This window comes from Flavobacterium sp. ACN6, from assembly GCF_002304005.1.
Classification (GTDB): domain Bacteria; phylum Bacteroidota; class Bacteroidia; order Flavobacteriales; family Flavobacteriaceae; genus Flavobacterium.
Genome location: NZ_MRCQ01000007.1, coordinates 1 through 57,671, shown reverse-complemented (window position 1 = coordinate 57,671; position 57,671 = coordinate 1). Strand labels below are relative to the sequence as shown.

Genomic DNA, 57,671 nt, shown 5'->3' with positions numbered 1-57,671 from the left:
AACAGCTTAAAAGAACGCTCCGATTATTTAGACAAATACCTTAATATATAGTTTGTTTGTTGAATCGGTTAATTGTTTAATCGTTTTAACGAAAAGAATTAACGATTAAACAACTAAACAAAAAATCGATTAAAAACCAGATGAAAATAGCCATTTACGGACAATATTATCAAAATAGTACGGAACCTATTATAAAAGACATTTTCTCGTTTTTCAATTCCCATAATGTTGAAATGGTAATTGAAGAAAATTTCCTGAAAATGCTTTATGAAAAGCAGCTTATAAAAAAAGAATACAAAACTTTTTCTCCCAGCACTGCTTTAGATAATAGTTTCGAAATGCTGATTAGTATTGGCGGTGACGGAACCATTTTGAGAGCCGCTGCTTTCGTTCGTAATTCAGGTGTTCCTTTATTAGGTATAAATGCTGGAAGATTGGGATTTCTTGCCAAAGTTCAAAAAGAAAATATTGACAGTTTACTACAATTTGTTATTGATCAGAATTACACCACTTCTGAACGAACTTTATTAGGATTAACTTCTGAGCCGAAAAACGAAGCTTTTGAAGAACTTAATTTTGCCATGAACGAAGTTACTGTCAGCAGAAAAGACACCACTTCGATGATCACTGTTGAAACGTACTTGAACAATGAATATTTAAATTCTTACTGGGCAGACGGATTAATCATTTCTACGCCGACCGGCTCTACTGGATATTCTCTAAGCTGTGGAGGACCAATATTAACTCCAGATGTAAAAAGTTTAGTCATCACGCCAATTGCACCTCATAATTTAACCGCCAGACCACTTGTTATTCCTGACGATACCGAAATTACCCTCCGCGTAACAGGAAGAGAAGATCAATATTTGGTTTCTTTAGATTCCAGAATTTCTTCAGTAAAAAACGAATCTATTTTAAAAATTAAAAAAACAGATTATAAAATAAAAATGGTTGAAATACCAGGCGAAACTTTCTTAAAAACACTTAGAAATAAATTGCTCTGGGGAGAAGATAAAAGAAATTAAACTCTTTTCTGATTCTTCACTATACGATAATACCACATTTTCTCGTTCTGCTTGTAGTGAATCATCATTAAATGGCTCAAAATCATAATGTAAATTGAAAAAAAAGCACATTTAACCAAAGGAACTTTGATTCGTATTGATAATTATTATATTTGCACGCAATTTTGAATTAAATGAAGAAAATTTTTAATTTATTGTTATGTTTTTTCCCCCTTATTACACTTAATGCTCAGATCAATGAGATTGGTGTTTTTCTTGGCGGAAGCAACTTTGTTGGTGATGTCGGAAAAACAACGTACATCGCCCCAGAAAAACCAGCTTTTGGAATTCTTTACAAATGGAACAGAAGTCCGAGACATTCTTGGAGATTTTCTTATACACAATCAAGTGTTATTGGAAACGATTTAAAATCAAGCGAAACAGGCAGAAAACAAAGAGGTTTTCGTTTTGAAAATGATATTAAAGAACTTTCTGCAGGATTAGAGTTCAATTTTTTTGATTTTAATCTGCATGATTACCACACAAAAATTACTCCGTATGTGTATACAGGTTTTAATTTCTTTATCTTCGACAACTTATACCGATACGATACAAGCCCAAACACAATTTACTCTGAAAACTCACACTCTTTTGGTATACCTATTATATTAGGTATAAAATCGAATATAACGCCGCATTTTGTTTTAGGACTTGAAGCTGGAGTGCGTTATACTTTTACAGACAACATTGACGGAAGCAACCCGAATACAGACAATCCGAATATTTTAAAATTTGGAAATTTAAATAATAATGACTGGTATGTTTTTTCAGGTATTACCTTAACCTATACCTTTGGACAAAAACCTTGCTATTGCGCAGAATAAAATGAATTTAATAGAATCGATAGATCACACAAACTTGCCAAAACACCTGGCCATTATTATGGACGGTAACGGACGCTGGGCAAAACAACAAGGCTTCCTGCGTGCGTTTGGACATGAAAACGGCACAAAATCAGTAAAAGAAATAATCAAGACTTCGGCCAAGCTGGGAATTGAATATTTAACGCTGTACGCTTTCTCTACAGAAAATTGGAACCGCCCAAAAATTGAGGTGCAGGCATTGATGAAAATATTGATTAATTCATTAAAAAAAGAGCTTGTTACACTTCAAGAAAACAATATTCGACTTAATGCAATTGGAAATCTTGATAAATTACCAAAAACAGCCCAAAAAGAACTTTTGGATGTTATCGAAAAAACCAAAAACAATTCTCGATTAACTCTTACTCTTGCTTTAAGCTATGGATCTAGAGAGGAGCTGGTAAATGCTGTAAAGGCTATTAGTGATAAAGTTAAAAATAATATAATTTCAATAGACAATATTGACGATTCAATTATAAATGAGCATCTTTACACGCAAAATTTACCAGACGTAGATTTATTAATACGAACAAGTGGAGAACATAGAATAAGTAATTTTTTGCTGTGGCAGATCGCCTACGCAGAATTGTATTTTACTAATGTCTTGTGGCCAGACTTTAAAGACCAAGATTTATATGAGGCTATTATTAGTTATCAAAAAAGAGAACGTAGATTTGGAAAGACCAGTGAACAAATTAAATAATTTTTTAGTGTTGCAAAAAAAAATACAAATAGCCCTTACCCTATTACTTTTGGGTAGTTTTTCACAAGTTAAAGCACAAGAAAGAGTTCCTTTTGATCAAGGAAAAAAATATATTCTGGCCAAAGTTTCCGTTGTTGGTAAAATAAGCTTCAATGAACAGACCGTTGTAACCTTTTCAGGCCTTCAAAAAGGTCAGGAAATCACAGTACCTGGAGAAGAAATTAGTAGTGCAATTAAAAAATTAGGTAAACTAGGCCTTTTTGATGAGATTGCTTTCTATGTTAATAAGGTAGAAAATGATAGTATTTATTTAGATTTAAATATTATCGAACTTCCCAAATTGAACGAAGTTAAATTCGTTGGAGTCAAAAAAAGCAAAGTAGAAGCTTTAATTAAGGATAACAATTTGACAAAAAACAAAATTGTCAATGAAAACTTAATTACTACGACTAAAAACTACATTGAAAACAAATACAAAAAAGAAGGTTTTTATAATACAAAAGTTACTATAACCAATACTCCAGATACTATCAACGGACATCAAGTTAATATGCTTGTTCGAATAGATAAAGGAGATAAAGTAAAAATAAGCAGTATTGACTTTACTGGAAACAAGCAGCTTACAGGAAGCCAGCTTCGTTCTGCAATGAAAGATACCAAACAGAAAAACTTTATCCGTGTCTTTAAAGCTTCTAAATTTATTCCAGAAAAATACAAAACCGACTTAGAAAAAGTTATCGCTTCTTATAAAGAAAAAGGATATCGTGATGCTCGTATTATATACGATTCTGTGAAATATAATAAGGAGAAAAACACGCTTGCCATTAAGATTAATGTAGAAGAAGGAAACAAATACTATTTTGGAAATATTAAGTTCTTAGGAAATACTGTTTATTCAGATCAACTTTTAAGCCGTTATTTAGGAATTAAAAAAGGAGAAACTTACAATGGTGTTTTATTAGAAAAAAGAATCGCTGATAAAACAAAACCAGACGCAGAAGATATTACCAATTTATACCAAAATAATGGTTATTTATTCTCAAATATTAACGCTGTAGAGGTTAAAACTGTTAACGATACAATCGATTTTGAGATTAGAGTTACAGAAGGTCCAATTGCCTATTTCAACAAGATTACAGTTGTTGGAAACGACAAAACAAATGACCATGTTATTTACCGTGAGTTAAGAACAAAACCAGGTGAAAAATATAGTAAAGAACAGTTAGTAAGAACTATTCGTGAAATTGGACAATTAGGTTTCTTCGACCCAGAAGCTATTGATCCAAAATTCAAAAACGTAGATGCTGGAGCAGGAACTGTTGATATCGAATACAATGTTGTAGAAAAAGGATCTAGCCAGGTCGAACTTCAAGGAGGTTACGGCGGTGGTGGTTTCATCGGAACATTAGGACTATCGTTTAACAACTTCTCGGCAAGAAAACTATTTGATAAAGAAGCTTATAAGCCTTTACCAATGGGAGATGGGCAAAAAGTTGCACTTCGTTTACAAGGAAGTACCTATTTCCAAACGTATAGTGTCTCTTTCTCAGAACCTTGGTTTGGAGGAAAGAAACCAGTACAATTTAGTTCATCGATTTCTTACAGTAAGCAATTTCTTAACAATTACATTACTAGAACCGTTGATAGAAACAAAAGTTTTAATATTTTTACAGTACAAGTTGGTTTAGCTAAACGATTAACTGTTCCAGATGACTACTTTGTATTATCACAATCTGTAAGTTATCAGCATTATGATTTGAATAATTATAATACAGGTTTATTTACCTTTGGTAATGGTGCATCTAGAAACTTAGCTTATACGATAGGACTTTCAAGAAGTAATAAAGGGGTAAACCCAATATTCCCAATGTATGGTTCTGAGTTTAGTATTTCTGCTAAGTTTACAGCTCCTTATTCTTTATTTAATGGAGTTGATTACGGAGATTTACAAAACCAAAAAGATTATAAAACACAATATACTGGTACATCAGGAAGTGGTGTAGACGGAAAACCACTTAACAATGGTGATTATGTTAAAACAGAAACAGTAAACGGACAAACTGGTTATGTAAGTGTAGGATCTGATTATTCAAGTGCAGATACAGATATTGCTAAAGTTGATCAGAAAAAATACAATTGGCTGGAGTACTATAAAGTTAAATTTAAAGGAGATTGGTATACTAAAGTTTATGGAAAGTTAGTATTAAGAACATTGACAGAATTTGGTTTCTTAGGTGCTTACAATCAAGATAGAGGTGTAATTCCTTTTGAGCGTTTTTACTTAGGTGGAGATGGTATGGCAAACTACTCAATGGATGGTAGAGAAACTATTCAGTTAAGAGGTTATCCAAATAACTCATTAACCCCTGTTAACTCTGTTGGTGATCCTATTGGAGCAACAATTTATAATAAATTCTCAATGGAGTTACGTTATCCAATTACATTAAAAGCATCTGCTTCTATATATGCTTTAACATTCTTAGAAGCTGGTTCATCATATCCAACATTTAAAGATTACAATCCTTTTGATTTGAATCGTTCTGCTGGTGCTGGTTTACGTGTATTTATGCCTGCTTTTGGATTGTTAGGTATTGACTTTGGTTACGGTTTTGATGCTCTTCCTGGACAAACAAAAGCTAATGGATGGGAAACTCACTTTATTATTGGACAACAATTTTAAAGAAATAACGTTTGGTTAAAAATCATCAAATAAAGTTATGTTATGAGAAAACAATTTTTATTTATATTTTTAGCCTTGATTGTAGCAAATACAAGTCAGGCGCAAGGTAAGACGACTAGAATTGGCTACATCGACATGGAATATATTTTAGAAAATGTTTCCGATTACAAAGAAGCTAAGTCACAATTGGAGTTAAAAGCCCAAAAGTGGAAACAAGAAGTTGAAGCCAAAAAATTAAATATAAATACATTAAAGGAAAATTTAAAAGCAGAGAAAGCTTTATTGACCAAAGAATTAATTGAAGAAAGAGAAACAGAAATTAAGTTTCTTGAACAAGAAATGATGGATTATCAGCAGAAGCAATTTGGTTCTGATGGAAATTTAATGCGACAAAAAGCAGCATTGGCCAAACCAATTCAAGATCAAGTTTTCACTGCTGTCCAAGATATTGCAGAAGCAAAAAATTACGATTTTGTTTTTGATAGATCATCAGATCTAACCATGCTTTTCAGTAATAAAAGATTTGATATTAGCGATCAAGTTCTACGAGTTTTAAACCGTACAGAAAAACGTGAGCAGCTGACAAAAAAACAATTGAAAGAGCAAGAAGCTAAAGAGAATCTTGAAAATGCAATAGATGACAACCCAGCAATGGCAGATCGTCAGAAGGCGCTTGACGAGAAAAAAGCGGCAAGAGAGAAATTAATTCAAGATCGAAAATTAGAACAGGAAGCTAAGAAGAAAGAATACGAGGACAGAAGAAATGCCATAGCAGCCGAAAGAGAAGCTAAAAAAAATGGCACGGTTTCTGGAACAGCTAAAACAGCGGCAGAAACACCTGCCCCAACAGAAGGTTCGAAAACTAATTCAACTTCAAAACCTGCCGAAACAGGATCAGATGGAGCACCAGTAGCCGAGCCTGCGATGACAAAAGCAGAAGAAAGACAATTACTTTACGAACAGCGTAAAAAAGAATTAGAAGAAAAGAGAAAGAAAATTTTAGAAGAAAGAGAAGCGGCTAAAAAAGCAAAAGAAGCCGAAACACAGAAAACAAATACGACCAATAATTAATTAATATTTTTAAAAATGATGAAACAAATCAAAACTTTACTAATTGCTGCAATTCTTATTTTAGGAGCAAGTAACACAATGAACGCACAAGCGAAGGTAGCTCATGTTGATGTCAGCGAGATTATGTCGAAAATGCCTGCTATGCTAGATGCTCAAAATCAGCTGCAAAAATTAAGTGGAACATATGATGCTGAATACAAAAAGATGGTTGATGAATATCAAGTAAAAATCAAAAAGTATGAAGCAGAAGCTGCTACAGTAACTGATGCTGTTAACGGTGAGCGTTCTAAAGAAGTTCAAGATATGCAAAAAAGAATTGTTGATTACAGAGACAATGCGCAAAAAGAACTACAACAAAAAGAAACTGATATCGTTAAACCATTAATGGAAAAAGTTAGAGCTTCTATCCAAAAAGTTGGAAAAGCTAAAGGTTTCCAATATGTTTTAGATGGTTCTACTTTATTATTAGCTGATGGTCCAAACGTAACAGCTGACGTTAAAAAAGATTTAGGATTCTAAGAAATTCCAACTCGTATAATTAAACTGCTCAATGTTATATTTGAGCAGTTTTTTTTTACAAAAAATTAAAACCAATCTCTCGTATAATTTCTAGATTTGAATTAACTTAGAGTAACAAATATTATACTAAAAATATTAAATTTGCTTTATGACAAACAACAATCCTATAGGCGTTTTTGATTCTGGAATTGGCGGAACTTCAATCTGGAGCGCCATTCACGATCTTCTTCCAAACGAAAAAACCATATATCTGGCAGACAGCAAAAATGCCCCTTATGGTCAAAAAACTAAAGATGAAATTGTTGAATTGAGCAAAAAAAATGTTGAGTTTTTACTAGAGAATAATTGCAAATTAATTGTTGTTGCCTGCAATACGGCTACAACAAATGCAATATTTGAACTTAGAGCAGAGTATGACATTCCGTTTGTTGGAATTGAGCCTGCAATTAAACCTGCAGCAAATAATTCGCAAACTCAGGTAATAGGAATCCTGGCTACCAAAGGAACTTTAAATAGTGAGTTATTCAATAAGACTGCAGAGATGTTTCAACACACCACAATAATTGAGCAAGTGGGTCACGGACTTGTACAGCTTATTGAAGACGGAAATCTCTATTCTCTAGAAATGACGCAGCTGCTAGAATCGTATTTACAGCCTATGATCGAAGCTAATATCGATTATCTTGTTTTAGGATGCAGTCATTATCCTTATTTAATTCCACAGATAAAAAAAATTCTCCCAGATCATATTAAGATAATTGATTCAGGAGAAGCTGTTGCGAGACAAACAAAAAATTTACTTCGAGATAAAGTAGGGTTTTCAGATACTACCGAAAATGATCCTATTTTTTATGTCAATTCTAACCCTAAAGTATTAGAGTCAATTTTAGAATATAAATATCCCGTAATAAGAAAAGACTTTTAAGGTATTATTCAATCTTTCGTTTTACGAACCAAATTCCGTCCAGCGATAAATTAAGCGAAATTTTATGGTAATTTTCTTTTATCAGATCATTTGCTATTCTTCCTTTTTGACCGTAAGAATACGAAACATTTAGAGTAGAAAAAGTATTATCTACAGGAAGATTAAGTCCAATTGAAAAGGATGCATTGTTCACGCGTTTTCCATCAACTTCGAGATATCCTGTATCATAACTTAAACCTGCAGCATAGCCTACTCTATCCCAATATTTTCGGACATTCTTTTTGGTGCTGTAAGTAAATCCTAGTGCAAAACGATCTTGATTCACAAAATCACCATATAGTTCCGACTGTTTCGTGTCTTCCCAAAAGCTTTTTTCGTAATCTAAAGTTACGTTCAAATTATTTTTAAATCGCTTGCTGATTCCAAAGCCCATTTCTAATGGCATATAATAGTCGTCCGTATCCGAAGCTTTATCGGTTTCTACAGAAGTTTCTACTTCATCTGCAATACTGGTTACAGACTGTACTTTAGAAGCCTTTACCCTTGTAGGAGCCTTAAACGTTGTACCAATTGTAAAAGTAGAATCTACTTTATATTGCGCACCTAATATGGCGCGAACTCCACTGTAATCTGTTTTTTTATGTATTGTTGTAATTGTATTTGCAATTAAAAAAGCACGATCATCAACTGTGTTTCCAAAAAGAACAGTTCCTGTTGCTCCCAACGTCAATTTTTTTCCAAATCGGTATCCATACGAGAAATCCAAATTATTTAATCCGCCGGATCCTTGAGCGGTCAAATAATAATATTCCTGACTATCTGCTATAGGAAGTTTTAAATTTGAGATTTTAAAAACGGAACTGGAATAAGGACGAAGCGAAAGGCTAAAACCAGATTTTTTAGTTACTGGAAAAGCAAAAGCAATATGCGAAAATTGAAAATTATTTCGTTTCTCTGATCTATTTCCACTTTGATAGGTTGTTGCTATTGCTTTTCCTCCTATATCAAATAGAAAGTGATTTTGGTACATAAATCCCAAAGATGCCGGATTTAAATTATTAATAAAAATATCCGAAGGCAGGGCAATTCCAGAAGAACCTGTCGACGGCAGATAACCAAAATCTGATTCATACAAACTTCCCACTCCATACAATGAATACGGAGAGCTGGAAATACTTTGAGCAAACGAAGTCAGCGACATTAAAATGAAGCAGCTCCATAAAATTATTTTATTTTTCATTTAATAAGAGATGTAATAAACTTTGAGCTGAATTTTATTGTTCGCGTTTTTTTGATCTGCCAAAACGATTCGGTCAACAGATTTGGAAATTCCCGGCAGCGTTAATATTAGAGACGATCTCGAATCTGATGTTTTGAGCATTTCGCTTTGGAGAAAACTTCCAATAGGAATGGTATACGCAACATTTTCGTTGAACTCATCACTCTTCTTATTTAATAACCCATAAACAGTTGTACCCGCAGAATTTACCAATGCACCACTTACTCTATTCAGATTATCGCCTACGTAAACTGCAAGGGAATCTTCTAAAGGATATTTCTCAGAATATGAATTGTTTACTGGTTTCAGAATCAGTTCTGCATTGACGATCGCCCCATTCGTCGATATCTTTTTAAACTGCTTAATATTGGGGAAATCGATTCGACACGCCACACCAGTCCCCGACTGAATAAATCCTTGATTACTGGTCACCGTACTTGGGAGATAACTGCTGGAAATGGGGAGATTTTGCAATAACGTTCCTGTTTTATCCAACGAAATAGAGTTAAACTGTTTTGCAATATCGGCGATCGTAAAGTCAATTATATAGGAAAGCTCATCTGCATCTGCACGGTATTTAGAATAATACATCCGCACTTTACTTGTTGGCACGCTAAATCCTATGACATTAGAAGAACCGCCTGTTTCGGGAACTAAAACAAGTCCCTTTAAATATTCTGTAAAACTGTCAAAATCTGTAATTTCTCTTTTTTTAATTTTTTGAAAAAGTGCCTCTCCAAATTCGTCATCCATTTTAATATTAATAGAATCTTTTTGAGTAGGCCTTGGCGTAAAAGATATTTTACCGAGGCTTTCTGGACTGTAGCTTAAAGTTGAATTATTGTAAAAGCTGTCGTTATCGGTATTAGGTTTCACTTTTTGAATTAGTCGATGAATATTAAAAGTTTGAACCTTTGTGGTATCTCCGTAATAATAATTATCATATTTAAGAATCATGGAAATCGAATCAAAAACATAATTTATCGCTTGTGTATCTGAAGAGGCGCCATTTAATGCGTAGGTAGTCGTAGAAAGCTGAAAATAGCTGTCTGACTTCACTTTTCCGAAAATTGGATCATCATAATTTCCGATCAAAATTCTGCTTCGGCTTGAGGTAATAAGCGAATCAAAATTTATAGTTGACATCTCGACTGTAACAGTATCAATCATAATCACTTTATTGCTTAAAGCCAAATAATCTGAACCGACAGTAAACTCACCCGTATCTGTGTCTGTACCGCATGAAAATAAGGTTAGTACAAAAAGAAGAATCAATATAAACTTGTGCATAATTTATTTTTTGAGCAAATATAAAATGCAAGCTTTCGCGACACACTATAACATATACTATCGCGCATTTTTAAGCTACAGATCGTACAAAATTATCTATAATACCAATTCGTCTGGTAAAATTTAATTCGACCTTAAAAAAGACGATTTTGTCTATCAAAACACCTCATATATATATCTTCTTTTTTTTAAGAGAGTCATCCACCTAATTTTGAGCCAATAAAATAAATAATGAAAGTACGGTTTTTAATTTGTTCTCTTTTTTTGATTTCGTTTTTAACCATGAAAGCGCAGGAAAGTTTTGGTGCTTATTTCAATATCAAAACTGAGCCGACAGAAAAAATAAATTTTAACACAACAGATGCTGCCCTTTTTTATCAGAAACAATTAGGAACAAAAAATAAAATAACGAACACATTATCCTATTCGAATTTGAAAGTGAACTATGAATTTAATCCTTATAATTTTTATGCAGATCAGGATAAATTCAACCAAATTCAAAACACATTTGAATATTCGGGCGAAATATCAGAAAAAACAAAATGGGGCTTTTCGGTTGTTCCAACAGCAAATTTTCAAGGAAATTTAGATTTTTCAGCTCTTACTGTTTTAGGAAATCTGGAGATAAAACAGCAAATCAGTTCAAAATTAAATGTAATACTTGGGGCGGGCCGAACCTCAATTTTTGGTGCACCAAAATTTACTCCGATTGTTGCTTTTGATTATAAAATGAATGAGAAAACCAATCTGAAAATTGGATTTCCAGATTCAAAAATTTCATATTCAAATAATGACCGAAATAAATTCAGTCTGACCAATAGTTTCAATGGAAATTTCTATCATTTGGATGAGACATCTGACAAAAATAACAGTGCCGAAAAAGCAGTTTTATCGCAAATGACAACTGCCCTTGAGTATGAAAGAAACGCAGCTGGCAATTGGTTTTTAAATTTCAAAGCGGGTTATGATTTTAATAAAAAATACAACTTATTAGACAATAGTAACCATAAAGTTTACGACTATAATTCGGGGAACGGTTACATTTTAGGATTGGGGATCAAATACAAACAATAAATAATTAAATACACTATGATTAATCTAAAAAAAGGAATTTTATTCACCGCTCTTTTTTCGAGCCTCTTTTTTATAAGCTGCAGTAATGACGATGATGATGACGATTTAATGGGAAACTGGATTAAAAAATCGGCCTTTGATGGTCCTGCAAGATCTAGTGCGACAAGTTTCGTTATTGGCGATTATGCTTATGTTGCCGGAGGTTATACAGGCGATGTTTACTTAAAAGATTTATGGGCTTATAACTCAACTGGTGATTATTGGGAACAAAAAGCAGATTTTGCCGGCGTAGGAAGAAGTTCTGCTTCTAGCTTTGCATTAAATGATAAAGGATATGTTGGCCTTGGTTACGACGGAACAAATAAACTGAAAGATTTTTATCAATATGATCCTACTGCGAACAGCTGGACACAAAAAACTGATTTTGCAGGAACGGGTCGTTATGCAGCAGTTGGTTTTCAAGCTGGTGGTAAAGCTTATTTTGGCACTGGTTATGATGGAAATTATTTGAAAGACTTTTATCAATATGATGACCAAGCTAATACATGGACACTCGTAAATGGTTTTAGTGGAAACAAAAGACGTAATGCAACAGTTTTTGTAATTGCTGATAAAGCGTATTTGGCAACTGGTGTAAATAACGGAGTTTATCAAGAAGATTTTTGGGAATTTGATCCATCAACTGATGTTTGGACTAGAAAAAGAGATATTGATAAAGATACCGACGATGATTACACGTATAATGATGAGTATGCAATCGTACGTTCTAATGCATCAAGTTTTTCTATGAATGGATTAGGATATGTTGTAGGAGGAGAAAATATAAAAACAATTTGGGAATACAACCCAACAACTGATTTATGGGTTGAAAGAACTCCAATGGAAGGCGCTACAAGAACCGATGCTGTAGGTTTTGCAATTAATAATCGTGGTTTTTATATGTTAGGAAGAATTGGCACCACATATTTTGATGATGCGTGGGAGTTTAGACCATTAGAAGAACAAAATGACGATGATAATTAATATTAAAAAATTCTTCTGGAACGCTTTCCAGAAGAATTTGATGTTTTTTGTATTCCTGCTTTTTTTTGCTTCGTGCGCAAAAAAAGAAGTTTTAAAATCTGATGTTTTTAAAACAAATTCTGGATGGGGATACACGATTTCATACAAAGAAAAAATAGTAATCAAGCAATCCATTATTCCGGTGATAAGTGAAAACAAAAGTTTTGCAACACAAAACGATGCGATAAAAACGGCCAATCTTGTTAAAGAGAAACTCCTAGAAAACTTATCTCCAACGGTAACCAAAAAAGATTTAATTTTATTAAAAATAAAATTGTAAATGCAGATAGATACCATTAAAAATAACAGCTATAACAGAATCTTATTTCATTGTGCGATATGGGTTTTCTTTATTTTGACTTCGTTAATTCAGTTTTACGAAAGTCCATTTAAGATCAACAATGACTTTTATGTGCAATGGGCAACAGGGATTGTATTGTTCTATTTGAACTATTTTTATCTGGTTCCGATCTATCTTTTACAAAAAAAATACTGGCTCTATTTTATCGTGGCCTTTGGTCTTATAGCAGCGTTTATGATTATCAGAATAAACTATTTTATTCCTGAATTTAGACATTTAAGACCCGAAAATGTTATGCCTCCGCAAATGATGCAGCACGATCCGCATTTTTTTCCGCGGGACAGAATGGCGCCTAGAATTGAGATGAGACAACCGCTTTTCTTTAAAATTGGCCCGTCATTTTTCTATATTTTGATTATCACAATCAGCGCAATTATTAGAACACTAACTGAATTTTATAATAATCAGCAGAATAAGCTGATTGCCGAAACACATAGAACGAATACAGAATTAATATACCTGCGTAAACAAACCAATCCGCATTTCTTATTTAATTCATTAAATAGTATTTATTCTTTGGCACACAAAAAATCTGATTTGGTCCCTGATGCCATCGTGACCTTGTCTGAACTTATGCGCTATATGCTCTACGAGACAGACAATAAAACGGTGGCTTTAGAAAAAGAGGTAAACTATATTCAGAATTATATTGAACTGCAAAAACTGAGATTAAACAACATTGAAGACATTGTAATTAACGTACATGGCGATACAAGAAACAAATTTATCGAGCCATTATTATTGATTTCATTTGTCGAAAATGCCTTTAAATATGGAACAGATTATAAAGGTGCTGCTCACGTAAAAATTAAAATCTTAATCACAGATAATAATCTTGATTTTTGGATAGAGAATACCATCGAAAATTATGTAAAAGACCCGGATAATTCGGGAATTGGATTGGTAAACATTCAAAGTCGTCTCGATTTATTATACCCTAGCGCACACGAACTAACCATTACTCAGGATAATGCCTATTACCGAGTTCATTTGAATTTAAAATTAGATGAAATTAAAACCGCAATACATTAAACAAAACTGATTATGGACAGAAAAAAATTCATCCGAAATGGTATTTTAGGCATTGCTTCGTTAGCAACAGCTTCAACATTATTAGAATCATGTTCAAAAAACGATCATGACGAAACCGACTCAGGCAACTCTGGAGATGGGAGCTGTACTGTTTCTCCTTCAGAAACAAAAGGTCCTTTTCCAATCAAAACTCCAAGTCAGCTGGTTTTAGAAAACATTAAATCTGACCGAATTGGAATTGCCTTGCTGATTAATTTAAAGATTGAAAACAAAAATAATGACTGTGCTCCTCTTTCGGGAGTTTTAGTTGATATCTGGCATTGCGACAAAGACGGAAATTATTCTGAATATGGCGGTACACAAATGCAGCAGACAGATTATACTTCGGTTCATTTTTTAAGAGGAAGACAAACTTCTGACACCAATGGAGATGTTTCTTTTATTTCGATTTATCCAGGCTGGTATCAAGGAAGAGCGCCACATGTGCATGTTGAAGTTTTATCGAGTTCGGGAAGTTCATTATTAGTAACTCAAATTGCTTTTCCAGAAACCATTTCTAGTACAGTATATTCCAGCACAAATTATGCCGCCCACGGACAAGCCGATACTGCCAATACAAGAGATAATGTTTTTTCAGACAGTTTATCTGACGAGCTTGCAACTATAACTGGCAATCTAACAGATGGTTATACTCTAACTAAAACTATTACAGTTAACGCATAATTGTGATTTCTTAACCCGTATTTTATGAAAACTTTAGAACTTAATTTACTGGTTTCAAATTACTTTTGACTGCCAAAACAAATGTAACCTTAATTCGGAAAAAATGAAATGTGTAATTATTGACGATGAGCCTTTAGCAGTAGAATTACTGCAGGATTTTGTTAAAAAAATAGACTCGCTTGAATTGATTAGTTCTTTCAACAATGCAATTGATGCCGTTTCATTTATCAATCAGAATAATGTTGATTTAGTTTTTCTGGATATTCAAATGCCTCATTTTTCTGGAATTGACTTTTTAAATACAATCGAAAAAAAGCCTTTGGTTATTTTTACAACTGCCTATTCTGATTATGCTGTAGAAGGATTTAATCTTGGTGCGGTAGATTATTTAGTAAAACCAATTCCTTTTCACCGGTTTTTAAAAGCAGTTGTGAGAGCGCAACAGGTTTTACAGCCCGCAATGGCAAATCAGGCCCTTTCTGAAAATACAAATGCTCCAGAAATTGAACAGGATTTTATGTTTGTTCGTGCAGAATATGAAAATGTAAAATTGAATTTTGCTGATATTCTTTTTATTGAAGGACTAAAAGATTACGTTAAGATTTACACCACAGATAATAAATTTATTTTGACTTTAATAAGTTTGATTAAATTAGAAAATCTGCTTTCGAATAAAGGGTTTGCAAGAATTCACAGATCGTATATTATTAATATCAAACATGTAAAATCTATTCAGAAGAATAAAGTTTTAATAAGCGATAAACGAATTCCTATCAGCGAAAGTTATAAAAGTACTTTCTTTGAAAAAATCAACCTGTGATATTTTTAAATTCCAAAAAAAGAAAAATTCCAAATTCCAAAAAGGCATATCTCTTGGAATTTGGAATTTTTATTATTGGAATTTTTTATAATCAATCTTCATTTTTAAACCAGCTTGAATACATTACGTAATTATTTGAAATGCGCTCAATTTCACCTGCAAAATTCGACTGATCAATATCTTTTACTTTTTTGGCAGGAACTCCAGCATAAATACTTCCAGAAGTTACCACAGTGTTTTGAGTTACCACCGCTCCGGCAGCAATAATCGCGTTACTTTCTACAACGCAGTTATCCATAACTATAGCGCCCATTCCTATCAAAACGTTGTCATGAATAGTACAGCCGTGTACAATAGCGTTATGACCTATCGAAACATTGTTTCCAATTATAGTGGGATGTTTTTGATATGTGCAGTGAATAACAGCTCCATCCTGAATGTTTACCTTATTGCCAATTTTAATAAAATGAACATCTCCTCTAATAACAGCATTAAACCAAACGCTGCAAGAATCACCAAAAGTGACATCTCCTACAATTGTGGCATTTTCGGCAACATAACAATCCTCTGGAATCAAAGGTGATTTTCCGTTTACAGATTTAATCAGCATAAAAAATAAAATTTAGTTAATCGCAGGACAGTTACAATCGTAACGTGCTTTTTTACAGAATAAATTAATTCCTAAAGTAATTTGATGGTAACCGCCGGTATCAAATTTTACATCTCCCATTACTTGAGAATAAGTGTAGGCAAACATAAAGTTCTTAAAATTAACACCAACAATTGGTGTGAAAAATTGTAATTTTTGAGAAGAAACACCACTTCCAGAAAGATATTGGGCTCCATCAAAACCTCTTCTATATGAAAGAGCTGCCCAAAGACTTCCGAAATCCATACTCTTATAGGCTTTTAAATTTAAATCGAGTGTTTTTTCTTTGGTTTGATCGAAAAACTGAAAAAGAATAGAAGGTTCCCACGTGATATTTTCATTTTTTCCAAAAACATATCCCACACTTAATAAAAACTTTCTCAGATTATCACTTTCATAATCTGTATATAACTCTCTTCTAGTCTCTAATAAACCCTGAACCGTTGCATGTGCATAAAAATCCAGAAAATTATAAGATGCTCCAACATCAACATTGAAATAAGAATCTTTTTGGATAGACCCAAAAACAATAGGATCAAAAGTTCCTCCAAATTTCGTTTCGTCCAATTGACTTTGTATTAATCCCCCGCTGATTCCAAATGACAACTGATTTAAATCAATTTCATCTCTAGAAAACATAATATGATGCGCGTAAGTTAGTTTTACACCTTTCTGTGAATGATATCCATTTTTGTCGTTAAAAACAATGAACCCCGCACCCGAACGCTCTCCTACTCTTCCATTAAAACTTAGTGTCTGCAAAGATGGCGCATCTTCCTGACCAAACCATTGTTTTCTGGCCGTTAATCTGATCTTGGCACAATTGGCCGCACCAGCCATTGATGGGTGAATTAAATAGTAATTATCAGACAAATAATCAGAATACACAGGTATTCCTTCCTGAGAATAAGAATAGAATGAAGTAATAAGAATAATTAATAAAACCTTGATTTTTAATTTCATAAAGGCAATTTTGTATCTATATAATTTTCACTCCTGCAATTTAGTACGATTTATTTGAAAAGAGTCTTAATTATTTTATTAAAAAATCAAATATAGCTAATAGTAGAAAATAACTTTAGTAAATTTGCAAAAAATATAATACCATGACAAAAATCACCATAAAAGAAACTCAAAATCCTACTATATTAAAGTTTGAATTTGAAGATTTCATTACTCAGAATCAAAACTTTGAGTTCAAAAATATCGATGAGGCAGATTCATCTCCTTTAGCACAGCAGTTATTCTATTTACCGTTTGTTAAAACTGTTTATATATCAGGAAATTTTATTGCTATCGAAAGATACAGCATTGTTGATTGGGACGACGTTAAAGACGCGGTTGCTGAACAAATCAGTGCTTTTGTTGAAAAAGGCGGCGTGATCATTAAAATTGATGAAAATAAAGCAAAAAAACAACCGATAACCGTTTACGGAGAAACGACTCCTAATCCTTCTGCATTAAAATTTGTAGTGAGCAGAATGCTGACTCGTAATGCGGTTGAATATAAAAATATCGATCAGACTGTTTCTTCTCCATTAGCGCAGGAATTGTTTAAGTTTCCTTATGTAAAAGAAATCTTTATTGACGAGAATTACATTTCTGTTACAAAATACGAAATCAATGACTGGTCTGAAATTACATTAGAACTAAGAACATTCATCAAACAATTTATAGAAAACGGCGGAACTGTTTTAGACGAAACGCTAATTCAGACTACAACAAAAATTGAAGTAACGAAAGACGAAGCATTTGACAAATTAGATGTTACTTCTCAGCAGATTATTAACATCTTAGAAGAATATGTAAAACCAGCTGTAGCAGCAGATGGAGGAAATATTGCTTTTGAATCTTATAATGAAGAAGACAAAACGGTTAAAGTACTTTTACAAGGTGCTTGCAGCGGTTGTCCGTCATCTACATTTACTTTAAAAAGCGGTATCGAAAATATGCTTAAAAGCATGTTGAACGATGAGGCTATAAAGGTTGAAGCTGTAAATGCTTAGTGACTATTTTCTTCTATAAGAATTTCAATTATATTTGCATCACAAACAAACATACCTTCTCTTTTGAGAAGGTTTTTTTTATTTTAAAATCATGAACGACGTTACTTCAGACCAAGTTAGTAATTACATCTCGAGATTTATTAACATCTTAGTTGATTATTCTCCAAAATTAATCTCTGCATTTCTAATTTTATTTGTTGGTTTATACGCTATCCGACTAATAAATAGATTAATTAGACGATTAATGGTGAAGAGAAATCTTGACCCAACTTTAACCAAATTTCTAGCAGATATTTTATTATGGGCACTTAGAATTTTGTTATTTGTCACTTTCATTTCAAAACTCGGAATTGAAACTTCTTCATTTGTTGCTATTTTAGGAGCAATGGGACTTGCTGTTGGTTTGTCTTTACAAGGTTCGCTTTCGAATTTTGCCGGAGGAATGCTTATAATTGTTTTTAAACCTTTTAAAGTTGGCGATACAATAGAAGCACAAGGCGTGATTGCTACTGTTGAAGAAATTCAAATTTTTGTAACAAAAATGATTACGGGAACTAATCAGACCGTTTTTGTTCCAAATGGCGCATTATCAAACGGAACGATTATTAATTATTCGATGCAGGCTGAAAGAAAAGCCGACTTGACATTTTCAGTTTCTTATGACTCGGATATCAAAAAGGCGAAAGATATACTTTTAGAGGTTTTACTATCAAATCCAAAGGTTCTTAAAAATCCTGCACCAGAAGTTTTTGTAAAAAACCTATCTGCGAGTTCTGTTGATTTTGCAGTTCGCCCGTGGGCAGCAAAAGCAGACTTTGGCTCTGTAGTTTCAGATACTTTAGAGAATTGCAAAGTTGCATTGGATAAAGCTGGAATTTCTGTCCAGCCTTTTACACTACAAAAATAATAGTTATTGCTTTTTTGAAGGAGCAGTAATCATAAAATCTTTTAAATAATAAGGTTCAAAATAAGCGACATCTACAGTGTCGCTTTTTTGATATTTATCAAAACTGATTTTACTCATAGCTTGTGCCGAAGGATATTTGATATCTTCTAAAAACACAAAATTTTCTTTAGTTAAAACAGCTTTACATTTGTCAGCACAATCGCCGACAAAGTAAAGCTTGTCTGTATATTCTTGAAATGAATTTTCGTCTATTATTTCCGCTTTTATAGCTCTTTCAGCTGTCAAATCTGTATTAAAAACGGCGCTGTAAACTTCCATACGGCGCGCATCTAACATTGGGATAATTTTTCCATCTGTAACTTCTGCCTGAGAAGCTAATGCCTGAAGCGTATCAACAGCGATTAGTGGGATATTTAAAGCATAACACAATCCTTTTGCTGCAGAAACGCCAATTCTTAAACCTGTATATGATCCCGGTCCCTGGCTGACTGCAATTGCATTTAAATCCTGAACAGAAATGCCTGCTTTTGCTATTACTTCTTCAATAAAAACATGAAGCTTTTCTGCATGCGAATAGCCTTCGTCTGCAAGCTCACTGCAAACAATGGTTTTCCCATCTTTTGCAATACATACAGAACAATTTTTAGTGGCCGTTTCGATATTGAGGATAAAAGACAAAATATTTAATTTTAATTATTAATGTTTTACAAATAAAGCAGGTCAAGAAAAAATAAGAACACAAATTAAAAGCAATAATGGTATAGTACATAAATTAACCATTAAAAAACTCAAATAAAGTATTATCCTTTTTCCAAGTGAAAAATACACAAACTCTTCTTTATAATAATCAGTTTTAGAAATTCTATAATGAGTGTAAAAAAGAAATCCGGCTGCTGCAGCTAACCCAATCATAAAGGCTGGAAAAAAACCTGGCGGCGGGCTGCCACATAAAGAAACCATCATAAAAAATTATTTCTTAGGCGTTTCTGCTTTTTTAAGTTTTACCTTATCTCCAGAATTAAGATCTTTAGAAACTGTTGTGTAAGGGCCTGTAATTACAATATCTCCAGGTTTTAAACCAGACATTACTTCAATATTAGTATCGTCTTGAATTCCTGTTTTAATTACTCTAATTTTAGCTTTATCTCCCTCTTTTACAAACACACATTCGAATTTTTTATCACTTTTCGGAGTGGCTTTTTTATCTTCATTTGGATCTTCAACTTTAAAATCTTTTACTGCTGTAGTATCTGATTTTACAACCACAGAACTAATCGGCACTGCCAAAACGTTTGTTTTTGTTGTTGTAATAATATCAACAGTAGCTGTCATTCCAGGTCTAAAAGGAGAATACGTACTTGGTTTTCCTTCTAATAAATCCTGATAAGACTCTTTTAAAATACGAACTTTAACTTTAAAATTAGTAACCTGATCTGAAGTTAATGTTGTGCTGGCAGAATTAGAAATGCTCGTTACAGTTCCTTTAAATTTCTTTTTTAAATAAGCATCAACTTCAACATTTGCTTCGTCACCAATTTTAATTTTTACGATGTCGTTTTCATTTACATCAACTTCAACCTCCATATTATTAAGGTTTGCTACACGTAAAAGTTCTGTTCCAGCCATTTGCTGCGTTCCCAAAACTCTTTCTCCTAATTCTACATTTAAAACAGAAATTGTTCCGTCTGCTGGAGAATAAATAGTGGTACGCCCTAAATTGTCTCTTGCCTCACTTACTGAAGCCGAAGCACTTTGAACACTGTAATAAGAGTTTTGTTTGGTTGCTTTTGCTACTTCAAATGAAGCAATGGCTTTATCCCAGTCTGATCTTGAAATTACTCCTTTATCGTATAAGGTTTTATTACGATCGTAATTGGCTTTTGCTTCTTTAAAACTTGCCTCAGATTGTGTTAAACCTGCTTTAGATCCTGATAAATTAGATACCGAACGGTTGTAGCTTGAAGTATATAAATCTGGATTAATTTTAACCAGCAATTCTCCTTTTTTTACAACCTGACCTTCTTTTACATTTAACAGAATAATCTCCCCAGATACCTCTGGAGAAATCTTTACTTCTATTTCTGGTTGAATTTTACCTGTAGCCGAAACTGTTTCAACAATTGTTGATGCAATTACTTTTGCTGTTTCTACTTCTTTTCCTTCATCCTTATTTCCTATTACTCCCGACTTCGAAAGACCGATTAAAACTGCAATAAATACTACTGCACCACCTACTAAGAAATAAATTGTTTTTTTTGACATAATAAATTATTTTGTAATAATTGGAACGATTGGAATTCCGAAATAAAATTCAATTATCTTAATTTTGAACATGTAATCATATTTTGTTCTGATAACATCAGACTGCGCATTGGTCAACAATGTTTGAGCTTGTGTAAAATCAAATGAATTCATCAAACCTACATCGTATTTTTCTTTTGCATAATTGTATGCCTGCTGTCTAGCTTCTAGAGTTACAGTAGACGCTTCGTACGTATTTAAAGCCGCTCTTGCATCAGTAAATGCGGTGTAAACGTCACGCTGCAAATCTAAACTTTTTTGCTCTAAATCTATTTTAGATTTTTCTAAATTTACTTTGCTTCGTTCTACATTGTTCTTAACTGACCAGCCATTAAAAATTGGAACATTTAACTGTAATCCAAAATTATGTCCCTTATTATCACTAAACTGTTGGAATATTGGATCTGGACCTACTGTATAAGGCTGATCGTTTGCATCAAATCTAACTTGATCACTATAACTAGCTCTGGTATTAAAACCATAAAAACCACTAAGTGTCGGCTGATAAGCTCCTTTTGCAATAGCTACATTTTTTTCAGCAATTTCAAGATTTGTTTGTGCAAGCTTTACATCTGTTCTTATGTCTTTTGCCTTAGCATAAATTTCAACTGGAGTCTGCCCAAGAATATTATTCTCGTCGTTTAGAGTTGTATTATCAATAACATCAAAATCGGCAAATTCTTTTAACTGTAAAAGCTGTGCCAGACTTAATTTAGAAATCAATAAATTATTTTCAGAAACAGCAATATTTTGTTTGTCTGTAGCGACAGTTGCTTTTAGATCGAATAAATCACCGCGAGGAATTGTTCCGGCATTAACCATTTCTTCAGAACGAGCATATCGTTTTTCGTCAATTAACAATTGTTCTTTTTTAACTTTTAGATCTTCTTTATTAGATAAAATCTGCAAGAAAGCACTAGCCACGTTTAAAGAAATATCTTCCTGCATCTTCAGCAGTTGATATTTTGATGCAATAATAGATAACTTTGCTCTTCTGTATGTATTTTGATTTTGAAGTCCTTTGTAGATATCAACTCCCGCATTTAAGCCAACTGAAGAATACTGAGTGGTTTGATTACGTAAAATACCAGTTGTAAGATCCTGATTCAAACCAATATTCCAAGAGTGTGAAGCATTTCCATTTACAGACGGAAGGTAACTTCCTAATGCTCCTCTTTTATCAATAACAGCATTTTCGACGTCTAATTCGGTTAATTTTATCGTAATATTATTTTCCAATGCATATCTCACACATTCTTCCAGTGTCCATTGCTTTGATTGCGCGTGTCCAGCTAATCCAAAACCGAATAACATTGCAAAAACCAGACTATTAATTTTATTTATTTTCATATATTTTAAATGAAAGCGAAGTACAACGAACTACGCAAATTTAACATTTTTTAAAACCAAAAGATCCTTAAACCTTCAAATTAAATTATTTTTTCTCTCCTTCATTGATCAAGCCCTGATTCCAGATTTTAATCTTATCTGTACTCTTTACACCGCTTTTAACTTGAACGTAGATTCCGTCACTTACACCCAGAACCAAATCTCTTCTTTGAAATTTCTGTGGAGCAGTTTCGATTTCCACATAAGGCTTTTGTGTTTTTTTGTCAAATTGAACTAATGATTCTTTTATTGCCAGAATTTTATCTGCTTTTTCTAAAATAATGGAAGCATTTGCACTCAAACCGGCTCTAATAAAAGTATCGTCTCTATTAACCATCTGCGCTTTGATTTCAAACTGAATTGCTCCATTTTCTGTAACACCTTTTGGTGCAATATAATTTAGAACAGCATCGAACTTTTTATTTTCAATTGCACCAATTGTAATCTCGATAGGCATTTTTTCTTTGATTTTTCCTACTTCAGATTCATCAATTTTTCCAATAAAAATCATTCTTCCAACATCTGCAACGCTGGCAATTGTTGTTCCTTCATTAAAATTATTACTTTCAATAACTTGGTTTCCTACTTTTACAGGAACGTCTAAAACCATTCCGTTAACCGTAGAACGAATTAAAGTATTGGCATAACTTCCTAAAGAAGATGTTGTTCCTGTTTTAACAATATCTAAACTTTGTTTTGCAGCCAGATATGTTTGTTTTGCCTGATTATATGCCACTTGAGCCGCATCAAAATCATTTGCAGAAATTACATCTTTCTCAAATAATGTCTTTTGCCTTCTATAAAGTCTTTCCTGGTTGTCCAAAGCAATTTTGGCTGTCTGAACTTGATTCTGTGTACTACTCACGTTAGAAACGTTTGCAACAACTCGAATTTTCGCAATCATATCACCAGCTTTGATTTTTTCACCAGCTTTGATATATACTTGTTCGATAATCCCCGAGATATTCGGTTTGATTAAAACCTCTTCGTCTGGCTGAATATTACCAGTTGCAATTGTATTTTTTACAATCGTTTTAATTTCTGGTTTTTCCGTTTTAAACACAATTGGCGACTCTTGGTTTTTGGCATACAAATAGTAAAGTGCGCCAAAAAAAACGATCGCAATAAATATTAAAATGGTTATAGTTACTCCTTTTTTCATTTGTTTTTGGTTTAATCGATTTATTTTGATTGATAATTTATTCTGTTCTTAAAGCATCTACAGGCTTAACATTGATTGCAGTCTGCGCTGGAATAAATCCTGCCAGCAAACCTGATCCAACTAATATTAATAAAGCAACAAATACAACACCTAAATCCACACTAGGATTGGCAAACATCGTATTCTCACCCGCAGGCATCGAATCTAATACAAAATTTAAAATTGCTATAATTCCGGTTGCGACGGCAATACCCAGCATTCCAGAAATGATGGTTAAAAATATAGATTCTGATAATATCTGTGATCGAATAGCTCCCGGCGTTGCGCCCAAAGCTCTTCTTATTCCAATTTCTTTTGTACGTTCTTTTACTACAATCAGCATTATATTTGAAATTCCGATTACTCCAGAAATCAAAACCAATGTTCCCACAAAATAGGCAATCACTTTTAGGATATTAAATAAGCTTTGCACTTTATTAAATTGTTCGTACAAATCGAAATTTCCCACTGCTCTATCATCTGTTGGATTTATAGAATGCAGTGATTTAATAATCTCTAAAATTTTAGGTTTTAATTCCGTAATAGAAGTCTCATCTTTTGCTGTAAGTGCCATCCATCCCACTTTATCACCATAATTAAAAGACTGCTGAAAAGTGGTGAAAGGAATAAAAATATTTTTCTGTTCCTGTTCTGCATTTCCGCCTTGTTGTTTGGATTTATAAACCCCGACAACCATAAAATTTATACCATTAATTTTAACATAAGTACCTATAGCTTCTTCTTCTTTTCCATAAAGTTCACTAATAACACCTTTACCAATTACGGCTACTTTTCTTCTCTCCAGAATATCCTGCTGATTTACAAAACGACCTTTAATAATATCCATCGGCTGCTGTTTAATCAACTCTGGATAATCTCCATAAATGGTAAACGATGAAGTTTTTGTTCCTCTAACCACATTATTTGTTCCGTTAAAATCGCCTAATTGATTTCTTGGAGAAACATATAATAAATCTGGCAATGCTGCTTTTAAAGCCGCAACATCGCTGTTTCTAAAATCGTATCTGCGTGTTTTTGGTAAACCTTTATAAGCTTTAGAAGTTGTCTGGCTCCACATAAACATAGTGTTTGTTGCAATACCGTCAAACCCTTTTTTAATACCATTTTCAAGTCCATTACCTGCAGCAAGTAAAATCACCAAAATAAATATTCCCCAAAAAACACCAAAAGCCGTCAGAATAGTTCTGAAAGGGTTGGCCGTTAAGGCCTGTAAAATCTCGTCCCAATTATCTTTTTTAAACATAACTATTCGTCTCTAAGTGCTACAATAGGTTTAATTTTAGCTGCTCTATATGCTGGAAAAAAACCTGCAACAGCACCAGCAAACACCAATAAAAATAATGTTGTTAATGCCACATTAAAATCAACTTCCGGATTTCTAAAATATTCACTCTGAACCATCGGACCTACAAATTCAAGCAGTAACAAACTCCCTAAAAGTCCAACAAACCCAGCAATTGTTGTAATAAAAATCGATTCATGAAGTATCATTGTAATAATAGAAAATGGAGATGCTCCCAATGCTTTTCTAATTCCAATTTCTTTTGTTCGTTCTTTTACAATAATCAACATAATATTACTAACCCCAACAACTCCGGCGATTATGGTACAAATACCAACCCACCAAAAAAACAATCTGATATATAAATTTAAGTCGTAAAACTGTTTGGCATCTTTAACAGAATTATAAACTCCAACACCGCTGTCGTCTTCTGGTGCCACCATGTTTTTACTTTTCAGTAAGTCTTTTAAATCTTGGGTAAATTTTTCAGATTGCGCCAAAGCTTCATCATAATCATTTGTCTTTTTTAAAGTAAAAAACAAGTTACTAATTTTATCCCCGCCTCCAAAAGTTCTCTGCACTGTGGTTAATGGCAGATAAGCTCTCGCTTCTTCACGCTCTCCACCTGGATCTGTAAAAATTCCGACTACTTTAAAACTGATATTATTGATTAATATTTCTTGCCCAAGTGCCTCTTTATCTTTAAACAAATCTGTTTTTACTTTCATTCCAATAACAGCGACTTTTTCGTTGTTTTGTAAATCCTTAGTATTTACATATCGCCCTTGAACTATAACCAGATTTTCTATTCCTCCATAGTCAGGATCAACTCCTCTATATTGATAATTTCCAGCCTCTTTTCCATATGAAAATTGTGCTCCCCAAAAATTATAAGTTGAAGCTCTTAAATCTAATTTATCTTCAAATTTCTGAACAGATTGATTATAATCGCTATTGCGAAATTGAACCTGTCTGCCGGGATTTAGTCCTTTATATTCTTTAGTTGTTGTACCAGACCAAACTTCTATAATTCCCGCAGCGTCGCGTTCGAATTGTTTTTCGATTCCATTTTGAAGACCTTTTCCTGCACCCAGCAGAATCACCAAAATAAAAATCCCGGAAGCCACAGAAATCCCAGTTAAGAACGTTCTTAATCGGTTTTTTGAAATCGCTTCAAATATTTCCTGCCAGCGTTCAATATTAAACATAAGACGAAGCTCTAACTTGTTCTACTTTTTTATCATCGATAATTAATCCATCTTTTAGGACTACATTTCTTTTGCACATTGCAGCAATATCAGGTTCGTGTGTCACAATTAAAATTGTCTTTCCTTCATCATTAATTCCCTGAATCAGTTCCATAACTTCATAGGAAGTTTTTGTATCCAGAGCTCCTGTAGGTTCATCTGCCAGCAAAACTTTCGGATTTGACGCTAATGCTCTTGCAATAGCTACACGCTGTTTCTGACCTCCAGAAAGTTCATTGGGTAAGTGATGAGAGTGAGATCCCAAACCTACTTTTTCAAGATATTTCATTGCAATCTCATAACGTTCTTTTCTTTTAACTCCCTGATAATACAATGGCATTGCAACATTGTCAAGCGCAGATTTATAATTAATCAAATTAAAAGACTGAAAAACAAATCCTAAGAATTTATTACGATATTTTGAAGCAATCGTTTCGTTTAATTTTTTAATTGGAGTTTTATCTAAAATATAACTTCCAGAATCGGCCTCATCTAAAATTCCTAAAATATTAAGCAGCGTAGATTTGCCAGAACCAGATGATCCCATGATCGCAACTAATTCACCTTCTTCGATATTAAAATTAATACCTTTTAACACGTGTAATTCTGAGCTCCCCATTTTATAGGACTTGTGTAAATCTTTAATTTCGATCATGGTATTGTTAAATTTTGAGACAATAATAACATTTTTATTAAGTAAATTATGATAATAAAAAGTTAATAATTCCGTTACCTTTTCTGTATAAGACTACAATCTTTAGTAATTGTTACACTTTTTTAATAAAATATGATTGTTTTCGTAATTTTACTCCATAATAAAAATTCATATTAATGAAGCTTTCTTCAATTCTTTCAATGTTTACAGCACTTGTCGTATTAGCAGGCTGTTCTTCCGCTCAAAAATTAGAGACCTTAAAACCAGAACCAGACGATGCCAGTCCGTTAGTATATGACAGCAGTCCGTCTTTTATCAATTTACCTATCACTATCAAACTTAGTGATATTGAAAACCAAACAAATGCCATCCTAAACGGATTAATTTATGAGGACAATACTATCGAAGATGATGATATTGAAATGAAAATCTGGAAACAAGCTCCAATTAAAATTCAAAATGATCCTTCGAATCGTGATAAAAGAATAAAAACTATTTTACCACTTAAAGCGACTATCAAATATCGTATAGGCACTAAAAAATTAGGTGTAGAATTATATGATGTCAGAGAATTTAACTTAAATGGAATTATAACATTATCAAGCGAAACTGCATTGACCAATTGGAAATTGACAACAAAAACAGAATTCAAATCTCTTGATTGGAATGAAAGTCCGACGATGACCTTTTTTGGTAAAAACATGCCTATTACCTATTTGATAAACCCAGCCATTTCTATTTTTAAAGATAAATTAGAAAAGAAAATAGACGAAGCAATTGAAAAATCAATGGATTTTAAGCCTAATGTTCTTCAGGCTGTAGAAAAAATCTGCACGCCATTTCAGATGAGCGACACTTATGAAAGCTGGCTCCGAATTGTTCCTATCGAAATTTACTCTACAAATGCCAAACTTAAAAATGATAATTTTTTACTTGATATGGGCATGAAATGCAATATGGAGACGATTGTTGGCAAACAGCCTGAATCAAAATACAACGCCAGCAAAATTGCATTAAAACCTGTAGCTAAAATTCCGAATCAGATTTCTGCAAATATTGCTGCGATTTCAAGCTATGTAGATGCTTCTAAGATTATGACCAAGAATTTTGCCGGACAGGAATTTGGAGAAGGAGGTAAAAAAGTAACCGTTAAAAATGTTTCTATCTGGCATAAAAACGGCAAAATGGTCATTGCCCTAGATGTATTAGGATCTATAAACGGAACGCTTTATTTAAATGGATTTCCACAGTACAATCCGCAGACGAAGGAAATTTATTTTGAAAAATTAGATTATGTATTAGACACCAAAAGTAAGTTAATGAGGACTGCAAATTGGCTGGCACAAGGCTACGTTTTAAGAAAAATGGAACAAAGCTGTAGATATTCTATTCAGCCTAATTTGGAAGAAGGTAAAAAAACAATGGCAGACTATCTAAAAAACTATTCTCCGATGCCTGGTGTATTTGTAAACGGCAAAATGGAAGATATACAGTTCGATAAAATTCAGCTCACCAATCAAGCTATTATCGCTTTTATCAAAATAAACGGAACTGTCAATGTTTCGGTGAACGGATTGAAATAAAAAAAAAGCAATGTAAAATTACACTGCTTTTTTCTTTTTATACATTCTATAAATAAAATATCCTATAATCACGACCAGCAAATACGGAATAACCATCAAATAAACAATTCCGTCATTTACCGCTTCGGCTTTTTTAACATTAGAATCGCCAGATAAAGCGGCGCGACACATCGCGCATTGCGCATTTATTGAAATTCCAATAAAGAAAAAACAAATGCCAAAAATCAAACTTTGGAACTTGGAATTCGACTTTTTATTTTTATTGTTAATTAGCATAATACGGAGAAATCATTAAAAATACTACTACTCCAGTTACGGCAACATACAGCCAAATAGGAAATGTTATTTTAGCAATTTTTCTATGTCTGTCAAATCGCTGTGAAAGCGCTCTTACATAAGTAATCAAAACAAGCGGGATAATTGCTATTGAAAGTAAAATATGTGTTATCAAAATAATAAAATACACCAATCGTAAAGAACCGATTTTAGCACTTTCAACTGCATCAAGAACACCATCATGGTTTGAATCTCCAAATTTAGTAGAATCTGCTGTCATGTGATATGCTACATACATCACTAAAAAAGCAAGTGATAAAGCAATAGCAAAAGTCATTAATCGTTCGTGCAATTTTTGTTTTCCATTTTTTATAGCCAAAACTGCCCAAACCAATACAACTGCAGTGATACCATTAGTTGTTGCGTAAATAGGCGGTAAAAAAGACAATGGCTCTACATCGAAACCAAAATCTTTAAGCTTCACACCAAACAAAATCGCTACAACAACCGGGATTATAATTGAAACCGCAACAATAAGTTTATTGTATTTTTTCTCTAATGAATGATCTTCCATTTTTATTCTTCTAATAAAATTTTAATATCTTGTTGAATATCACGAACTCCTTTTTTGTCTAAACCATCATAGTAAATAGTTGGATTCCCGTATTCATCTTTTCTGCAGCGAATATTACCATCCTTATCGATTAAAGCAAATAAACCAGAATGCTCAAATCCACCGCTTACTTTGTCATTTTCACCAGCGTAAAGATTAAAACCTTTGTTCGACAAATCCATTATTACGCTTTTATCCCCAGTCAGGAAATTCCAGTTGGAAGATTTTACACCAAGCAGCTTCGCGTGATCTTTTAAAACCTGAGGCGTATCGTGTTTTGGATCAATTGTTATAGAAACAATTCCAAAATTTGGATTTCCAAAAAAAGTCTTTTCAATCTCCAGCATACTCATATTCATCTTTGGACAAATAGACGGGCAAGTTGTAAAAAAGAATTCCAAAACATACACTTTTCCTTTATACGTTTCGTTTGAAATCTTCACATTATCCTGATTTGTCAATTCAAATTTTGGAGCAGGTCCAATTGTCAAAAGCTTTGCTTCCTTCGAAGATTTTGCATCAACATTATCTAAACGGTTTCCTTTTACAATTTCACCATTTTTAACTCGATCAACAATTTTAGGAATAGCATAAATTCCAAAAATCAAAATGATAAAGGAGATTCCAATATATGATTTATTCTTGAACATTATAAATAATTTTTAAAGTTGCTTTGTAGCGTTATGATTCTTCTTTAAAGCGGCGCGGTATTCGTATAAAATGATTTTGAAATCATCAAGCATTTCATTACTCAATTCTGATGGATGAAAAGTATTATATCCTTCCTTATACTCCTTGCTATCTTTTCTTCCTCTTAAACTGCGATCTTTATCGATAATATAGACATTCGAAGTCCCAAGGTTTTGATTAAGTTTTTCTTTTAAGTGAAGCTGGTCATAAAATTTTTGGATTTCTTCATTTGAAGCAAATACAAAATTCCAATTTTTAACATCTGTAAAAGGAGATAAAGCATCTACAATTTTCTGAGCTTCTTTTTCTGTTCCAAGCGGACAAAGGACAACAAACTGAAGATCTTCGAAACCATTATAACGTTTGTAGATCTTTTCATTTAAATTAAAATAATTCCCTCTATTTTCTAAAATATTCGAACCTGAAAAACCAAGTACAGTAATCTTTTTATCTAGAGAAACTTTTTTTCCGTTTAGGGATTTCCAATTTCCAAAATCAGCAACTTTTGGTGTTAGTACAGGAAGAGTTGTAAAACTATTTACACCAGAAGCAAAAAATAAATAAGCTACAATTGGCAGAACAAAAAGTACAAAGAGAACTATATTTTTTTTCATTGTATTAATGGAAATTATTGAGGTACAAAAATAAAAAAATCCCGATGTTATCGGGACTCTTTTCGAATTAATATCATGTTAAAAATTCCATTTAATAGTAGAATCTTTAAAAACCCCATAAATATAATGTCCTTCTGTCAATAGAATAAACAATAAATATAAAACAAGGAAGACAACTGATGATACTACAGACCATCTAAGGCCGCTTTTTTCACCTTCCATGTGCATAAATGCCCATACAATATAATATGCTTTGAAAATTGTAAGGATATAGAAAATCCAGTTTAACAAATTCAAACCGATAAAATGAGTAAATTCTAATGATGCAGGTTTGTAGATACCTAAAATAACTTCTACTGTAGTTACTAATGAAAGTAATCCAAAAACAAACCAGATTCTTTTTGTATTTGATACGTGCTCGTGTGACATAATAATTAAATTCTAAAAATTAAACTAGGTAGAAAACTGTAAATACAAATACCCAAACTAAATCTACGAAGTGCCAGTATAAACCAACTTTTTCTACCATTTCGTAGCTTCTTCTCTTCTCATAAGTACCTAATAATACATTAAAGAAAATAATGATATTGATGATAACTCCAGACAATACGTGGAATCCGTGGAAACCTGTAATGAAGAAGAAGAAATCAGCAAATAATTTATTACCGTATTCGTTTCTAATCAAACTAGCACCTTCTACTACATATTTAGCAGTTGCTAAATGAGCTTCAGATTCTTCTCTTGATAAAACTGTTTTTTTCTTTTTCTCCGTAAGTTTTTCTGTTCTAATTAAGATTTCTGGATGTGCTTTAAATCCTGCTTGAACTTCAGCAACCGTGTAAGTCGGAAGAGATTGAGCATCTTCTACAAACCAAGTTGAATGACTTCTTGTTAAAGCTTCTCTTTGTTCTGGTAATTTCACAGCAAAATCAGCTAAAGCTACTCTTTTACCATCTTTATCAACAAATTGCAATAAGCTTCCTCCTACAGTTTCAACTGCACCGTACTCACCTTTAATGAAGTTTTTCCATTCCCAAGCTTGAGAACCAACGAAAATAATACCTCCAATAATTGTTAAGAACATATAGATTGCAACTTTAGTCTTTTTCAATTGGTGACCTGCATCAACAGCCAAAACCATTGTTACAGATGAAAAGATCAAAATAAAGGTCATTAAAGCTACATAATACATTGGAGCCGCAACACCATGCATAAATGGAAAGTGAGTAAACACTTCATCAGCCAAAGGCCAAGTTTCAATAAATTTAAATCTAGAAAAACCGTAAGCTCCTAGAAATCCAGAGAATGTTAAGGCATCTGATACGATAAAAAACCACATCATCATTTTACCATAACTTGATCCTAGTGGCTGGATCTCATGACCGCCTCCCCAAGTTTTTTCGTCGTTGTTTGCAGTAGTAACTGTCGCTCCCATAAAAGATATTCGTTAAAAAGTTCCCAAATTTACGTTTTTTTCTTATTTAAAGAAAAATAAAAATAAAAATAAATATACCCATAATAAATCTAAAAAATGCCAATACATCGCACCTAGTTCTATACCAAGAGTTTGAGTCGAATTGTATTTTTGTTTAAAATGATTATAAATTATAATTAAAAGTGAAATTAACCCACCAGCAAGGTGCAGCAAGTGTGTAACCGTTACTACATATAAGAAAGTTGTAGTAATTGAACTACCTTCTCCTGTAAAATAATATCCTTGTTCAACGATTTGACCAAATCCTTGAAATTGTAGCACTACAAATAAAATACCTAATGCTAAAGTTCCCAAAAGCAATCCTGTTACTGCGCTTCTATTATCTTTTTGAATGGCTTTTTTTGCCAGATAAAAAGTAACACTGCATCCAATAATAACAGCTGTACTCCAGTAAAAAGCAGAAGGAAGTTCGAAATTCTTCAACCAGTCTGCTCTAGATTTACTTACTACAAATGCACTTGTTAACCCTGCAAACATCATGGTCATACTAACCATTGCAAAAAGCAGAATCAGTTTTGCTGATTTTGATTTTCTTGCCTGTTCTTCATTTATTGTCATTGTCATTTCCATAACTATCTTAAAAATTTATCTACTATAAATACAATTTGTAAAAGCGAAATATACGAAACACTTACCAGCATTAAAGTCCTTGCTGCTTTTGCTGTTCTTAATTTATACAAACGAACTGCGTAAAAAAGCATCCAAATCCCTAAAAGAAACACTAAAATTGCTGCAATTGGAGAAATAAACAGTTGTCCTGTAAAACCTAAAACCGGTAACAACGATGCTATTATAAGCCAAATTGTATATAAAATTATCTGCAATGCAGTTCCTTTATCTTTTTTGCCTGTCGGAAGCATAAATATACCTGCTTTTTCATAATCTTCATACAAAAACCATCCAATTGACCAAAAATGCGGAAACTGCCAGAAAAACTGAATTAAAAATAAAGTTCCTGCTTCGATACCAAAATCTCCTGTTGCTGCCACCCAGCCAAGCATAAACGGAATTGCACCAGGAAATGCTCCAACAAAAACAGACAATGAAGTAACGGTTTTTAGTGGCGTGTAAACACTTGTATACAAAAATATAGAGATAGCAGCAAACATTGCTGACTTAGCATTTATAGTATACAAAAGTGCAATACCAATAATCGTAAGCAGACTTGCTACGAACAAAGCCATTTTCGGAGACATACGGCCTGAAGGAACTGGACGATTTTTAGTTCGATCCATCAGCGAATCAATATCTTTTTCAATCACTTGGTTAAAAGCGTTTGAAGCTCCAACCATGCAATAACCTCCAACTGCCAAAACAGCCAAAACACTCCACTTAAAAGGATGTTCAGAATCAACTCCTAATAAATATCCTGCAATAGAAGAAAACAAAACACTAATAGCCAATCCGGCTTTAGTAATCTCTTTAAAGTCTAGAAATATTGATTTGATTGATAATGTATTTTTTGCAGCGTTCAATACCGTTGTTGTTTGTGTATTTTTTTGAGTGGTGCAAATGTACAAATTAGATTGTAGAATTTAGACCTATAAAAATAGATTTTTTTCAATAAAACCTGTACAAATTAAGAACTCGCTATACTTTAACACTATTATTTCGAAAAATCTTATTAAAAACTAGTAATCAAAATACCAATTAAAGATATCAGAGCGTAAACCAATGCTAAACCAAGTGGTACTTTGCTTAAAAGTTGTCGCAGTTTCCTGAGTTGGATCAAAATTTCGATAAATTAAACTTCCAAATAATTTTAAATTCGTCATTGGGTTAATCAAATAACCAGCTTGAATATCTGCAATAAAAATACTTGTTTTATTTCCCTGCCCTACTTTTACACCTGTATCGTACGGGCGGTTTTCATCATAACTTTTATAAATATTTCCTCCGTAATTATACGAATCTTCAGCTGTATCAAAATCTAAACCTCTTGTTCCCATGGTAAATTTCGCATCTCCATACAAACGACCTTTGTGATAACGACCAATCACGAGTAATTCTTTAAAGTTTCCTCCCCATTGATGTCCAACACTTTGATTGTTATGCCCATAATTAGTTATTACCACACTGTGCGAATAAACATAAGGACGAACATGATTGAACTCTACCTGAAACAACAAATCTTTTACATTAAATGCATTGAAGTACTTTGCTCCAATTTGAAAACCAAATTTATTTTTCCAGCTTTGATTTCCTGCTCCTACATCTGAAACCGAAAATTCATCAATTAAAAATTGAGAATATAAATTAATGCTGTTATTCCATTTGTATTTACCTGTTAATCCCAAAAGTGCATTTCCACTCTTAGACGACGAACCAAATTCTACCGCACGGTAAAAAATAATTGGATTTACAAAGTTTATATCAAAACCTCTATTATTTGAATCCGTCCAAACTACAGATTCAAAGAAACCTAAATTTAATCTATTTGAAACATTCCAGCTCAAATAGTGATTTGCCATAAATTTCGTAGCATAGGTTCTTTCTTCCGTTACTTCTGGGCGAACATCTTTCATCCACATATACGTATTAGTATATTTTATTTTCCAGAAGTTGGTGTTAATTTTAAAATAAGGATACGGACTTGCTCCATCACCTTCTAAAAGTGAGCGATACCCATCTCCAATAAAATTACGGCCATATCCTAACTGCAGATCAAAAATTTTACTTGGTGCAAACGTAATATTAGCGTCGGCTAAAGGAAAATCATAGGCATCTGTTTTAAAACGTTTCGCAATTCCAACACCCGGAATTATCGCCGGATTTCCTCCAGATGGCTTGATTGATTCCGCATAATTATTAAAATAACCCGCAAATCTTCCCTGACTTTCAAAAAATGTGGTTGTAAAATTGATCTGTTTTCCTAAACCTCCTCTAAAATTCAGTGCCCTTGTATTCACATAAGTATAAGATGCATCGCTGTCTGAAGCTTTACCCATTTGTAAATCAACAATTGGGTTTAAAGAAAACCAGTAATCCTCTCCTTGAATCTGCACCATGTTTTCATTCCACCACTTTCTCCCTAACCAGCTTGAAACATTTTTTTGTAATGACTGATTTACTGCCTTTAAGTTATAATATTTTGAAACCTCCGTATAAGTATAGGGTTTAGAAGCCGTGTGATTATTACTTCCTACCTGATTCATTGCTCCATCAAACTGAGCGTAATAACTATGAGAAAATGGAATATTTAAATGACTTTCAAATTCTGGATTGTTGTATTTTTTATATACAATACTATCCAGCTCTGTCATTGGTTTTTCGATTGGTTTTAAAATTTCTGACGCTGCTAAAGCTTCTGCTGCCAATTGTTCTGAGCTTTTCAAAGGCACATCTATAGCAATAGTATATTTAGAATAAGTTGCTTTTCCGTTATAAGTTGAAGGTTTTATTTTTGGAAATTTTCCAAATACACGTTTTGCCTCATTAGATAATTCTTCATTTCCTGCTGAAACATAAATTACTTTAAACTCTCCTTCGGCATTAACTTCAAAAAGCACTTTTACTGCTCCTTTATAATTGTTTTGTTTTAAATTTTCTGGAACTTGAAAATTACCAAACACAAAGTCCTGAACTTCTTTGTAAAAACAATTTTCTAATTTTTTACCTTCTAAATTTTCACAGTTTGGAAAAATGGGAAACATTTCTGCAGTAAAACCAGGCTGAATCGAAGAACCGCCATTTTGCTGTGAAGTAACAATGAAAAATGAAAAAATAAAAACAAGGGCTAAAAAAAACTTATTCACTTAAAATATAGGTATTTATTTAATATTGATTTGGGGAATCTTCTCCGTTTGCAATTGCTTTTGCTGCCGAAGTACCGATACGTTTAACTCCTAAAAGAATCATTTCTACTGCTTCTTCAAATGAACGAACTCCACCGGCTGCTTTTATGGATAATGGCGAAGCATTTTCAAGCATGATAATTATTGTTGGAATAGTTGCTCCCTTGGGCTGTCCCTCTTCGGTTTTATAAAAACCCGTTGAAGATTTTACAAAGACAGATGAAAATTCTTCTTCTTGAAAATTTGACACTACAACATTTTTTATTAGTGCAGACAACTGAATAATTTCTTTATCTGTCAGTGCAGCAACTTCTATAATCCACTTTACTGTTTTATTATTGGCTAAACCAATTTGTGTTCCAAACAAAATTTCCTGTTTGACTAAATCTATTTCGCCGTTTTTGAAAGCTTCATAATTACAAACAAAATCTAAATCGTCTGCGCCGTTTGCGATTGCTTCGTTTGCTTCCTTGATTTTGGTTTCAAGACTAGACTTGCCTTCTGGAAAATCAATTACGGTTCCAACCAGTAAAACAGAATTGGCTTCTGTAATCATTTCTTTCGCCAGAGCAACATATTCCGGCCGAATCATAATTAACTTAAATCCTTCCTGAATTGCTTCTGTAATTGCATTTTTAACCACAATAGTATTTTCTGCTTCAGAAAGACCAGCTTGCGAGGCAGTTTTTAAATAAGTGGAATCTAAATATTGCTTTACATTCATAATGATAGAAGTTGCAGAAAACCAGCACAAAAGTACATTTTATATTGATAAAAAACAGCGTTTTTAAAGCTTTGATTTTCTTGTACAAAAAAACCCACCGAAGTGGGTTTCTAATTTATATTTTATCGATCTGCTTTTTGAAGGCTATGGCAGAAAAAACTGCCGTAAAGGCTCCAAGAGCATTTGCCAAAATATCCGAAACATCTGCGGCTCTTGTAGCTGTCAGAGCGTTTTGCAAAATTTCGATTGTAATTCCAAAAAAAACAGAAAAAATAAACGAAATTAAATAAGCTTTATAGTCATCTGCTTCTTTTCCTTTTAGCTCTTTTTTGAAAAACAAGATCCATGAAATTGTAAATCCAAAATGAAAACAGAAATGTACAATTTTATCAATACTCGGAAAATTAACTGCCGGCACGTTACTTGAGTCTGTCAAACAAAAATAAGTAATGATCCCTGAGCATATAATCGCCCAAACTAATAATAATTGTTTAGGCACCGATTAAATTTTTATAAGCTTCGTCAGATAATAAAGAATCAATTTCTGCTGCATCAGCAATTTTAATTTTAATCATCCATCCTGCTCCGTATGGATCAGAATTTACAGTTTCTGGAGCACTTTCTAAATCTTCATTAAAAGCAATGATTTCACCTGTTAATGGCAAGAATAAATCTGAAACTGTTTTTACAGCCTCAACAGTTCCAAAAACTTCATCTTTTGAAAGTGTCTGATCTAAAGTTTCTACCTCAACATACACGATATCTCCTAACTCTTTTTGTGCAAAATGAGTAATTCCTACAGTCGCAACATCTCCTTCGATGCTAACCCATTCGTGATCTTTTGTGTACTTTAAATTTGCTGGTATGCTCATAATAGTATGTTTGAAAATTGATAATTTAAAATTTAAGCCACAAATGTAATAATCTTCTAATGAAATCTAGTTTAGAAACCAAAAATTAATTTCCAAAATTATAACGAAGTGTGAAACCTGATCTGATGTTCGTTAAAGGAAATGAAGTTGAAATAACTGCTTTCGAGAACGAATGATCATAATAAAATATTGCTGTCAAGTTTTTACTGAAAGCATAATCAGCAGTTAACTTTAAAGTCCAAATATTTTGTCCTGCTGCCAATTGATTGTTATCGTAATCTAAATATCTAACCAGAGTTTCATTATTTCTAAATGAAAAATCTGCTTTTATATTGATATCACTTTTAATAATTCCCGTCGGATTATCTGCTAATCTTGAAGAGAAAATTACATCTTTAAAACGATATCCTAATCCCACAACGTATTCTACACCTTTAACTTCTGTCAACAAATTATTATCAAAACTCATAGACAGGGCACGATCTTTTTTAATTTCTGTTAATAAACGAAGTGAACTCTTCAATTCGAAATCAACACGAATAAGCGGACTAAACTGCTCTACTAAGTTGACGTTTGACATAATTGTTTTATTGTAGAAGTTCGTATTTACATCCTGTCCGTTTGGTGTTTCTAAATAATCAAAATTTGATCTAAACTGACTAATGGTATACGAAGCTCTATAATTGTGCTGTAAAGAGAAACGTTTGAAATGATCTTTAAAATATTTGTAACGCATCAAACCATTATATTTTACAGTCCAGTTTGGAATAGGAAAACTTCTAAATATATCTGTCGAACTGCTTGAAGCGTTTGCTCCTGTATAAGCAGCCATGAAAGATGGCAGTAAAACCGCCTGATTACTTTTTGAAAAACCAATCGGGTAGCCTTCGTTTGCCACAAAAATTTTATAATTCGGATCTGTTTCAGCAGGAATAGGATTGTTTGCATCTCCATATCTTGGAATTGCTGCCCCCGCCCCATAACGCTCTTCGGCCAAACGGTTCGCAATAACCAAACGATTACTTCTAAAATCATCAAACGCAGCCGATTCTGTTTCTGTACTCGTAGAAAAAGATGTTTTTATCAAAACTGTGGAAATAGAAAACATTCCGTAAGTGTATGGTGATAAAGGCATATATTGATTTGTAGCAGGATCTACACTATATTGTTCTGATGAATTTTCAGAGTAAGCGCGATCCATATTTAAATCAATTTTTAGATCAGGAAACAAATCTACATTGGCAGTAACTTTCAAAAGTTTATTACTTACCTGCGTAAAATTTTGATTAAAATCCTGATAATTGGTCAGCCAGCCATTTTTAGCAGCTTCATATCGTACATCATCCTGACTACCAAACACAAATCCTAAAGAAGGTTTTGATGTACCAAAGAAACCAACTCCTGGAATGTATCCCGGAAGAACAGTTCCGCTGTTTTTAGTATAATTAATCTGAATGTTTTTAACACTTGTCAAAACGCCGATTAAACCATCATAAAAAGGACTACTGCTTACAGTTGGTTTAGCCGTATTAACAATCTTTTCTCCTGGTTTTGGCGGTGCCATTGGTTTTGTTTTCGCTGCTTTTTTTGCACCTGGAGTTAATCCTAAATACTTATACAACATGTTCATATTTAATGTTGTCGTTAAAGTATTTGAATTCGCATTCTGAATTGTATTTCCTAAATCCCATGAATCCCCATTTGCATCTTCATATTGAGAAAAAGCCGTCGAAGATCTCTGCCAATTATAATCGGCTGTATAAGAATAACTCGCTTTTACAAAACTAAAAATTGGAATTTTATTAATTGGAATGTCATAGTTTAAAACCAATTGCTGTAAGTGCTGGTTTGGTGTACCAATATCAAAATAATCGTCCCAGATGTTAAAATCTTCTTTTGGTGAATTATCATCATTTAAAAAGTTTCTCACGATATTATTAGACGATGCCGTATAATTTAACTTTAATGATTTGGTCAAATTAAATCCGAAACCATATTGGTAGTTAAATGCAAAGTTTCTTCTATAAAGTGGATCAAGACCAATACTGCCTTCCTCCAAATCAACTTGTCTAAACTGCTGGCGATTGCTTTGTCTTATTATATTGGTATTGAAAGAAACATTCGAAGGAAGATAATTAATATTAAAATCGCTTAAAAGTTTCCAATATTCACTGGTTTTCATGAATTTAGTCTTCTTGAAAGGAACTACTTCTTTTGGCTGAAACGTGTAAGCATAATTTATCGCCGTATTAGATTGTTCGTCCTCATAATTTTCCACTTCATAATCATGTCTTTCTACTTGATTATACGATTGAGAAAATGTAAAGTTTTCTACATCATAAACATGAGGCTTCTGTTCTGGTGCTCTGTCTTTTCTTACCCCAATAAAGTTGATACTTTTACGTTTAGTATAATCTACTGCACGCGTTCTGATATTTTCTTTTTCTGCTGGATCTGTAGTCTCTCTAATTAATTGATCTAATTTAATATCCTGATTAAACGGATCATATTCTGGAGTAATAACTTCTTCTCCAATCGCATAGTTGAATGGCAGGTTGATACCCCACTTCTGAGGAAGTAATTTTCCTAAGTTTAAATTGGTTACAATATTATACTGCTGAATATCTTCACGATCTCTTTCATTAGCTCCCTGTTCTAGAGAACCGAAACCAATTGTACTCTTTTTACCCGAAGCTGATAAAGTTGCAAAGTCAGCCATATTGGTATCAACATTCAACAATGCCGCCATACCCCCTTTGTTTTCCAAATCAGACATACGAAGCTCGTTAAACCAAACTTCTCCTTTAATATCTTTATGATCTGCTGCACTTTTTACACCGACCATTAAATTTCGAACTAAACCAAAATTCGGATTTCCTTTAATACCTAATGTCAATTTACCATCTTGGTCACCTCCTTCAACAGACGGATCCCTATCGGGATAATAAATACCATTTACATCTCTTCTAGCATCGTTAGGATCAATCTTCATGGCTAATATTTTCATTCTTGTCAACAATGACAGAGCCACATCAATATTATTTTCGTCCATCCAAACCTGATCTGGACTTATCGAACACGATCCTCCCGAACTTGTTACCTTTAATGGAATTTCGATCTGATAAAAGTTCTGTGTAAAATCGTTACCAAAACGAATAAATCCTATCATTTCATCATCTTCCAGCGGACTTTCATTTGGAAGTGATTCTGCGTGAAGAAACATTTTCAACTTTTTGTATTGACGCATATCAACACTTACATTTTTGAAAACTGCTCTTGAATCTTGATATTCTAATCCTGAACCTCCAATTCGCAATGCTAGAGACTGCTCATTTTGGTTAATAATTGTATTGTTATTATACAATTGCTCTCTTTGAACTCCTGGAGGAATAACATAATTTACAGGACACTTCGTACTGTTTTCTTGAATATTAACTGCTGCAACATCAAATTCAGTTCCGTCGTTTTCTGGATTTGTATCATTAGCGTCAAGCGTTCCTGTATATCTTCTCCACTCTCCTCTAACTAAATCTAACGCTCCGAAACGAACAGTCATTTGATCATTAAATCCAGTCATAAACATACGCATGAAACGAATTGATCTAAAGTCTGTAATATTTCCAATTGTATTTTGAGGCTGCGAAACTGGAATTTTAAATTGTATCCATCTCGCATTAGTTGTAGATCCGTTTGGAAGTTCTACATTACTAACTTCTCTAACATCTGTGATGTAATTTTCACCAACCTGCATTCCTGGTCTTAAATCAATACTGTATTCATAATACGCATTGATTGTACTCATGGTATTGTCACGGTTAATATCTTCAACGTCTGGAAGTGTTGTAGAACCACGATTTGGATCATCTACACTTACTGCGGAGTTCCCGTCAGTTCCATTATATTTTTTATAGCGGTCTAAAACACCTCCATCTGTATTTAAATAATACGTATAATCATCTGCTGCAGGATCACTTTCACCTGCGTAATTTGTATAAACGGAACCTTCGCTAGAATTTGGAAGTCCATCTAAACCGACATCTTGGTTTCTACGGTTTTCAGGATTGGTATCAAATGCATAAATTAATGATTGAGACGCCGGAACATCTCCCCAAATTGGCTGCGGATTTACCTTAACCTGATCTGGGCCTAATCCGTTTTCATATTGTTTTCTTCCGTCTTTTAAAACATCTTCAGAAACTTCACCTAAATTGAAATAAATTTTACCGGTATTATTTGGCTGCGATTCTCCTGTTCCAACATAAGGATCAAGTACCCAGAATTGGATATATTCGACATTTCCCTGCTCAAAATTGGTAGAGTTAAGCGCGCGCATAATTCCTCCAAAGTTGGTTGTAGGACTACTTGTTCCAAAATTAGGATTGTTATTGTAAGGCCCTCTATCTGATGGATAATAGGTTAAATCCAATGTATTAACAACTTGAATTTGTCCCTGCGCAATATCGGTATTGGGATAAAGTTCTCTACTGTAAATTCTTCTGGTAGAATTAAAAGACAAATCGTTATTTGAAATCCCAGAAGGTTTCGATGCATAAAAAACTGGATCGATAGTGTACCAAGCTAATTTTGCACGTTTATAACCATATTCTAAAGTATTTGAATTGGCGTTAAAAGTATTGTCGTTTATTGAGTTCACAAATGGTGTTGAAGCTAAGCTCCATGCATAAGCAGATCTCATGTCTATTGTTGTCTGAGAACCTTCAAAGTCATCGATATAAATTGTAGCTTCTCCTTCAAAATCACTTGCTTTTGGGGCATCTGGTTTTAAAAACGCCACTTCACCACGAATCGAAAGATTAGAAGGAACATCTGTATCAATATTTGGAAGCTTATTCGCTAATCTTGTTAAAAAAGGAACTTCTGTTGAATAATTTCCGTTAAAACCAAAAATAGTATTATTTACAGATTCCTGTCCATAACTTGATTTTTGAGTAAAAGGACGTTCTGTCATCTTTAACAACGTCGCTCCTAAAACAAAGTTTTCAGACATTTTACGTTCGATATTAACTCCCATAAATCTTCTGGTCTGCTGTCCAAAAATGGAATTGTTTTCTAGAGAAACTTCAATTGGCGTATTAGAAGCCTGAAGCGAAGGATCGAGAATCTGCACTCTTCCTAATTGATAATCTACACTATAATCAATACCTTCAATTAAAACTCTTCCGGCCGCAGTTACAACAACAGAACCTTGAGGAACATTAAAGGCTCCAATAGGAATACCGTTGCTTCCTGAAGATTTGTATTTTCCTCTTAATAAGAATTTATTTTTGTCACTATCCTGCAGTGCACCAGCTTGTGTGCTTCGATACATATTTCTAAATACATATTTTCGCTGGTTATCATTATAGGTCGTTGGATCATTATAATTTTCACCCGCAGTTCCTGTATTTAATTTTCTAAACAAAAGTTCCCCAAAAGGCTCTTTGGTTGTAAAAATAATTCGGGCATTTTGCACATCGACTGTTACCCCTGGAACATAATCAAAAAAACCATCTCCTCCACTTTGTGGATCGTTATTGTAATTTAAGCGGTCCAGATTAAAGACATTTAATAACGGAGTTTTCTCAACCCTATCGTCTGGCGAAGGATTTGCTGGAAAAGTTGTTCCTGGTACAGGATCGATATAATTTATAGGCGAAGGATCTGTGTAAAGAATATTCAGCCTGAAATCTTCCTGCTTGATTTGATATGCTTGTGGAATTTGATACACGTTTTTCATCATCAAGTTCCAAACTGGATTGTTAACGTTTGTCAAACTGCTTTTCAGCATTTTCAAAACCAAACTCTGCGTAACAATAGCTTGATTGGTGTTATTTGTTCCGGTAACAACAGTTGCATCTACACCATCACTTCCAAACTCTCCGACTTGATAAACTTTACCTCCTACTGTATATTCAAAAGCAACGGCTAAAATTTCGTCATTTGCCAGACGCTGCTGTAACGAAATATATCCTAACTGCGAATTGAAAGTATATTCGTTTGTAGTTAATTTTCTAGCGTTTTCTAAAACAGAATAATCGGTGGCCTCACTTATATTTGCATTATTAAATCCAGAACCTGCAGTAACTATTTCTCTAATATTAGAATTTAAATAACTTCCCGCTCTACCTATTGCAGCTGGATCGTATTTGTTGTTTGTGTTATCTGTTGGAGAATCTATCGGATTATTAAAAAATCCTGCTGAATTGGTAATCACGACAACCTCACTATCTGGCACGCCGCTAACCTGACCTTCACCTAAATCCTGAAGTGCAATAATATTTCTTAAGTTGTTATTATTTGTAGTTACTCTATTTTGTTTATTGGTAACCCATACTTCTAATCTTGTAATTTGAACACGGCTGTCAATAAAGGGATAATTTCTTAGAGACGAATCATATTTATTTCTGAAGTATTGAGACAAGAAGAAATGTCGGTCATTATCATAGTCCAAAGCAAACAAATCAAAGTTCTGAACTGTCCCTCCACCTTCTGCGACTATACTTTTGGTCTGAGACTTCTGCTCTGAGAATACTCCGGTAATAGTTGTTTTACCAAATTGCAATTGTGTCTTAACACCAAATAAACTTTGAGCTCCTCGAATTAAGGTACTGTTTAATGGCATACTAACATTACCAACTTCTACTTTTTGAACAATATCATCTTCAGTTGGTGTGTAGGCTAATTTAAAGAGATTCTGAAAAGCAAATGTTGACTGTGTATCGTAATTTGCATTTACTTCCAAACGAGTTCCTATTTTCCCCATTAAACTCATACTGATCCTTTGATCAAAATCAAAAGTCAGGCTGGATCTGTTTCTAGGCGAAAATGAAGGATTGTCTTGCTTGGTGTAACGTAAACCTAGATCCATTTCAACTGATCCTGTGGGCTTTACATCAATAGTATTACTTCCAAAAATGCTTTCAAATAAGCTGGAATTGATATAATATCTTGGAAGCAAATCTTTTTTCGCCGCTTCACTTCCTGCTTTTTTACCATCAATGGCATCAGATTTTTTCCTAAAATAATCTCTTCTGGATTCTTTTAAGACTAAATCTTCGTATTCTTTTGGAGTTAATATTAAAGGGTAATTGATTGAGAAACCGTCGACCGAATTGGTAAAAATATAACGATCTGTAATAGGATCATATCTGTAAGCTGAAAGAACACTCGGAGGATCTTCGAGTTCAATTTTACCAACTGAAAACTGAGTTTTAGTTGTATCTTGAGTTGCCGGGGTTACCTGCGCACGCAAAACATTACCGCAGAGCAAGACCAGCAACAAAATACAAATTTTACGCATAGAATTCTTTTATATAGAATGAATTTTATAAGCTTTTTAAAGCTTTTTTGATAATTGTTTCCACTGTAGCTTCTGGATCTTCTTTGACAATCTTTTCTACTACTTTTTCAGAAGCTTTTCTAACAAAACCTAAAACTTCCAAAGCAGATAACGCTTCATCTCTATTTGTATTGTTTTGGACTACTGAAACTTCATCCAAATCGTACAACTTTAACACTTTTTCCTTTAAATCAAGTATAACCCTTTGTGCTGTTTTGTTCCCTATCCCTTTGATAGACTGAATTACACCCACATCTCCCGATGCGATGGCGTTTATAATTTGTCGTGGTTCTATCGACGAAAGCATCGTTCTTGCGATCCCCGCTCCGATTCCTGAAACCGAAAGTAACATTCTAAAAATTTCACGCTCCGATTTTTCGGCAAACCCATATAAAGTATGCGCATCTTCTTTTATTTGAAGATGCGTATACAATTTTATATTTTCAGAATTTGGAATTAATGAGAAGGTATGCAAAGATATATTCACCTGATAACCAACACCTCCACAATCAATCACAACTTCTGTAGGATTTTTTTCTACTAATCTGCCCTGCAAATGTGCTATCATAAATATAATTTATTAGTATCAAATATAATAAAAATGCCATAAAAATACGACATTTTTACTCAATCCTCATTAGAACGTTTATTGTGTGATTTTATTTTTTTTATTTTCTTTTTCCTGTGCATCAATAACTGCAATAGCAGCCATATTTACCATTTCTTCTACGCTTGCACCCAATTGGAAAATGTGAACTGGTTTACCCATACCCATCATGATTGGCCCAATTGAATTCACTTTATACAATTCTTTCAATAATTTGTAAGTGATATTTGCAGATTCTAAATTAGGGAAAATTAATGTATTTACTTTTTTTCCTGCTAATTTAGAGAATGGGAATTTCTCCTGCAACATTTCTGGATTTAAAGCAAAATCTGCTTGAATTTCTCCATCAACGATCATTTCAGGATGATTTTTGTGTAAGTACGCAACTGCTTCTCTAACTTTTGAAGCACTCTCACTTGTTGAAGAACCAAAGTTTGAGAATGAAACCATTGCAATAACAGGTTCAACTCCAAACATTTTTGCTGTTTTAGAAGTCATAATTGCAATATTAATCAAATCTTGTGCAGATGGATTAATATTTATTGCAGTGTCTGATAAAAACATTGGCCCGCGAGACGTAAGCATCATGTTTGCAGTTGCAATAAGTGATGCATTTTGTGCTTTTGGAATTAACTGCATCATTGGTTTTACTACTGAAGGATAACTTCTAGAGTATCCAGTCACTACTGCATCTGCTTCTCCTTCGTTAACCATCATTGCTGCAAAATAGTTTCTTTCGCGCATGAATTTCTCAGCATCTAGTTTAGAAACCCCTCTGCGTCCTCTCGTTTCCCAGAAAGAATTTGCAAATTTGTTACGTCTCTCTGCTTCTTCATCTGTTTTAGGATCAATGATTTCCAGATCAACATCAAAACCTAATTCTGCTTTTAATTCTAAAATTGCTTCTTTATTTCCTAACAAAATTGGGAATCCAATTCCGTCCTCATAAACAATTTGTGCTGCTTTTAGTACGTTTAACTGGTCTGCCTCAGCAAAAACAATTCTTTTAGGATCTAATTTTGCACGATTGGTAATCAATCGAACCATTTTATTATCATTCCCCATACGCTCGCGAAGATTATCTTCATAAGCTGCCCAGTCTGTAATTGGATTCTTTGCAACTCCAGATTCCATTGCTGCTTTTGCAACTGCAGGAGCTACAACAGTAATCAATCGAGGATCAAATGGTTTAGGAATAATATATTCTTGTCCGAAACCTAATTTTGTCGCTCCGTAAGCTACGTTAACTTGTTCTGGAACTGGTTCTTTTGCCAAAATAGCTAAAGCTTTTACAGCCGCCATTTTCATTTCTTCGTTGATTTTAGTCGCTCTAACGTCTAGTGCTCCTCTAAAAATATAAGGGAAACCTAAAACGTTATTTACCTGGTTAGGAAAATCTGAACGTCCTGTCGCCATAATAACATCTTTACGAGTTTCTACAGCTAAATTATAATCGATTTCCGGATTCGGATTTGCCATTGCAAAAACGATCGGACTTTTTGCCATTGTCAACAGCATTTCTGGAGAAAGAATATCTCCTGACGATAATCCGATGAAAACATCTGCGTCTTTTACTGCTTCTGCCAAAGAAATTTTTGGTCCGTCGATAGCGTATTTTAATTGTAAATCTGAAAGTGCAGGATTGTCTTTTGTTAAAAGTCCTTTACTGTTGAACATTAAAACATTTTCCACTTTCACACCCAATAAAACGTACAAATCAGTACATGCAATTGCTGCAGATCCTGCTCCAGAAACTACTACTTTTACGTCTTCTGCTTTTTTTCCTGCTAATTCAAGTGCATTGATTAAAGCTGCTGAAGAGATAATTGCTGTTCCGTGCTGGTCGTCGTGCATTACCGGAATATTTAATTCTTCTACCAGTCTTCTTTCGATTTCAAAAGATTCTGGTGCTTTAATATCTTCAAGATTGATTCCTCCAAAAGTTGGAGAAATATTTTTTACCGTTTGAATAAATTCTTCAACATTTTCGGTATTGATTTCGATATCAAAAACATCGATATCAGAGAATATTTTAAACAATAAACCTTTTCCTTCCATTACAGGTTTTCCTGCCTCAGGACCTATATTTCCTAGACCTAAAACAGCTGTACCGTTTGAAATTACAGCTACTAAATTTCCTTTTGCTGTATATTTATAAACGTCATCAATGTTTTCTGCAATTGCTAAACATGGTTCTGCAACTCCTGGCGAATAAGCCAATGATAAGTCTCTTTGGGTTGCATATTTTTTTGTTGGAACTACCTGAATTTTTCCTGGAGTCGGTTCTGAATGGTACAGTAACGCTTCTCTTCTTTTACTCTCTTTGTTCATTATTTTTAGCTTTTATTCTAGCTTACAAAGATATAAGTCTTGTTTTAAAATGGCGTGTTTTTAGCGTTTTCTTTTCTTAAAATCGATTTTGATTAATAAAAAAAGTCCAATAGAAATTGGACTCGTTTTAAATTTTTATCGCTTTTAGCTGTGCTTTATTGAGAAATATAAGAATTCAAATGATTAATGGTATCTTTTTGAATTTCTATAATTGCCTTCACCACATCGCTGATTGAAATTATTCCAACCACTGTTCCATCTTCTAATACAGGCAGGTGTCTTATTCTTTTTTCGCTCATAAGTTCCATACAATCTTCAAGATTATCAGAAAGTTTTACTGTAAAAACATTACTTTCCATAATCTCATGAACAAATGTTTCTTTAGAAGATTTATCCTTTAAAACAATTTTACGGGCATAATCTCTTTCAGACAATATTCCTTTTAAATCATTATCGTCAATGATTAAGATTGCTCCAATGTTTTTTTCTCCCATTACTTTTAACGCTTGATAAACCGTTAAATTGGAAACAACGGAATACACATTTCTTCCTTTTGCTTTAAGTATTTGATCTACAGTCATAATGAAAAATTTTTAGGTTTATAAAGTTATAATAAAAACAAACATGATTTGCAGCGAAATCGATTTTTTAAAATCACAACTTATTCATTTTAAACATTATACATAAAATCTAATATTTTCAAAATTATCCATTAAAGAAAGAAAAGATTTAGATTTATTTTTTGAAGAAAATTAGATTTTTTAACTTTTATTGAATTTTTACAACTAAAAGAGATTTTTAAAATGCTCCAGCGGACCAAATATTTATAGCAAAAGATAATACAAGGAATAAAGCTCCCTCGCAGCGACATATCACCCCGATGGGGTTTCTTTTATGGGGATTATAATATTTCTATAAATATTACGTCCCTCTGGGACTGAGGAAAATTAGATTTGTTTTATTGTTTAAACGTGAATAATAAAATAAAATGAAATTAATTATTTATTAATTGTTTTTGTCACAATATCAGATGTCCCGAAGGGACAAAATGCGGATCGAAAATCATTTCAAGGCTATCGATGATAAACTCCTAACGGAGTTTTTGTAGAAAAAACACTGTGAGAAATTATAGATTGGCCGCAAAGTAAATATCAATCAGGATTGTATAAAAAAGTAAACATATAGTTAGAAACTCCGCTAGGAGTTATTCATTGGTAGAAAAAAAAAATTCCCACCCAAATATTATCCCGTAGGGATATTTGAATAGAAAAAAGATTTTGGAGCGACATATCACCCCGATGGGGTTTCTTTTATGGGGATTATAATATCTCTATAAATATTACGTCCCTCTGGGACTAAACTTAAATTTTCTACATTTTTCAGTCAATATTTACTCATACTAAATACTTTAACTATAAAAAAACATAACCCGACATATATGTCGTTGCAAGTTTTTACAAGTTTAAACAAATTTGAATTATAAAAAAAAACTTACAAAAACATTGTGGTGTCTTAGAAATAACAAATCAAATTGGAGGGTATATAAAAATTATCAGAACAATAAAATGTTAATTCAAAACTAGTCATAATTAAAATATCTACTATGGAATCGAATGAAACTAAAAATTTAGATCATCTAAAAAAACTTACTTCTTTATATTTCCGAACTTTAAAACCATCAAATGACCAAACCGAAGTGAATGTTGCCCAAATTAAATTTCTAAACTATGCTGAATTGGGGTATGTTATTACAGACATGCTAAAGTTATGTATTCTAGCTTTGGATCAGGATGCGAATAAAATTTCTGGAACAAACAAAAGTCAATCCATTAATGTGAGTCTTATTTTGGAAACTATTTTACAACTGATTCCTTTGGATGAATTTGAGCTTTTAAGTGAAATAAATTATATGATAAGTGCAGATTCTAAAATTATAAATGATAAACAAAAGCCCTTTTCTAAACTTTAGAAAAGGGCTTTGATTTCGTACTTCTTGACAATTATTTTATCAAGCCAATTGGAATTTAGAATTTCAAAAAATTGGAATTTCTTTAATTACATTGCCACAATAATAAACTCACTTCTTCTGTTTTGCATGTGTTCTTTTTCGGTACACTTTACTCCGTCGGCACATTTGTTTACCAATTGCGTTTCGCCATAACCTTTTGCAGACAAACGTTCTTCGCCTATTCCTTTTTGAACAAGCCAGTTTTTAGTAGACTGTGCTCTTTTTTCTGAAAGAATCTGATTGCTTTCTGAAGACGAACGACTATCGGTATGAGAACGAATATCTAATTTCATATTTGGATATTCCTTTAAAAGATTTACCACTTTTAATAATTGTGGTTCTGATGTTTTTTTGATTGTTGCTTTACCCAAATCAAAAAAGTTCATTGGAAGATGCAATAATTTTGCTAAATCTGCTCCGACTCTTATTGATCCCAATTTAACTGGACTTATCGCAATTTTTTTAACTTCGATTGTTTTTGCTGCTAAAGGTTTGAAAACTTTATTTAATCCAATCATCAAAGTAGTTTCGGCATCTTTTGAAATATGTACAGCAACTTCTTTTGCGTTGTAATCATTCTTAGAGGTTCTAATCGTATATTTTCTGCCGCATTTTACAGCAGTAAAACTATAATTTCCTTTATCATCTGTAAAAATTGTTCCAACTGGATCAAATTTATCGTTAAACAAAGTAAGTGAAGTATTGGCAAGCAGTTCATTAGATTCTGCATCAGTTACTGTTCCTGTCAAGTTTTGTTCGCAGATTAATCTTTTGGTTTCGGTAAATCGGTAAATATCATCTAAACCTTGACTGCTTTCTCTATTTGAAGAGAAAAATCCGTTTCTGTTTTTACTGTCAATAGAAAAAGCAAAATCATCTTGCTTACTATTTACAGGCTCGCCAACATTAAGCACTTCGTCAAAAGTTCCGTTAGCTTTTATTCGCACAGCAAAAATATCCAATCCGCCCAAACCTGGTCGACCGTCAGTTGCAAAATACAATTCGTTATCTCCAGAAATAAAAGGAAAAGTTTCTCTTCCTTCGGTATTAATTGCAGGACCTAAATTTTCTGGTTTCCCAAAAGTGCCATCTTCGTTAATCGCAGCTTTAAAAAGATCTGACTGTCCCAACGTTCCGGGCATATCTGATGCGAAATACAATGTTTTTTCGTCCACACTTAAAGCTGGATGTGCTGTACTATATTGGTCGCTGTTGAATGGAAGTTCTTGAATATTTTTCCATTCGTCATCAATTAATTCTGCTTTGTATAATTTTAAAAGCGTAACATTTTTATCGTTGCTTCTTCTTTTTCCGTCCGTAAAATTATTTCGGGTAAAATACATCGTTCTGCCGTCTTTTGTAAAAATCGGACTTGACTCATTGAAATTGTCTTTTTTCCTTTTTACTAAAAGCTCTGGTTTTCCAACACTTCCATCGGGCATTAAAACTGCGGTGTATAATCGAGAGAAAGATCTGTTTGTCCATTGAAAATTAGCTTTAACGACTCCGCCTGTATCGCGCGCAGATGTAAAAACTATTTTATTATTGTAAACCGTACTTCCATAATCTGAAAAATTAGAATTCACTCCAGCATCGGCAATTTGGAATCGGCCTGAATTTTCTTTTATTAGCTCTAAATAATTTTTATCACTTCGAATTAAATCGGCTCTTTTTTCTAATACTGCTTGTTCATTAAACTTTTGTAAAACTTCGTCAGATTTACGATAATTCCCTGCCGATTTTAAAGATTGTGCGTAACGGTACAAATATTCTGATTGCTGATTTGGATTTATTGCAAATAATTGTTCGTACCACTTTAATGCGCTTTTAAGCTCTCCATTAAAATAATAAGAATTTGCGAGACGCTGCATAATTCCTTCATTATTGTTCTCGGCGTTTACTAAATTTTCATACACTTTTATGGCATCCGCGTAAGCGTATTCATCGTACTTTTTATCTGCATATTTCAAATTCATATTGGTGAATGGATTTTGGGCATTCACATTTGAAAAAAAAGCTGACAGCAAAAAGATCAAAAGTAATTTTTTAACTTTCATAGGTATCATTAAAAGAATCTTGGAGATATCATTTTATTATAATTATTGAAGAAGTCGAATCTTAGGAAAATTTCATGAGATCCAGAATTGTATTTTCTCAATCTTGTAGTTTCATGATCGTAACCATAACCTATATACATTCCTTTTGTAACTTGAAATCCTGCCATAGCACTAACAGAAGCACTCCAGCGATACGCAGCTCCTAAAACGAATTTATCATTAAACATAAAATTTCCTGAAACATCTACCTGCAAAGGTGCTCCTTCGACCATTTTGGTCATTATAGCTGGTTTGAATTTGATGTATTCTAAACGATCCAGATTAAATACATAACCTGCAATTAAATAATAATTGATTTTTTCTTTGAAAATAGCTGTATCATCAGAATCATAACGATTTGTTTCGATAAAATTTGGCACAGATAATCCGATATAAGCACGATCTGAATGGTAATAAATTCCGGCACCAACATTAGGAGATATTCTGTTTTTCAAATTCTGAAACTGCTGATCGTCCTGATCTTCCATACTCAATTTATTGATGTCCAGATTAAAAAGATTTGCTGTTCCTTTTATTCCGAAAGATAAATTCCATGATTCTGAAGTTGGAATAGTATAAGACAAATCTGCCGATAGTGTATTTTCTGTCGTTGGTCCAATTTTATCATTTACTAAAGAAACGCCTAAACCTAAATCGCTATTACTTAAAGGTGTATTTACAGAAAATGTGCTTGTTTCTGGCGCACCATCTAGCCCAACCCACTGCGTACGGTATAATCCAAAGACGCTCAAAGCTCCTCTCGAACCTGCGTACGCCGGATTAATTTCGATTGTATTATACATATACTGCGTAAACTGCGCGTCTTGCTGCGCATTGGACACAATCGAAAAAAACATAAAAATTAAAATTAACTTTTTCATTTAGTAAGCTTTAAACGGCTTAGATGCACTAAGCCGTAATCTATTTTTATTTATTGATGTATAAGTAACTTGATTCTTGGTGTGGGTTATTAGCACTGTCTTTGTATTTCAAAATATAGAAATAGGTTCCTACTGGCAGGCCGTCTGTCTGTTTAACCGTAGAACGCCCGTTAGAATATCCTGTAAAGACTCTGTCATTATTATCGTAATGATCTATACTGAAAACCAAAACTCCCCAGCGATTGTAAATTTCAACGGTATTTTCTGGGTAGCATTCTATACCTCGAATATAAAATCTTGAATTCTTCTCGTCTCCATTTGGAGAGAAAGCGTTAAGGACTTTAATTGAACAGCCATTTAAATCTAAGACAGTAGGATTATCTCCACTATTACTTGAATCGTCTGAAAGATCTTCAACATTTACTCCTCTTGCACTGCTTCCTTTTACAGATGCTTGGTTACTTACACTGCCTCGATTAATGTCTTCTTGTGTTATTTTGTAAACCGCGCTGAAATTAGAGTTGTTAGATTCACCCACAGCCAATGAAATTGATTGTCCTGAAACTACTACTCCCGTTAAAGGATCTGTTACTATAACATTTATAAGAGGTACATTTCCTGTGTTTGTTACCGTAAATTTATACGTGATTGTTTCTCCTGCATTGGCAAAACCGCTCTTGTTTTCGTCGTTGAAAACGGCAGTTTTTACAACTGCAATAGCTGGAACTTCAACAAAAACATTTAAAACAGCTGTTGCACAATTTGTGGTACTTCCTTTTTCGCAAACCTGATACGTTAATACATAATCTCCTCCTGGTGTGTTTGGTTTAACACTTACAGTTCCATCTGCATTCCATTCAAAATAGGTGTTAGTTGTTAAAGGCTTAACTAAAACATTTTCAGGATTGATTGGCTGTCCGTTTATCAAATCATTATCTAAAACATTCACAAATTCAATAGCGCCGTTAATTCCATCAACACTGCTGTTATTGTCATTTTCTAAAGTAATTTGAATTGATGTTGGAGGAGCTGGGTCCACACTATTCAACACCGTAATTTTAATTACCGCCTGACTGCAATTTGAAGTATTTGAAGCGTCACAAATTTGATACGTTAATTCATAAATTCCGTTTGGCGTATTTGTCTTAATGTCTATTGAACCGTTTGGATTTAGCGTCAAATTTGGATTTGCAACAACTGTTGATAAAATAACATCAGAAGAATTTGGTTTTACTCCATTTAAAATATCATTTGCAAAAATATTAAGTGAAGCATCAATTCCTTTTTTTACATCAATTGGTCCTGCTTCGTCATTATTTGCTTTAATTGAGAATGTTGGACGCGCATTACAACCTGATACCGCTGCTGGATAAGCAACAGAAACAGTAACGGTTGGATTTAATGAAAATTCCATTTTCACTCCATTTCGTGTAAGTTCAAAGCCGTCTGTTCCTTCTGTCCACTGTTCGTTATTTAAAATCCATCCCGGCCAATCTACTCCATTTCCACTGCCATCAACTACTGCACCCGGCCAGGTAATAGTACCGCTTAATGGTAAGTTTGATTGAGTCGCTACAACATTATTTGCACTATCAATCCATTTAATTGTCAATAGATTGCTTGTTGTAAAATTATCCGGAGTAACTGCATAGTTTACGTAAGGAACGTTGTTTGCACAGTAGCTGTCTGCTGTTACTGTCATTTTTGGTTCTGTTACCGTTACTTTTACAACATTAGAGCTACAGTTACCTAAATTTAATTTCTCACAAATTGTATATGGCAACTCATAATCTCCTGCTGGTGCATTAGGCGCAAGGATAACATTTCCATTTTCATCTAATGTTAAGTAACCCTTTGGATCTGTTCCTGGAGTAAGTTTTACATCTGATGGTACAAGAGCGTTTCCATCCTTTGTATCATTCTTGAAAACATTTATTACTGTTTGCGGAACGTTAACTCCAACTGCAGATGGTACAAGATCTTCATTTGCAATAAGATTTCCTCCTGTAACTATTACTACTGAAATTACTGAATCGCAGTTTGTCGGATTGGTATTTTCGCAGATGCGATATTCTATATTATAATTTGCTGCCGGCGTATTTGGCGCAACAGTAATGGTATAATCTGGGTTTAATGTAAATCCTGCAGGAAGTTTTCCAATAATATTAAACTTAATCTCTCCTGAAGATGTCCCTGCTGCTACTGGATTTCCATTTAATTTATCATTAGCAATTAACGATATTGTTGTTCCTCCAATATTTCCATTAATTGAAGTTACGGGATCTGCAACTGCTTCAATTTTTGGAGCAGTTGCGGTTACCTTAACTGTATTCGATTTACAGTTTGAAGTATTTAATTTCTCGCAGATTGTATATTCTAACTCATAGTCTCCTGCTGGGGCGTTAGCTCCTAAAGTCAATGTTCCATCTGGATTCAATACTAAATACCCTTTTGGATCTGATTTTGAAACTTTCAGAATTACATCTACAGGATCTAATTTTACTCCGTTTTTAGTATCATTATCCAAAACATTTATACCCAATGCCTGATCTGTATTTGATCCAACGATTGAAGCCACAAGATCTTCATTTGCTACAAGATCACCTGATGTAACTGGTATCACTATAGTCACAGAATCGCAATTGGCAGGGATCGCACCAACTTCACATATTATATATTCTACATTGTAATCTCCTTTTGGAGTGTTGGGATTTACTGTAATAGTTCCATTTGCATTTAATGTCAATCCTGTCGGTAATGTCCCCACTATATTTACACTAATATTACCAGAATTCGTTCCTATTACAACTGGATTTCCATTTAAAGTATCATTTCCTGTCAATGCAGCGGTAGTTCCACCAATATTTCCATTAATTGGAGAAATTATGTCTACAACTGCTTTAATATTTCCTTTTACCACAACCGCCGCTTCTGCTGTATCACAGTTTGCAGGGTTTGCGCCCGTTTCGCATAATTCGTAAGTAATTTTATAGGTGCCTGATACTGTATTTGGCGCAAGAGTCAGGACTCCGTCCGCATCAATACTTAAAGGACCTGTTGTAATCGGCGTTACATCTGTGTTTGATGCTGTAACTGCTGTTCCGTTTAAGGTGTCGTTTGCGGTTACATTTCCAACTGTTACTGCTGTTACTGCATTTGGAACTGCTGTGAATGAAGAATCATCTTTTGCATCCAAAGTTCCTTTTACCACAACTGTCGCTTCTGCTGTATCACAGTTTGCAGGGTTTGCGCCCGTTTCGCATAATTCGTAAGTAATTTTATAGGTGCCTGATACTGTATTTGGCTCAAGAGTCAGGACTCCGTCCGCATCAATACTTAAAGGACCTGTTGTAATTGCCGTTACATCTGTGTTTGATGCCGTAACTGCTGTTCCGTTTAGCGTGTCGTTTGTAGTTACATTTCCAACTGTTACTGCCGTTAATGCATTTGGAACTGCTGTGAATGAAGAATCATCTTTTGCGTCCAAAGTTCCTTTTACCACAACCGCAGCTTCTGCTGTATCGCAATTTGCAGGGTTTGCGCCTGTCTCGCATAATTGGTATGTAATTTTATAAGTGCCTGATAAAGTATTTGGCGCAAGAGTCAGGACTCCGTCCGCATCAATACTTAACGAACCTGTTGTAATTGCTGTTACATCTGTGTTTGATGCCGTAACTGCTGCTCCGTTTAGCTTGTCGTTTGTAGTTACATTTCCAACTGTTACTGTCGTTAATGCATTTGGAACTGCTGTAAATGAAGAATCATCTTTTGCATCCAGAGTTCCTTTTACCACAACTGTCGCTTCTGCTGTATCACAGTTTGCAGGGTTTGCGCCCGTTTCGCATAATTCGTAAGTAATTTTATAAGTGCCTGATACTGTATTTGGCGCAAGAGTCAGGACTCCGTCCGCATCAATACTTAAAGGACCTGTTGTAATCGGCGTTACATCTGTGTTTGATGCTGTAACTGCTGCTGCGTTTAGCGTGTCGTTTGTAATTACATTTCCAACTGTTACTGCCGTTAATGCATTTGGAACTGCTGTAAATGAAGAATCATCTTTTGCATCCAGAGTTCCTTTAACCACAACTGTCGCTTCTGCCGTATCACAGTTTGCAGGGTTTGCGCCCGTTTCGCATAATTCGTAAGTAATTTTATAGGTGCCTGATACTGTATTTGGCGCAAGAGTCAGGACTCCGTCCACATTAATACTTAAAGGACCTGTTGTAATCGGCGTTACATCTGTGTTTGATGCTGTAACTGCTGTTCCGTTTAAGGTGTCGTTTGCGGTTACATTTCCAACTGTTACTGCTGTTACTGCATTTGGAACTGCTGTAAATGAAGAATCATCTTTTGCATCCAGAGTTCGTTTAACCACAACTGTCGCTTCTGCCGTATCACAGTTTGCAGGGTTTGCGCCCGTTTCGCATAATTCGTAAGTAATTTTATAGGTGCCTGATACTGTATTTGGCGCAAGAGTCAGGACTCCGTCCGCATCAATACTTAAAGGACCTGTTGTAATCGGCGTTACATCTGTGTTTGATGCTGTAACTGCTGTTCCGTTTAAGGTGTCGTTTGCGGTTACATTTCCAACTGTTACTGCTGTTACTGCATTTGGAACTGCTGT

48 protein-coding genes (1 of these 48 running past the window's edge) are annotated in these 57,671 nt (G+C 33.7%); 18 read left to right on the top strand and 30 right to left on the bottom strand.

Annotated features, from left to right (window positions below; genetic code table 11):
- From BSF42_RS12235 to murI, 8 genes are all read left to right on the top strand, one after another.
- Positions 1–51, top strand: the 3' portion of a protein-coding gene (locus BSF42_RS12235) for a CBS domain-containing protein (protein ID WP_095953386.1). It extends 609 nt beyond the left edge of the window; 51 of the gene's 660 nt are visible here — the last part of the coding sequence; its start codon lies beyond the left edge, outside the window; the stop codon is at positions 49–51.
- 89 nt (positions 52–140) lie between these two features.
- Positions 141–1,025, top strand: coding sequence for an NAD kinase (locus tag BSF42_RS12230; protein WP_095953385.1), 885 nt, complete (start codon positions 141–143; stop codon positions 1,023–1,025).
- A 173-nt stretch (positions 1,026–1,198) separates the two neighbouring features.
- Positions 1,199–1,888: a DUF6089 family protein gene (locus tag BSF42_RS12225; protein WP_095953384.1), complete on the top strand. Its 690-nt coding sequence runs from the start codon at positions 1,199–1,201 to the stop codon at positions 1,886–1,888.
- A gap of 1 nt (position 1,889) precedes the next feature.
- Positions 1,890–2,630 (top strand): isoprenyl transferase, encoded by a 741-nt coding sequence (locus BSF42_RS12220; protein WP_095953574.1) that lies wholly within the window; start codon positions 1,890–1,892, stop codon positions 2,628–2,630.
- Complete coding sequence (locus BSF42_RS12215) at positions 2,563–5,310, top strand: outer membrane protein assembly factor (protein WP_095953383.1); 2,748 nt, start codon at positions 2,563–2,565, stop codon at positions 5,308–5,310. The genes BSF42_RS12220 and BSF42_RS12215 overlap by 68 nt, the downstream gene beginning before the upstream one ends.
- A 42-nt stretch (positions 5,311–5,352) precedes the next feature.
- On the top strand, positions 5,353–6,381 hold the full coding sequence (locus BSF42_RS12210) for an OmpH family outer membrane protein (protein WP_095953382.1): 1,029 nt from the start codon (positions 5,353–5,355) through the stop codon (positions 6,379–6,381).
- Positions 6,382–6,396: 15 nt separating this feature from the next.
- A complete protein-coding gene (locus tag BSF42_RS12205; protein ID WP_172426679.1) occupies positions 6,397–6,900 on the top strand; it encodes an OmpH family outer membrane protein in 504 nt (167 codons plus the stop codon).
- A gap of 148 nt (positions 6,901–7,048) precedes the next feature.
- Positions 7,049–7,825 carry a glutamate racemase gene (murI, locus tag BSF42_RS12200; RefSeq protein ID WP_095953381.1) on the top strand — a complete coding sequence of 259 codons (777 nt, stop codon included), beginning with the start codon at positions 7,049–7,051 and terminating at the stop codon, positions 7,823–7,825.
- 4 nt (positions 7,826–7,829) lie between these two features.
- Here murI and BSF42_RS12195 read toward each other — a convergent pair whose 3' ends face one another.
- Complete coding sequence (locus BSF42_RS12195; protein ID WP_095953380.1) at positions 7,830–9,065, bottom strand: aromatic hydrocarbon degradation protein; 1,236 nt, start codon at positions 9,063–9,065, stop codon at positions 7,830–7,832.
- Positions 9,066–10,394, bottom strand: a complete 1,329-nt coding sequence (locus tag BSF42_RS12190) for a DUF4270 family protein (RefSeq protein WP_095953379.1) — start codon at positions 10,392–10,394, stop codon at positions 9,066–9,068.
- Positions 10,395–10,625: 231 nt separating this feature from the next.
- Between BSF42_RS12190 and BSF42_RS12185 the strand changes: the two genes are divergently transcribed.
- From BSF42_RS12185 to BSF42_RS12160, 6 genes are all read left to right on the top strand, one after another.
- On the top strand, positions 10,626–11,468 hold the full coding sequence (locus tag BSF42_RS12185) for a DUF6268 family outer membrane beta-barrel protein (protein WP_095953378.1): 843 nt from the start codon (positions 10,626–10,628) through the stop codon (positions 11,466–11,468).
- A gap of 15 nt (positions 11,469–11,483) precedes the next feature.
- Entirely contained in the window at positions 11,484–12,491 is a 1,008-nt protein-coding gene (locus BSF42_RS12180) for a kelch repeat-containing protein (RefSeq protein WP_095953377.1), read from the top strand.
- Entirely contained in the window at positions 12,481–12,810 is a 330-nt protein-coding gene (locus BSF42_RS12175) for a DUF4907 domain-containing protein (protein WP_172426678.1), read from the top strand. Before BSF42_RS12180 ends, BSF42_RS12175 begins: the two co-directional genes overlap by 11 nt.
- Positions 12,811–13,923 (top strand): sensor histidine kinase, encoded by a 1,113-nt coding sequence (locus tag BSF42_RS12170; protein WP_095953375.1) that lies wholly within the window; start codon positions 12,811–12,813, stop codon positions 13,921–13,923. It begins immediately after the preceding gene.
- A gap of 12 nt (positions 13,924–13,935) precedes the next feature.
- Positions 13,936–14,646, top strand: a complete 711-nt coding sequence (locus BSF42_RS12165) for an intradiol ring-cleavage dioxygenase (RefSeq protein WP_095953374.1) — start codon at positions 13,936–13,938, stop codon at positions 14,644–14,646.
- A gap of 103 nt (positions 14,647–14,749) precedes the next feature.
- Complete coding sequence (locus BSF42_RS12160; protein WP_095953373.1) at positions 14,750–15,466, top strand: LytTR family DNA-binding domain-containing protein; 717 nt, start codon at positions 14,750–14,752, stop codon at positions 15,464–15,466.
- A gap of 91 nt (positions 15,467–15,557) precedes the next feature.
- Here BSF42_RS12160 and BSF42_RS12155 read toward each other — a convergent pair whose 3' ends face one another.
- Complete coding sequence (locus BSF42_RS12155) at positions 15,558–16,076, bottom strand: gamma carbonic anhydrase family protein (RefSeq protein ID WP_095953372.1); 519 nt, start codon at positions 16,074–16,076, stop codon at positions 15,558–15,560.
- Between the two features lie 12 nt (positions 16,077–16,088).
- Positions 16,089–17,078, bottom strand: coding sequence for a type IX secretion system membrane protein PorP/SprF (locus BSF42_RS12150; RefSeq protein ID WP_095953371.1), 990 nt, complete (start codon positions 17,076–17,078; stop codon positions 16,089–16,091).
- A gap of 143 nt (positions 17,079–17,221) precedes the next feature.
- Here BSF42_RS12150 and BSF42_RS12145 point away from each other — a divergent pair, with 143 nt between their 5' ends.
- On the top strand, positions 17,222–18,121 hold the full coding sequence (locus tag BSF42_RS12145) for a NifU family protein (protein ID WP_095953370.1): 900 nt from the start codon (positions 17,222–17,224) through the stop codon (positions 18,119–18,121).
- Between the two features lie 91 nt (positions 18,122–18,212).
- A complete protein-coding gene (locus BSF42_RS12140; RefSeq protein ID WP_095953369.1) occupies positions 18,213–19,028 on the top strand; it encodes a mechanosensitive ion channel family protein in 816 nt (271 codons plus the stop codon).
- A gap of 3 nt (positions 19,029–19,031) precedes the next feature.
- On the opposite strand, the gene tsaB is transcribed toward BSF42_RS12140, so the two are convergent.
- From tsaB to BSF42_RS12100, 7 genes are all read right to left on the bottom strand, one after another.
- The gene (gene tsaB / locus BSF42_RS12135) at positions 19,032–19,706 is read right to left on the bottom strand and encodes a tRNA (adenosine(37)-N6)-threonylcarbamoyltransferase complex dimerization subunit type 1 TsaB (RefSeq protein ID WP_095953368.1); all 675 of its coding nucleotides are present in this window, start codon (positions 19,704–19,706) and stop codon (positions 19,032–19,034) included.
- 291 nt (positions 19,707–19,997) lie between these two features.
- On the bottom strand, positions 19,998–21,290 hold the full coding sequence (locus BSF42_RS12125) for an efflux RND transporter periplasmic adaptor subunit (protein WP_095953366.1): 1,293 nt from the start codon (positions 21,288–21,290) through the stop codon (positions 19,998–20,000).
- Positions 21,291–21,296: 6 nt separating this feature from the next.
- Positions 21,297–22,679 (bottom strand): TolC family protein, encoded by a 1,383-nt coding sequence (locus tag BSF42_RS12120; RefSeq protein WP_095953365.1) that lies wholly within the window; start codon positions 22,677–22,679, stop codon positions 21,297–21,299.
- An 85-nt stretch (positions 22,680–22,764) separates the two neighbouring features.
- Positions 22,765–23,880, bottom strand: coding sequence for an efflux RND transporter periplasmic adaptor subunit (locus tag BSF42_RS12115; RefSeq protein ID WP_095953364.1), 1,116 nt, complete (start codon positions 23,878–23,880; stop codon positions 22,765–22,767).
- 37 nt (positions 23,881–23,917) lie between these two features.
- On the bottom strand, positions 23,918–25,183 hold the full coding sequence (locus BSF42_RS12110) for an ABC transporter permease (RefSeq protein ID WP_095953363.1): 1,266 nt from the start codon (positions 25,181–25,183) through the stop codon (positions 23,918–23,920).
- Positions 25,184–25,185: 2 nt separating this feature from the next.
- Positions 25,186–26,430, bottom strand: a complete 1,245-nt coding sequence (locus BSF42_RS12105; protein WP_095953362.1) for an ABC transporter permease — start codon at positions 26,428–26,430, stop codon at positions 25,186–25,188.
- Complete coding sequence (locus tag BSF42_RS12100; protein ID WP_095953361.1) at positions 26,423–27,124, bottom strand: ABC transporter ATP-binding protein; 702 nt, start codon at positions 27,122–27,124, stop codon at positions 26,423–26,425. The genes BSF42_RS12105 and BSF42_RS12100 overlap by 8 nt, the downstream gene beginning before the upstream one ends.
- Positions 27,125–27,300: 176 nt before the next feature.
- Here BSF42_RS12100 and BSF42_RS12095 point away from each other — a divergent pair, with 176 nt between their 5' ends.
- Positions 27,301–28,707 (top strand): DUF4403 family protein, encoded by a 1,407-nt coding sequence (locus BSF42_RS12095; RefSeq protein WP_095953360.1) that lies wholly within the window; start codon positions 27,301–27,303, stop codon positions 28,705–28,707.
- An 18-nt stretch (positions 28,708–28,725) separates the two neighbouring features.
- Here the strand turns inward: BSF42_RS12095 and BSF42_RS12090 are convergent, their stop codons facing one another.
- The 16 genes from BSF42_RS12090 to BSF42_RS12015 form a co-directional block, all read right to left on the bottom strand.
- Entirely contained in the window at positions 28,726–28,983 is a 258-nt protein-coding gene (locus BSF42_RS12090; protein WP_095953359.1) for a hypothetical protein, read from the bottom strand.
- Positions 28,973–29,557 (bottom strand): DUF420 domain-containing protein, encoded by a 585-nt coding sequence (locus BSF42_RS12085; protein WP_095953358.1) that lies wholly within the window; start codon positions 29,555–29,557, stop codon positions 28,973–28,975. The genes BSF42_RS12090 and BSF42_RS12085 overlap by 11 nt, the downstream gene beginning before the upstream one ends.
- A 2-nt stretch (positions 29,558–29,559) precedes the next feature.
- Positions 29,560–30,246 carry an SCO family protein gene (locus BSF42_RS12080; protein ID WP_095953357.1) on the bottom strand — a complete coding sequence of 229 codons (687 nt, stop codon included), beginning with the start codon at positions 30,244–30,246 and terminating at the stop codon, positions 29,560–29,562.
- A gap of 12 nt (positions 30,247–30,258) precedes the next feature.
- Positions 30,259–30,900, bottom strand: a complete 642-nt coding sequence (locus tag BSF42_RS12075) for a hypothetical protein (protein ID WP_095953356.1) — start codon at positions 30,898–30,900, stop codon at positions 30,259–30,261.
- A gap of 78 nt (positions 30,901–30,978) precedes the next feature.
- A complete protein-coding gene (locus BSF42_RS12070; protein WP_095953355.1) occupies positions 30,979–31,329 on the bottom strand; it encodes a cytochrome C oxidase subunit IV family protein in 351 nt (116 codons plus the stop codon).
- 19 nt (positions 31,330–31,348) lie between these two features.
- Entirely contained in the window at positions 31,349–32,335 is a 987-nt protein-coding gene (locus BSF42_RS12065; protein ID WP_095953354.1) for a cytochrome c oxidase subunit 3, read from the bottom strand.
- 42 nt (positions 32,336–32,377) lie between these two features.
- Positions 32,378–32,965 (bottom strand): cytochrome c oxidase subunit 3, encoded by a 588-nt coding sequence (locus tag BSF42_RS12060; RefSeq protein WP_095953353.1) that lies wholly within the window; start codon positions 32,963–32,965, stop codon positions 32,378–32,380.
- 2 nt (positions 32,966–32,967) lie between these two features.
- Positions 32,968–33,870, bottom strand: coding sequence for a heme o synthase (gene cyoE / locus BSF42_RS12055; RefSeq protein ID WP_095953352.1), 903 nt, complete (start codon positions 33,868–33,870; stop codon positions 32,968–32,970).
- 156 nt (positions 33,871–34,026) lie between these two features.
- Positions 34,027–36,150 carry an energy transducer TonB gene (locus tag BSF42_RS12050; protein ID WP_095953351.1) on the bottom strand — a complete coding sequence of 708 codons (2,124 nt, stop codon included), beginning with the start codon at positions 36,148–36,150 and terminating at the stop codon, positions 34,027–34,029.
- A 19-nt stretch (positions 36,151–36,169) separates the two neighbouring features.
- The gene (gene deoC, locus BSF42_RS12045) at positions 36,170–36,913 is read right to left on the bottom strand and encodes a deoxyribose-phosphate aldolase (protein ID WP_095953350.1); all 744 of its coding nucleotides are present in this window, start codon (positions 36,911–36,913) and stop codon (positions 36,170–36,172) included.
- A gap of 115 nt (positions 36,914–37,028) precedes the next feature.
- Complete coding sequence (locus BSF42_RS12040) at positions 37,029–37,412, bottom strand: VanZ family protein (RefSeq protein WP_095953349.1); 384 nt, start codon at positions 37,410–37,412, stop codon at positions 37,029–37,031.
- Positions 37,405–37,785 carry a glycine cleavage system protein GcvH gene (gene gcvH / locus BSF42_RS12035; RefSeq protein WP_095953348.1) on the bottom strand — a complete coding sequence of 127 codons (381 nt, stop codon included), beginning with the start codon at positions 37,783–37,785 and terminating at the stop codon, positions 37,405–37,407. The genes BSF42_RS12040 and gcvH overlap by 8 nt, the downstream gene beginning before the upstream one ends.
- Before the next feature lie 85 nt (positions 37,786–37,870).
- Positions 37,871–45,085 carry a cell surface protein SprA gene (sprA, locus tag BSF42_RS12030; RefSeq protein ID WP_095953347.1) on the bottom strand — a complete coding sequence of 2,405 codons (7,215 nt, stop codon included), beginning with the start codon at positions 45,083–45,085 and terminating at the stop codon, positions 37,871–37,873.
- Positions 45,086–45,110: 25 nt separating this feature from the next.
- A complete protein-coding gene (gene ruvA / locus BSF42_RS12025) occupies positions 45,111–45,692 on the bottom strand; it encodes a Holliday junction branch migration protein RuvA (protein WP_095953346.1) in 582 nt (193 codons plus the stop codon).
- Positions 45,693–45,770: 78 nt separating this feature from the next.
- Positions 45,771–48,062 (bottom strand): NADP-dependent malic enzyme, encoded by a 2,292-nt coding sequence (locus tag BSF42_RS12020; protein ID WP_095953345.1) that lies wholly within the window; start codon positions 48,060–48,062, stop codon positions 45,771–45,773.
- A 155-nt stretch (positions 48,063–48,217) separates the two neighbouring features.
- The gene (locus BSF42_RS12015) at positions 48,218–48,643 is read right to left on the bottom strand and encodes a CBS domain-containing protein (RefSeq protein ID WP_095953344.1); all 426 of its coding nucleotides are present in this window, start codon (positions 48,641–48,643) and stop codon (positions 48,218–48,220) included.
- Positions 48,644–49,665: 1,022 nt separating this feature from the next.
- On the opposite strand from BSF42_RS12015, the gene BSF42_RS12010 reads away from it, so the two are divergent.
- Positions 49,666–50,031: a hypothetical protein gene (locus BSF42_RS12010; protein ID WP_095953343.1), complete on the top strand. Its 366-nt coding sequence runs from the start codon at positions 49,666–49,668 to the stop codon at positions 50,029–50,031.
- Positions 50,032–50,117: 86 nt separating this feature from the next.
- Here BSF42_RS12010 and BSF42_RS12005 read toward each other — a convergent pair whose 3' ends face one another.
- From BSF42_RS12005 to BSF42_RS11995, 3 genes are all read right to left on the bottom strand, one after another.
- Positions 50,118–52,127 (bottom strand): OmpA family protein, encoded by a 2,010-nt coding sequence (locus BSF42_RS12005; protein WP_095953342.1) that lies wholly within the window; start codon positions 52,125–52,127, stop codon positions 50,118–50,120.
- Positions 52,128–52,135: 8 nt separating this feature from the next.
- Positions 52,136–53,047, bottom strand: coding sequence for a type IX secretion system membrane protein PorP/SprF (locus BSF42_RS12000; RefSeq protein ID WP_095953341.1), 912 nt, complete (start codon positions 53,045–53,047; stop codon positions 52,136–52,138).
- Between the two features lie 46 nt (positions 53,048–53,093).
- The coding region (locus BSF42_RS11995; RefSeq protein WP_141248453.1) for a gliding motility-associated C-terminal domain-containing protein at positions 53,094–57,671 on the bottom strand (4,578 nt) is incomplete at its 5' end.

What these genes read in the sequence shown, in the direction of transcription:
- BSF42_RS12010 (WP_095953343.1), top strand. Translation starts at nt 49,666, where the DNA reads ATGGAATCGAATGAAACTAAAAATTTAGATCATCTAAAAAAACTTACT.
- BSF42_RS12105 (WP_095953362.1), bottom strand. Translation starts at nt 26,430, where the DNA reads ATGTTTAATATTGAACGCTGGCAGGAAATATTTGAAGCGATTTCAAAA.
- BSF42_RS12060 (WP_095953353.1), bottom strand. Translation starts at nt 32,965, where the DNA reads ATGGAAATGACAATGACAATAAATGAAGAACAGGCAAGAAAATCAAAA.
- BSF42_RS12020 (WP_095953345.1), bottom strand. Translation starts at nt 48,062, where the DNA reads ATGAACAAAGAGAGTAAAAGAAGAGAAGCGTTACTGTACCATTCAGAA.
- BSF42_RS12015 (WP_095953344.1), bottom strand. Translation starts at nt 48,643, where the DNA reads ATGACTGTAGATCAAATACTTAAAGCAAAAGGAAGAAATGTGTATTCC.
- BSF42_RS12155 (WP_095953372.1), bottom strand. Translation starts at nt 16,076, where the DNA reads ATGCTGATTAAATCTGTAAACGGAAAATCACCTTTGATTCCAGAGGAT.
- BSF42_RS12100 (WP_095953361.1), bottom strand. Translation starts at nt 27,124, where the DNA reads ATGATCGAAATTAAAGATTTACACAAGTCCTATAAAATGGGGAGCTCA.
- BSF42_RS12230 (WP_095953385.1), top strand. Translation starts at nt 141, where the DNA reads ATGAAAATAGCCATTTACGGACAATATTATCAAAATAGTACGGAACCT.
- BSF42_RS12215 (WP_095953383.1), top strand. Translation starts at nt 2,563, where the DNA reads ATGAGGCTATTATTAGTTATCAAAAAAGAGAACGTAGATTTGGAAAGA.
- BSF42_RS12195 (WP_095953380.1), bottom strand. Translation starts at nt 9,065, where the DNA reads ATGAAAAATAAAATAATTTTATGGAGCTGCTTCATTTTAATGTCGCTG.
- BSF42_RS12205 (WP_172426679.1), top strand. Translation starts at nt 6,397, where the DNA reads ATGATGAAACAAATCAAAACTTTACTAATTGCTGCAATTCTTATTTTA.
- BSF42_RS12115 (WP_095953364.1), bottom strand. Translation starts at nt 23,880, where the DNA reads ATGAAAAAAGGAGTAACTATAACCATTTTAATATTTATTGCGATCGTT.
- BSF42_RS12225 (WP_095953384.1), top strand. Translation starts at nt 1,199, where the DNA reads ATGAAGAAAATTTTTAATTTATTGTTATGTTTTTTCCCCCTTATTACA.
- BSF42_RS12090 (WP_095953359.1), bottom strand. Translation starts at nt 28,983, where the DNA reads ATGCTAATTAACAATAAAAATAAAAAGTCGAATTCCAAGTTCCAAAGT.
- BSF42_RS12185 (WP_095953378.1), top strand. Translation starts at nt 10,626, where the DNA reads ATGAAAGTACGGTTTTTAATTTGTTCTCTTTTTTTGATTTCGTTTTTA.
- BSF42_RS12165 (WP_095953374.1), top strand. Translation starts at nt 13,936, where the DNA reads ATGGACAGAAAAAAATTCATCCGAAATGGTATTTTAGGCATTGCTTCG.
- BSF42_RS12150 (WP_095953371.1), bottom strand. Translation starts at nt 17,078, where the DNA reads ATGAAATTAAAAATCAAGGTTTTATTAATTATTCTTATTACTTCATTC.
- BSF42_RS12175 (WP_172426678.1), top strand. Translation starts at nt 12,481, where the DNA reads ATGATAATTAATATTAAAAAATTCTTCTGGAACGCTTTCCAGAAGAAT.
- BSF42_RS12005 (WP_095953342.1), bottom strand. Translation starts at nt 52,127, where the DNA reads ATGAAAGTTAAAAAATTACTTTTGATCTTTTTGCTGTCAGCTTTTTTT.
- BSF42_RS12095 (WP_095953360.1), top strand. Translation starts at nt 27,301, where the DNA reads ATGAAGCTTTCTTCAATTCTTTCAATGTTTACAGCACTTGTCGTATTA.
- BSF42_RS12140 (WP_095953369.1), top strand. Translation starts at nt 18,213, where the DNA reads ATGAACGACGTTACTTCAGACCAAGTTAGTAATTACATCTCGAGATTT.
- BSF42_RS12190 (WP_095953379.1), bottom strand. Translation starts at nt 10,394, where the DNA reads ATGCACAAGTTTATATTGATTCTTCTTTTTGTACTAACCTTATTTTCA.
- BSF42_RS12180 (WP_095953377.1), top strand. Translation starts at nt 11,484, where the DNA reads ATGATTAATCTAAAAAAAGGAATTTTATTCACCGCTCTTTTTTCGAGC.
- murI (WP_095953381.1), top strand. Translation starts at nt 7,049, where the DNA reads ATGACAAACAACAATCCTATAGGCGTTTTTGATTCTGGAATTGGCGGA.
- sprA (WP_095953347.1), bottom strand. Translation starts at nt 45,085, where the DNA reads ATGCGTAAAATTTGTATTTTGTTGCTGGTCTTGCTCTGCGGTAATGTT.
- BSF42_RS12000 (WP_095953341.1), bottom strand. Translation starts at nt 53,047, where the DNA reads ATGAAAAAGTTAATTTTAATTTTTATGTTTTTTTCGATTGTGTCCAAT.
- BSF42_RS12145 (WP_095953370.1), top strand. Translation starts at nt 17,222, where the DNA reads ATGACAAAAATCACCATAAAAGAAACTCAAAATCCTACTATATTAAAG.
- gcvH (WP_095953348.1), bottom strand. Translation starts at nt 37,785, where the DNA reads ATGAGCATACCAGCAAATTTAAAGTACACAAAAGATCACGAATGGGTT.
- BSF42_RS12070 (WP_095953355.1), bottom strand. Translation starts at nt 31,329, where the DNA reads ATGTCACACGAGCACGTATCAAATACAAAAAGAATCTGGTTTGTTTTT.
- BSF42_RS12110 (WP_095953363.1), bottom strand. Translation starts at nt 25,183, where the DNA reads ATGTTTAAAAAAGATAATTGGGACGAGATTTTACAGGCCTTAACGGCC.
- BSF42_RS12125 (WP_095953366.1), bottom strand. Translation starts at nt 21,290, where the DNA reads ATGTCAAAAAAAACAATTTATTTCTTAGTAGGTGGTGCAGTAGTATTT.
- BSF42_RS12160 (WP_095953373.1), top strand. Translation starts at nt 14,750, where the DNA reads ATGAAATGTGTAATTATTGACGATGAGCCTTTAGCAGTAGAATTACTG.
- BSF42_RS12075 (WP_095953356.1), bottom strand. Translation starts at nt 30,900, where the DNA reads ATGAAAAAAAATATAGTTCTCTTTGTACTTTTTGTTCTGCCAATTGTA.
- BSF42_RS12170 (WP_095953375.1), top strand. Translation starts at nt 12,811, where the DNA reads ATGCAGATAGATACCATTAAAAATAACAGCTATAACAGAATCTTATTT.
- BSF42_RS12210 (WP_095953382.1), top strand. Translation starts at nt 5,353, where the DNA reads ATGAGAAAACAATTTTTATTTATATTTTTAGCCTTGATTGTAGCAAAT.
- BSF42_RS12085 (WP_095953358.1), bottom strand. Translation starts at nt 29,557, where the DNA reads ATGGAAGATCATTCATTAGAGAAAAAATACAATAAACTTATTGTTGCG.
- BSF42_RS12220 (WP_095953574.1), top strand. Translation starts at nt 1,890, where the DNA reads ATGAATTTAATAGAATCGATAGATCACACAAACTTGCCAAAACACCTG.
- BSF42_RS12120 (WP_095953365.1), bottom strand. Translation starts at nt 22,679, where the DNA reads ATGAAAATAAATAAAATTAATAGTCTGGTTTTTGCAATGTTATTCGGT.
- deoC (WP_095953350.1), bottom strand. Translation starts at nt 36,913, where the DNA reads ATGAATGTAAAGCAATATTTAGATTCCACTTATTTAAAAACTGCCTCG.
- BSF42_RS12080 (WP_095953357.1), bottom strand. Translation starts at nt 30,246, where the DNA reads ATGTTCAAGAATAAATCATATATTGGAATCTCCTTTATCATTTTGATT.
- ruvA (WP_095953346.1), bottom strand. Translation starts at nt 45,692, where the DNA reads ATGATAGCACATTTGCAGGGCAGATTAGTAGAAAAAAATCCTACAGAA.
- BSF42_RS12065 (WP_095953354.1), bottom strand. Translation starts at nt 32,335, where the DNA reads ATGGGAGCGACAGTTACTACTGCAAACAACGACGAAAAAACTTGGGGA.